Source organism: Micromonospora sp. NPDC004540 (assembly GCF_040610095.1).
Classification (GTDB): Bacteria; Actinomycetota; Actinomycetes; order Mycobacteriales; family Micromonosporaceae; genus Micromonospora.
The window spans coordinates 1-53,550 of the sequence record NZ_JBEXLR010000033.1; the positions used below are offsets into that span (position 1 = coordinate 1).

Sequence of the window (53,550 nt, forward strand, 5' to 3'; positions counted from 1 at the left end):
GTACCAGCAGTCGCCGAGCAGCAGCACCCCGGAATCCGGCACCCGCACCACCGCGGAGTCCGGCGCGTGGCGCCCGCCCACGTGTCGGCGCGTCCACGATGGAGGACCTCGTGGGGCACGGGAACGCACGACGGTCCGCCGGTCGAGCCCGGCGGCGGTGACGGACCGGTCCGGGAGACGAACAGGAGGTGAATGCCACTGTTCTTTCGTCTTCCCCGGGCCGGTGACCGCGTGGCACGCTACCCGCACGTAACACCCACTGTGCGACCAGCCAACGATGACTGACCGCTAGGAGGACGGGACCATGGGCGAGATGGTGAGCTTCACCGGCAACGGGGGGACGAGCGAGGGGTATCTCGCGATACCCTCCGGCGGTGCGGCCAGCCCGGCGGTCATCGTCATCCAGGACTGGTGGGGCCTGGTGCCCCACGTCCGGGCGGTGGTGGACCGCTTCGCGGAGGCCGGCTTCGTCGCCCTCGCGCCCGACTTCCGGCACGGCGGCCCGGCGAGCAAGCCGAGTGAGCCCCGGCAGATGCTGAACAGCACCCAGATGGACGAGGCGGCGAGCGACATCGCGGCCGCCGCCGAATACCTCGCCAGCCGGCCCGAGGTCGCCGGCAAGGTGGGCTGCGCCGGGTTCTGCGCCGGGGCCAGCCTGGCGCTGTGGTCCGGCACGTTCTCCGAGCGGATCGTCGCCACCGCCGGCTTCTACCCGCGGCTGCCCTGGGAGGGCATGAGCGCCGGCGCGGCGGACAACGCGGGCCGCACCGGCTGGGCCGGCTACGCCGGCAAAGCCGCGCTCATCCACTGCTCCGAGGCGGACGGCCTGTCCGCCGCCGACGGGGTGCAGAGCGTACGCCGGGCCATCGAGGCCGCCGGCGGCGCCTGCCAGACCTACGACTACCCGGGCACCGCGCACGCGTTCTTCAACGAGGACCGGCCGGAGCACTTCGACCAGCGGGCCGCCGCCACCGCCTGGGCCCGCACGCTGGAACTCTTCCGGGCGAAACTTGGCTGAGCCGCGTACGCCCGCCGAGGTTGTCGCCCGCGCCGCGCGGGCGACCGACCTGGCCGACCTGGACGGCGCGGTGAGCAACTGCTTCGCCTGCCCGCGGCTCGTCGTCTGGCGGGAGGAGGTGGCCCGGGTCAAGCGGGCGGCCTTCCGCGACCAGGACTACTGGGGGCGGCCGGTGCCCGGCTTCGGCCCGCCCGACGCGCGGATCGGCATCCTCGGCCTGGCGCCCGCCGCGCACGGCGGCAACCGCACGGGCCGGATCTTCACCGGGGACCGTTCCGGTGACGTGCTCTTCGCCGCGCTGCACCGGGCCGGGCTGGCCAACCAGCCGACCAGCGTGTCCGCCGACGACGGCCTCGCCCTGCGGCACACCCGCATCTTCGCCGCCGTGCGCTGCGCGCCGCCGGACAACAAACCCACCCCGGCCGAGCGGGACACCTGCGCGCCGTGGCTGCACCGCGAGGTCGCGCTGATCCGGCCCACCCTGCGCGTCGTGGTCGCCCTGGGCGCGTTCGCCTGGGCCGCGTGGTGGCCGGTGCTGCGCCACGTGTACGGACAGCGCCCGCCCACGCCGCGCCCCGCCTTCGGCCATGGGGCACACTGGTCCGGCACGTCCGCACCGGCGCTGCTCGGCTGCTACCACGTCAGCCAGCAGAACACCTTCACCGGACGGCTGACACCAGCGATGTTGGACGACGTGTTCGCCCGGGCGAAGGACCTGGCCGGGGTGGACTGAGGAATGCGTTGGGCGGTGGGATGGACCTCGGCGTGCTGCGCAGGTGGTGGCCGGTCGCGGCGGTGACCCTGCTGCTGGCCGTCGCCGCGCTCGCCGCCGGGCACTCCGCCATCGGCGCGAGCCGGATCCCGCCCGCCGCCGACAACATCCCGTACGTGCCGGACTACCCGTCCGCCGAGCCCGCGCCCTCGATCACGGTCGAGCCCCGGGAGTTCGGCCCGCCCACCTCGGGTGGCCTCCCGGGCTGGCTCGTCACCGCCGCCATCGTGCTGCTCGCGGCGGCCGTGCTGACCGCCGTCGGCTACGTGCTCTGGACCGTGCTCGGCGGTGCGTTGCGCCGGACCACCCGCGCGGTGCCCACCCAGCGGGTCCGGCGTACCGCCGAGGGCACCGCCCGCGAGGTGGTGGCCGCGCTGGACGCCGGCCTGGAGGAGTTGGACGACCGGTCCACCGACCCGCGCACCGCGGTGATCGCCTGCTGGGTCCGGCTGGAGGAGGCCGCCGACGAGGCCGGGGTGCCGCGGCGCGCCGGGGACACCCCCACCGACCTGGTCAGCCGGCTGCTGAGCGGCGACCCGGCGGCCGGCGTCCCGGCGATCGCCAGCGCCGACGTGCTCGACGGCTTCGCGCACGTCTACCGCGAGGCCCGGTACGCCACCCACACGGTCGACGAGCGGATGCGGGACCAGGCCCGGGCCGCCCTGCGCCGGCTGCGCGGCGAGCTGACCACGGTTGCCGAGGTGATGCCGTGAGCACGAGCATCGACGACCTGCTCTCGTTCGACGAGGAGCCCGCCGGGGAGGCGCGCCGGCCCGGCGGCGGGCGGGCGCGCTGGGTGCTCCGCACCCTCGCGGTCACCGCCGCGATCGTGGTGGTGGTCGTCGTCGGGCTGCGCGCGGTCGGCCTCCAGGTCTCACTCTGGATCATCGTGGCGGGCGTGCTCGCCGTGCTCGCCGTCCGCCGGGTCACCGCCGAGCTGTCGCCCCCGCCACCATCCCGGGCCGGCGTCCGCGCCCCGGCCGGCGAGGAACCCGGCACCTGGAACTGGTCCGCCCGGGACGCCCTGCGCGCCGCGATCAACGGGTGGGAACGCCCGCTGGACTGGTGCTCCGGCAATCGGGAGCGGTTCACCGAGCGGGTGCTGCCCCGCCTCGGCGAACTGGCCGACGAGCGGCTGCGCCAGAAACACGGCATCACCCGCGAGTCCGATCCGGCCCGCGCCCGCGCCCTGCTGGGCGAGCCGCTGTGGACGTTCCTCGGCACCCCCGCCCGCCGCCCCCCGTTGCCGCGCGACCTCGCGGCGATCGTCGCCGAACTGGAGAAGCTGTGATGAACGACGTGGACCGGAGCATGCCCCCCGCCGAGGTCGGCCGGCTGGCCCGCGCGGTGCTCGACGCGGTCGGCACCGTCGTGGTCGGCAAGCGGGAGGCGCTGGAGCTGGTTCTGGCCGGCATCCTGGCCGGCGGCCACGTCCTGCTGGAGGACCTGCCCGGCCTGGGCAAGACGCTCACCGCGCGGTCGTTCGCGCAGGCCCTCGGGCTCGACTTCCGCCGCCTCCAGTTCACCCCGGACCTGCTCCCCGCCGACGTCACCGGCTCCTTCCTCTACGACCAGCGCAGCGGCGACTTCTCGTTCCGGGCCGGCCCGGTCTTCACCAACCTGCTGCTCGCCGACGAGATCAACCGGACGCCACCGAAGACCCAGTCGGCGCTGCTGGAGGCGATGCAGGAGAAGCAGGTCTCGGTCGAGGGCGTCACCTACCGGCTGGACGAGCCGTTCCACGTGCTCGCCACCGCCAACCCGATCGAGTACGAGGGCACCTACCCGCTGCCCGAGGCGCAGCTCGACCGGTTCCTGCTCCGGGTCTCGTTCGGCTATCCGAACCACGACGAGGAGTGGGAGGTGCTGCAACGGCGGATCGCCCGCCGCCGGGAGGAGGCCGAGATCAAGCCGGTGGTGGACGCCGGCACGCTGCGCGCCATGCAGTCGGCGCTGGAGGACGTGGTGGTCGAGGACTCGATCGGCCGGTACATCGTGGCGCTGACCGCGGCCACCCGGGATCACCCGTCCGCGCTGGTCGGCGCGTCACCGCGCGGCTCGCTGGCGCTGCTGCTGCTGTCCCGGGTCCGCGCGGTGCTCGCCAACCGCGACTATGTGGTTCCGGAGGACGTCAAGGCGGTGGCGGTGCCCGCGCTGGCGCACCGGATCACCCTGCGGCCGGAGATGTGGCTGCGCCGGGTCGACCCGTCCTTCGTGGTCGGTGAGGTGCTGGAGTCGACGCCCGCCCCGGCCAGCGGAGCGCTGCCCAGCTACGCGGCCGGACCCGCCGGGCGCTGATGACCGACCGTCAGGAACCGGCGAGCGGCTGGGCGCCCACCTGGGCGCTCGGCCGGGCCGTGCTGCTCACCGGCCTGCTCCTGGTCGCCGCGGTGCTGCTCGGCCGGATCGACCTGGTCGTGCTGGCCACCCCGTTCGCGCTGGGCACCGCGTACGCGCTGCGCCGCCGGCCCACCGCGCTGCCCGAGCTGGCGATCGGCGTCGAGGACGCGCACCTGGTGGAGGGCGCGCCGATGGCCGCCACGGTGGCCGTGGCCAACCCGGACACCGTCTCCTACGACATGGCCGTGGTGCGGACCCGGATGTCGCGCTGGCTGCGGGTGGAGAAGGTCGGCTTCGGCGGGACCGGGGTGGACGTGAGCCGCTCCGGCGGCGCCGACCGGCCCTTCGTCACCTCGGTGCCGTCCGGCGCCGCCGTCGACCTGGAGCTGACCGGCACGGCGCTGCGCTGGGGGCGGCACCCGATCGGGCCGGCCGGCGCCCGGGTCGCCGCCGCGGACGGGCTGCTGGTGTCGCGGGCCGTGGTCACCGACGCGGTCCGGATGCGGGTCTACCCGATGACCGAGCCGTTCGAGGCGGTCGAGGCGATGCCCCGGGCCGCCGGGCTGGTCGGCGCGCACCACTCGCGCCGGCCGGGGGAGGGCGGCGAGCTGGCCGGGGTGCGCGTCTTCGCACCGGGGGACCGGCTGCGCCGGATCGACTGGCGGGTCTCGCTGCGGGCCCGCCAGCTGCACGTGGCGGCCACCCTCTCCGACCGGGACGCCGAGGTGGTGGTGCTGCTCGACGTGCTGGCCGAGGCGGGCCGCTCCGGCGGCGTACGCGGCGCGGCGTCGGTGCTGGACACCACCGTCCGGGCGGCCGCCGCGATCGCCGAGCACTACCTGCACCGGGGGGACCGGGTGGCGCTGCTGGAATACGGGCCGGCCGCCCGCCGGCTGCGCCCGGCCACCGGCCGCCGGCAGTACCTGACCGTGCTGGAGTGGCTGCTCGACGTCAGGGCCGAGTCGTCGCCGCACGAGCCCTACGACCAGGTCTTCGGCCCGCAGCTGCTCTCCTCGGACGCGCTGGTGGTGGTGCTCACCCCGCTGCTGGACGAGCGTTCGGCGCAGATGCTGGCCCGGATGGCCCGGGGCGGGCGGTTCGTGGTCGCGGTGGACACCCTGCCGGCCGAGCTGCCGGTGCCGAAGGACCGGGGCTGGGCCGAGGTGGCCTACCGGCTGTGGCGGCTGGACCGGGACACGATGATCGGCCAGCTCCGCGAGCACGGTGTGCCGGTGGTGCGCTGGGCCGGCGCCGGCAGCCTCGACCAGGTGCTGCGCGACGTGGCCCGCCTGGCGACGGCCCCGAAGGCGGGTATGCGGTGAGCGCGAGGAACGCAGCGGAGCGGAGTCCCGCAGTCGCGAACGGAAGGCCGGCTCGGTGAGCGCGAGGAACGCAGCGGAGCGGAGTACCGCAGTCGCGAACGAAGAGTGGCGCAGATGAACGACCTCGTCGAGGGGCTGACCGAGCGGGTCCGCGCGCTCCGGTACGCGGTGGGCCGGGTCAGCCCGACGCCGCTGCTGGTGCGGGCCGGCATCTTCTTCAGCGTGCTGGTCGGCTTCCTGGTCGCGTACCCCGGTGAGGCCCTCACCCCGCGGTCGCTGCTGGCCCTCACGGTGGTGGCGGTGCTGCCGGCGGCCGGTCCGCGCCGGATCTGGCCGACGTTCGCCGCGCTGGTGACCGTGGGCGGCTGGCTGCTCGCCACGCTCGGCTTCGACCGGCCGCCGGCGCTGTGGCGGCTGCTCGCCGTGGCGACCCTGCTCTACCTGGCGCACACCCTGTGCGCGCTGGCCGCGCTGCTGCCCTACGACGCGGTGGTCGACCCGGACCTGGTGCTGCGCTGGCTGGCCCGGGCCGGCGGGGTGGTGCTCGCGAGCGCCGTGCTCGGCATCGTGCTGGCCTGGCTCGGCGGAGTCGGCGGGGACGGCGGATTCCAGGCGGCGACGGTGGCCGGGCTGCTGGTCGCGGTGGGTCTCAGCGGCCTCCTGGCCTGGCTCCTGCGTCGCAGATAACGGGACGCCGCGAGAAGTTGCGCAGGTCACAGGGGTTGTGCTCCGTCACAGAAGAGGGTCTCGGACGGGATTAGCTGAGCCGCCCGGGGAAAGATAGATGACGTGAATCCGAAGCGGATCCTTGTCGTGGGTGCCGGGCACGTGGGCCTGTACGCCGCTCTGCGCCTGTCCAAGAAGCTGAGCTCCCGTGAGGCCGAGGTCATCGTCGTCGACCCGCAGCCGCACATGACCTACCAGCCGTTCCTCCCGGAGGCTTCGGCGGGCAACATCTCCCCGCGGCACGCTGTGGTGCCGCTGCGGCGGGAGTTGCGCAAGTGCAAGGTCGTGGCCGGCACGGTCACCCGGATCGACCACGACCGCAAGACCGCCGTCGTGCAGCCGATCAGCGGCCCGACCCGGGAGATTCAGTACGACCACGTGGTGGTCGCCCCAGGCTCGGTCTCCCGCACCCTGCCGATCCCGGGCCTGCACGAACACGGCATCGGGTTCAAGACCATCGGTGAGGCCATCTTCCTGCGCAACCACGTGCTGGACCGGCTCGACGTGGCGGCCGCCACCACCGACCCCGAGGTCCGCAGCCGCGCGCTGACCTTCGTCTTCGTCGGCGGCGGTTACGCCGGCATCGAGGCGCTCGCCGAGATGGAGGACATGGCCCGGGACGCGCTGCGCTACTACCCGGAGCTGAAGACGGAGGACATGCGCTGGGTCCTGGTCGAGGCCACCCAGCGGGTGCTGCCGGAGGTCGACCGGGACATGGGCGCCTACACGGTGCAGGAGCTGCTCAAGCGGAACATGGACATCCGCCTGGACACCCGGCTGGAGTCCTGCGTCGACGGGGTCGCGAAGCTCTCCGACGGGTCCAGCTTCCCGTCCGACACGATCGTCTGGACGGCCGGCGTGAAGCCGTCGCCGATGCTGGACGCGACCGACTTCCCGCGCGACGAGCGGCGGCGGGTCACCTGCCTGCCCACCCTCCAGATCGTGGACGGCGACCGGGTGGTCGAGGGCGCGTGGAGCGCCGGCGACTGCGCCGCGGTGCCGGACCTGACCAAGGAGCCGGGCAACTTCTGCTCGCCGAGCGCGCAGCACGCGGTCCGGCAGGCCGCCCGGATGGCCGACAACATCGCGAACGTGATCCGCGGGCGCGAGCCGGTCAACTACAAGCACAAGCACGCGGGCAGCGTGGCCAGCCTCGGCCTGCACAAGGGCGTGGCGCAGGTCTACGGCGTGAAGATGACCGGCTGGCCGGCCTGGTTCATGCACCGCACCTACCACATGTCGCGGATCCCCTCGTTCAACCGCAAGGTCCGGGTCGTGGTCGACTGGACGCTGGCGTTCTTCCTCAAGCGCGAGGTGGTCGCCCTCGGCCAGCTGCACGACCCGCGCGAGGAGTTCGCCGAGGCGTCCGCGCCGCCGGTCGGCGCGCGCGTCTGAGACGACCGGAAAGGGCCCTTCCCGTACGGGAGGGGCCCTTCGCCGTGTCCGGGGTCAGAACCGCCAGGTCCAGGCGTCGGCGATCCGGGTGCCCGGCCCGAAGAGCTGTTCCAGGGTCCGGCGCAGGGTCTCCGCGTGCGGCGCGTCGTCGGTCAGCGCCACGCAGGAGGCGCCCCAGGTCTCGATGTCCCGGGCGGCCTGCCGGCGCTGCCGGTCGCCGACCGCCGGCGCCACCCCCCGCTTCGCCACGTCGGCCAGCAGGGCGGAGGTCGGCCGCTGCCAGGTGCCCATGGTGGCCGAGCCGTTGCGGCCGTACGGGCCGATGAAGAAGCCCTCCGGCATGCCGAACGCGGCGTCGGCGGCGGCGCCCCAGCGCATCGGCCAGGGGTCCTTCGGGGTGGCCGTGGGCACCGGCACCAGCACCCCGCCGGGGCGTACGCACTTCCGCCAGTGCCCGCCGCTGACGAACTCGGGCAGCGGCGGCCGGTCGGTGGTGGGCAGCGGCGCGGGGAAGACGCTGAGCAGGGCCGCGCCGACCGCGAGGGGGACCAGCCGGCGGGCCCGCCCCCGCTCGCCCAGCGCCCGGTGCACGGCCAGGGTGAGCACCGTCCCGACCAGCGGCAGCACCGCCAGGCCGAACCGCATGGGCAGTGCGCCGTCCACCACCGGCAACCCGGCCAGCAGGGCGTACGGGCCGGGCACGCCCGTCCGCTCGCCGCCGACCACCACCTCGGGGCCGAGCGAGAGCGCCGCCATGACCAGCGCCCCCGCGAGGCAGGCGATCACCAGGGCGCGCCGGCCCAGCCAGAACGCGCAGCCGGCGGCGACCAGCAGCAGCGGCCAGCCCAGGAACGTGTTGAACTCGGCCGGACCGGTGGTCAGCCGGGTCGCGTCGGCACCGCCCAGCACGGAGAGCGCGGAGAGCCGGGTCCAGCTGGTCAGGTCGGCGGAGAAGTAGTGCGGGCTGAACATCCCGTCCGAGACGCCCTGCGGCCCGGCGAACTGGTGCCACAGCGGGTACGCCAGCACGAACAGGGCCAGCCCGGCGGCGCACATCAGCCCGCCGGCGAAGCCGGGCAGTGCCCGGCGCAGCAGCGCCCGGTCGGCCAGCCCGTACGCGACGGCCATGACCAGCAGGGTGAGCGCGGTGAGGAAGAGCACCTCCTCGCCGATGAAGACCTGGAGGGTTACGGCCACGGCCAGCCCGAGCGTCGAGGTGGCGAGCCGGCGGCGGTCCGGGCCGTCCGGGCGGCCCGCCGGGTCGGCGGCCCGGAGCAGCCGGACCACCAGCCAGACGATCACCGGGACCAGCCACTGGGCGGTCATGTGCAGGTGGGCGTTGCTCTGCGAGACCATGCCCGGACCGAAGCCGCAGAGCGCCGCGCCGAGCCCGGCGGCGAGCGGGCGGGCCCGCAGTGTCCGGGTGAGGAGCAGGTACCAGGCGAGCGCCGTGCCGGCCAGGTTGGCCGCGGCCAGCAGGGCGAAGGTGACCGGTGCCCCGAGGGCGAGGGTGACCGGGGCGAGCAGCACGCCGAGCGCGATGACCGTGGTGTTGGTCATCAGGTTGACCCCGTCCGGCGCGTTCAGCCGGTCGGTGAGCAGCCCGAAGTCGCCGAGCAGGGCGCGTGAGTCGACGGCCAGGAACCACTCGTAGAGGGTCTGGTCGGCCGGGTTGAGGGCCAGCACCCGCTGCCCGGGCGCGGGCCACAGCCCGTGGGTGAGCCAGCCGGCGAGCACGACGAAGAGCAGCCCGGCCAGCAGGTCCGCGCGGTGCCGACGGCCGGCGGCCAGCAGCCGGGCCGCCCGGCCCGGGCGGAGCGCCGGGTCGAGGCGGAGTGCCTGGTCGGGGTCGGGCCCGGGGGCCGTGCGGGCGGCGCTGGTCACGGCCTCGACCATATCGGCCGAGGGCCGCGGGGTACGCCGGCCCGTGGCGCAGCCGCTACGGTGAGACCTGCACCGCCGCGTGTCGGCGCGCCGGTGTCACCCGCCCGGGTGGTGGAACGGCAGACACGGCCGCCTTAAAAGCGGCTGCCGCAAGGCGTGCGGGTTCGACCCCCGCCCCGGGCACCAGACTCTCAGCCTTCCCACAGCTTTGCGCCGCGCACGGTGTTGCCACCCCGTTTACCCTGGAGGGGCACGTTCACGTGCATCGACCCCCTGAGGGAGGCCTGAGAAGTGAAGTCCACGAACCCGGTGCTCGCCCGGCTCGGCCAGGCGGCTGAGCGGGAGCGGGCGGCCGGGTACGCCCAGCCCGGGCCGTACGGTCAGCCCGGATATCCCCAGCAGTACTCGCCGTACCCGCAGCAGCAGCCGTACCCGGGTGCCCAGGGCTACCCGGCGGCCCCGCCCACCGTGACCCCGATGACCCTCGACGACGTGGTCGTCAAGACGGTGCTGATGCTCGGCATCCTGGGCGCCTCGGCCGCTGCGGCCTGGGTGCTCGTGCCGGACGCCCTGACGGGCGTCGCCTGGATCGGCGCCGCGGTGGTCGGCCTGGTCCTCGGCCTGATCATCTCGTTCTCCCGGATGGCCAACCCGGCGCTCGTGGTGGCGTACTCGATCGTCGAGGGCGTCTTCGTCGGCATGGTCAGCAAGACGTTCGAGAACTTCTACGACGGCATCGTGCTCCAGGCCGTGGTCGCCACGTTCGGCGTCTTCTTCCTCATGGCGGTGATCTACAAGGCGCGGATCATCCGGGCCACCCCGAAGTTCGCCCGGATCATGGTGGCGGTCATCGCGGGTCTCTTCGGCGTCATGCTGATCAACCTGGTGCTCGCCCTCTTCGGCGTCAACACCCACCTCCGCGACGGCAGCCCGCTGGCCATCGGGTTCAGCCTGGTCTGCATCGTGGTCGCCGCGCTGAGCTTCGTGCTCAACTTCGCGGAGATCGAGGAGGGCGTCCGGATGGGGCTCCCGCAGCGCTACTCCTGGACGGCCGCGTTCGGCATCGTGGTCGGCCTGGTCTGGCTCTACCTGGAGATCCTCCGCCTGCTCAGCTACTTCCAGGGCGACGACTGACCGTCCCCGCCCGACCTGCGACGCCCGCCTGCCGCGCCCGCGGCGGCGGGCGTCGTCGTTTGCCCGTCGCCGCCGGGCGGCCCGGGGCAGAGTGGAGCCCGGGGGTACGTCGGCGCGAGGAGGTCGCGGTGCGCAGTGCCAACCCGGTGCTGGACCGGCTGGACGACGTCGGCCGGACCGAGCGTCAGGTGCTCGGGGTGGGGGCCGCCGAGACCATGACGGTGGCCGACGTGGTGAGCCGGACGGTCGGGCTGCTGCTGCTCACCGGCGTCACCGCGGCGGTGGCCTGGGTGGTGGTGCCGCAGGCGGTGTGGATCTCCGCGGCATTGGCCGGCAGCGCCCTGGCCAGCCTGGCGCTGGTGCTGGTCATCTCGCTGAAGCAGATCACCAACCCGCCGCTGATCGCCGGGTACGCGGTGCTCCAGGGACTGCTCCTCGGGGTGGCGAGCCGCGCCTTCGAACTGGTCTACCCGGGCATCGTGGCGCAGGCGGTGATCGGCACCTTCGGGGTCTTCCTCGGCATGGCGCTGCTCTACCGGGCCCGGCTGATCCGGGCCACCCCACGGCTGGCCCGGCTGGTCCTCGGCACGCTCATCGGCATCGTGGCGATCGGCCTGGTCAACCTGGTCACCTACCTGCTCACCGGGCGGCAGGGCGTGGAGGTCTACAGCCTCACGGCGCAGGTCGGCTGGCTGCCGTACCTCTTCTCGGTGGTGGCGATCATCGCCGGGGCTCTCAGCTTCGTCCTCGACTTCGACCTGGTCGAGCGGTCCGCCCGCAACGGCCTGCCCCGCCGGTACGCCTGGTTCTGCGCGTTCGGCCTGCTGGTCGGGCTGATCTTCCTGTACTGGCAGATCCTCCGCCTGCTGAGCTACGTCCGGCGCTGACCTTCGACAACTCCAGCTCGGCGCGTCTAGCGCCGCGCTGCGACCTGGAGCCGTCGTAGACTCGGCCGCGATGAGCGCAGCGGAACTGGACCGGGCGGTGGCGCTGCTGGTCCGACAGGTCGGGCACTGGGAGCAGCCGCGCTGGTCGGCGGCGGCCGAGGGCGGCAACGTGTCCCGCGCCGACCTGGTGCACAAGCTGGTCCAGGAGATCGCCAACCTGGCGGCCGACGCCGAGGGGGAGCCGCGCCGCGACGTGCCCCGGCTCCCGAGCGACCTGGCCCTGCCCGACCAACTCCGGGTGGTCACCGCCGACCTGCTGGCGGCCGGCGCGCCGGAGCCGGTGCTGGCCGGGGCGGCCGCCGCGGTCGCCCGGACCCGTTCCACGCTGTAGCCGACGGTCAGCCCGTCAACCAGCGCCGCACCTTCCGGCGGCGGGCCCGGTCCCGCGCCCTGGCCAGCGCCGGCCCGGCCCGGTCGGCAACGGCCGCCTGCCGGGCGTGCAGCAGGCCGTAGGTGAACGTGTTCTCGCCGTCGGCGTACGCCCGCAGCGCCTGCTCGCGCAGCACCTCCCGGGTCACCACCGAGTCCTGGTGCGCTCCGAGCGCGTCCTGGAGGTCCTTGAACCGGTCCACCAGCTTCGCGCGGGGCCGGCGCACCTCGACGGCGTACCGGGCCTGCTTGCCCGCCTTGCGGGCCTCGTGCAGCGCGGTGTCGTCCTCGCCGCCGGCCAGCGCCCGGTCCAGCCGGTCGTCGAAGCGGGTCACCGCGCGGCGCACCCGCCGGTTCACCCAGCGGGGCCGTACGGCGCGCGCGGTCGGCCCCTCCACCAGCGCGTCCAGCCGGCGCAGCAGGTCGGTGTAGCGGTCGGAGCCGAGTGCGGCGCGCAGCCCGTCGAGGGCGGTGGCCAGGTCGGCGGCGAACCGCTCGGCGAACCGGGCCGGGACCGGGCCGAGCACCAGCTCGTCCGGTTCCGCGTGGACCGCGTCGGCCAGCCGGGCGGCCATCACCTGGACGTCCCGGACCGGCCCGAGCTGCCCGCCCAGCCAGCGCAGCTCCGCCCGTACGCTCTCGCTCTCCGCGCGGTCCCACAGGCCGCGGAAGGTGCGCAGCGTGGAGCGGAGCCGGCGGACGGCCACCCGCATGTCGTGCACGGCGTCCTCGTCGCCGCCGAGCGCGCCGGCGTGGTGGCCGATCAGCGTGTCGCGCTGGGCGGTGAGGTAGTCGACCACGGGCGCGGCCGCCGGGTCGGCGGGCGCCGGGCGGGTGGCGGCGAGCCGGCCGCCCAGGGCGCGGTGCGACTTCGAGACCGGGACGGTCCGTGCGCCGGCCTCGAGCAGCCGGTCGTCCACCGCGTCGAGCAGCGCCTCGTCGCCGTCGACCAGCTCGACCTCGATCTCGTGCCAGGTCTGCCGCTCCCCGCCGACCAGGTCCTCGGCCCGGACGTCGTCCTCGGCCACCTCGGCGAGGGGGCGGCCCGCCGCGTCCAGCAGGCGGCGTTCCCGGCGGCGGGTGACAACCCGCGCGGCCGGGGCGACCGGCCGGCCCCGGGACGCGCCTCGGAAGAGCGCGACCAGCTCGGCCGGCGGGTCGGCGTCCTCCGGCCCGGCCGGGAACTGGTGCTCGGTGCGCGCGCCGCCGACCGCGCCCACCTTGAGGTGCCAGCCCGCGTCGTGCCCGCCGGTCCGCCGCCGCAGCGCGTAGCCGCTGCGGGCCAGCCGGAGGTCGGCGGTGTCCCAGTAGACCGCGTCCAGGTCGAGGGCGGTGGCGTCGGACGTGGTCGCGACGCCACCGCACCCGATCAGGTCGGGCAGCCGGAATCCCTCGTCGCCGGAGTACTTGCGTTCGCGTTCCACGACGGTCGCCATGGCACCTCCCGTACCCGGCCGGATCTCCGGCGAATCGAGCTCAGTTCAGGCGTTCGAGCACCATGGCCATGCCCTGGCCGCCGCCGACGCACATGGTCTCCAGACCGATGGTCTTGTCGTGCCACTCCAGGGCGTTGAGCAGGGTGCCGGTGATCCGGGCGCCGGTCATGCCGAACGGGTGGCCCACGGCGATCGCGCCGCCCATTACGTTCAGCTTCTCCTCCGGGATGCCGAGCTGCCGGTACGACGGGATCACCTGGGCGGCGAACGCCTCGTTGATCTCGACCAGGTCGACGTCGTCGATGGTCATGCCGGCCCGCTTGAGCGCCTGCTTGGACGCCTCGACCGGGCCGAGGCCCATGATCTCCGGCGAGAGCGCGGTGACGCCGGTCGAGACGATCCGGGCCAGCGGGGTCAGTCCCAGCTCCCGCGCCCGCTGGGCGCTCATGATCACGACGGCGGCGGCGCCGTCGTTGAGCGGGCAGCAGTTGCCGGCGGTGATCCGGCCGTCCGGGCGGAAGACCGGCTTCAGGCCGGCGACCGCCTCCAGGGTCACCCCGGGGCGCGGGCCGTCGTCGGTGCTCACCACGGTGCCGTCCGGCGTGGTGACCGGGGTGATCTCGCGGGCCCAGAAGCCGTCCGCGATGGCCTTCTCGGCGAGGTTCTGGCTGCGCACGCCGAACGCGTCCATGTCCGCGCGGGTGACGTCGTACACCTGGGCGAGGTTCTCCGCCGTCTGCCCCATCGTCAGGTAGATGTCGGGGAGTTGGCCGGCCTCGCGGGGGTCGGTCCACACCTCGGCGCCGCCCTGGGTCCGGGCCTTCGAGCGCTCGCGCGCCTCGGCGAAGCGCGGGTTCTCCCAGCCGCCGCCGACCAGCGCCTGCGCCTCGGGCGGCAGGGTGTCCGAGTTGCCCCGCGCGTACCGGGAGACGGTCTCGACGCCGGCGGAGATGAAGACGTCGCCCTCGCCGGCCCGGATCGCGTGCATCGCCATCCGGGTGGTCTGCAGCGAGGAGGCGCAGTAGCGGGTCAGCGTGGCGCCGGGCAGGCCGTCCAGCCCCAGGAGGGTGGCGACCACCCGGGCCATGTTGAAGCCCTGCTCGCCACCGGGCAGGCCGCAGCCCAGGTAGAGGTCGTCGATGGTGGTGGGATCGAGCGCCGGGACCTTGTCGAGGGCGGCCTGGACGATGGTGGCGGCGAGGTCGTCCGGGCGGACCTCCCGCAGGGAACCCTTGAACGCGCGGCCGATGGGGGACCGGGCGGTGGCGACGATGACGGCGTCGCGGGGCGACTCAATCGGCATGAACCAACGTTAACCCGCCGGTAACTTGTGGCGGAAGCTGCGCGACGGGCGGGAAATGTCACCCCCGCGGGCGCTCAGTGGTGGTGCCGGTAGGCGACCGCGGCGGCCGCCTCGACCGCCGGGAGCAGGGCGTGCGCCCAGACGCGGTAGCCGTCGGCCGAGGGGTGGAAGCCGTCGTGGCAGAGGGTGCCGGCGTCCGCCCGGAACACCGGGCCGGTCTCGGTGCCCAGGTCGACGACGCCGCCGCCCGCGTCGAGCACGGCGGCCGTCTGGGCGCGCGCCATCCGCCGCCCCGCCCAGCCGAGCACCTGCCGCAGCGGGGACGCGACCGCGCGGATCGCGCCGAGGTCGGGGCACGTGCCCACGACCACCTCGACGTGCGCCTCGCGCAGCCGGCGCACCGCCGAGCCGAGGTAGGCCGCCGCGTCGGCCGGGCGGGCCAGCCCGGTGGCGTCGTTCGCCCCGATGAGGATCACCGCCACGTCGGGCCGCTCGCCGAGGAGCGCCCGGGCCACCTGGGTGGCCAGGTCGGTGGAGCGGGACCCGGAGACCCCGACGCTGGACAGGTGCACCCGCCGGCCGGTGGGTCCCTCGGCCAGCAGATGGGCGAGCTGGCCGCCGATGGTCTCCTCGAAGCGCTCAACGCCGACGCCGAGCGCCGACGAGTCGCCGAGCAGCACCAGCCGCAGCGGCGGCGCGTCCGCCCGGCCGACCGTGGCGCGCAGCGCCAGGCCCAGCTCGGGCTGGGCGTATTCCCGGCTGCGGGCGGCGATGGCCTGGCCGGCGAGGACCGCCGCCCCGCCCACCGTGCCGGCGAGCAGGGAGAGCGCGGCGGCCCGACCGAGCCGGACCGCGAGCTCGTTACGCTCGGTCATGACGACACCTCCCCAGCTCCCACGACCCGCGGGTCGGTCTGCTCGTGGCGAACGGCGTCGACATGAGCATGGCACACGTTGTGCCTGCTGATGATGCCTCCGCAGCCCCGCTCATGCCAGTCCCTCCACCTGGGCCGGGTCGGCGGCGGCACCGGGCTGCGGCACCGCGCCGACGCCGAAGAAGGCCCGCCGCCGAAGCTGCGCCCAGCGCCCACCGGGCCCGCGCTCGCGGCCCCGGACCCGGGTGCCGCTGACCTCGGTGCCGGCGTGCCGGGCCGCCTCCTGGGCCGCCTCCGGCAGCGACCGTACGCCTTCCGCGCCGGTGAGCGACGGCCGGCGTTCCTGGGCGGCGCCCAACGCGGAGAGCACGGTGGGCAGCAGCGCCGCCGCGGCGACCGCGTACCCCTCGGCGGACGGGTGGAACCGGTCCCAGGCGAACATCCGGGCCGGCTCGGCGGCGAACCGCGGGCCGAGCAGGTCGCCGAGGGAGACCGTCCAGCCGCCCGCCTCGACCACGGCGACCGTCTGGGCGGCGGCGAGCTGGCGGCTCCAGCGCCGGGCCAGCCAGCGCAGCGGCGGCTGGATCGGCCGGATAGCGCCCAGGTCGGGGCAGGTGCCGACGACCACCTCGCAGCCGGCGGCCCGGAGCGTGCGGACCGCGGCGACCAGGTAGCGCACGGACACCGAGAGCGGGGTGCGGTTGGTGACGTCGTTGCCGCCGACCAGGATGACCGCGATGTCCGGTTCGACCTCCAGGGCCGACTCGACCTGCGGCTTCAACCCGGCCGACAGGGCGCCCACCACGGCGAACCGGTGCAGCCGGACCGGCCGGTGCAGCCGGCGGGACAACCCCGTGGCCAGCAGCGCGCCCGGGGTCTCCCGGCGGCGGTGCACGCCGTAGCCGGCGGCAGACGAGTCACCGAGGATCACCATGCTGACCGGCGGGCCGGGAAGCTTCGCCCCGTAGACGCCGTCGCAGCGCGGCGGGGGCGCCTCGGCCATCGGGATGGTGCGCCGGGCCTGGCGGGCCTGACCGAGCAGCACCCCGCCCGTGGCGACGGTGGCCGCCACCGTGGCGCCCGTGCCGATCGCCGTCACGCGGGCGATCCGCCGGGCGCGCTGCCAGCCGCCTGGCGCGACGGAACCAGCGTCCCCCATGCACCGACATTATCGCGCCGCCACGACACCCGCTCTCCTCGTGATCGTTACGGCTGGGACCGGACGGTTCCGGGTACCGGTAGGGGCAGGGGGCGGGGCTTGCGCCGGCACCGCACCCTGGTCGAGCGGAAAGGGGCGAGGAGATGGGGAAGACATTGAAGCGGAGCGCGGCCTTCACCGCGCTGGCCCGGACGCTGGCGGCGGGGGCACGGGGTGGCCCGTCGCTGGGCGCCCGGCTGGCGGCGCTGCCCCGGATGATCCGGGCCACCGCCCGGGGCGAGTACGACGGCGGCCTGCGGCTGGCCCTGATGGCCGGCGCCACGGCGTACATCGTCTCGCCGATCGACCTGCTGCCGGAGATCCCGCTGGCGATCTTCGGCCTGGCCGACGACGCGGTGATGGTCACCTGGCTGGCCGGCAGCGTGCTCGCCGAGACCGACCGCTTCCTGGAGTGGGAGGCACGTCGCAGGTCCGTCATCCCGGGGCATGTGGTGCCCTGACGGCACGTACCCTGGGCGACGAACTGACGACTTTCCGGCCGCCCCACGAACGGCGGCGCAACGAAGGGCACAACGAGGTGCAGTACTACGACAACGTGGTCGAGCTGATCGGCAACACCCCGCTGGTACGCCTGCGCAACGTCACCGAGGGCATCCAGGCGACCGTGCTGGCGAAGGTGGAGTACGTCAACCCGGGCGGCTCGGTGAAGGACCGGATCGCGCTGCGGATGGTCGAGGACGCCGAGAAGGCCGGCCTGCTCCAGCCGGGCGGCACGATCGTCGAGCCGACCAGCGGCAACACCGGCGTCGGGCTGGCCCTCGTCGCCCAGCTCAAGGGCTACAAGTGCGTCTTCGTCTGCCCCGACAAGGTCAGCCAGGACAAGCAGGACGTGCTGCGGGCGTACGGCGCCGAGGTGGTGGTCTGCCCGACCGCCGTGGCGCCGGAGGACCCGCGCTCCTACTACAACGTCTCCGACCGGCTGGCCCGGGAGATCCCCGGCGCCTGGAAGCCCAACCAGTACAGCAACCCGGCCAACCCGCGCTCGCACTACGAGACCACCGGCCCGGAGATCTGGCAGCAGACCGAGGGGCAGCTGACCCACTTCGTGGCGGGCGTCGGCACCGGCGGCACCATCTCCGGCATCGGTCGCTACCTGAAGGAGGCGTCCGAGGGGCGGGTCCGGGTGGTCGGCGCGGACCCGGAGGGCTCGGTCTACTCGGGCGGCACGGGCCGGCCCTACCTGGTCGAGGGCGTCGGCGAGGACTTCTGGCCGGAGACCTACGACCGCAGCGTGGCCGACGAGATCGTCGAGGTCTCGGACAAGCAGTCCTTCGAGATGACCCGGCGGCTGGCCCGTGAGGAGGGCCTGCTGGTCGGCGGCTCCTGCGGCATGGCCGTCGTCGCGGCCCTGGAGGTGGCCCGCAAGGCCGGCCCGGACGACGTGATCGTGGTGCTCCTGCCGGACAGCGGCAAGGGCTACATGTCCAAGATCTTCAACGACCAGTGGATGGCACGGTACGGCTTCCTGGACAACTCGGGGGCCGAGCCGACCGTGGCCGACGCGCTCGGCGGCAAGCCGGGCGGCCTGCCCGAGCTGGTGCACGTCCACCCGACCGAGACGGTCCGCGACGCGATCGACTACATGCGCGAGTACGGCGTCTCCCAGCTCCCGGTGCTCAAGGCCGAGCCGCCGGTGGTGACCGGCGAGGTGGCCGGCTCGATCGCCGAGAAGGACCTGCTCGACGCGCTCTTCACCGGCCAGGCGCACCTGCACGACACGATCGAGCGGCACATGGGTGACCCGCTGCCCATGATCGGTGGCGGCCAGCCGGTGAGCGAGGCGGTCGCGCTGCTCGAGAAGGCCGACGCCGCGCTGGTGCTGGTCGACGGCAAGCCCAAGGGCGTGCTGACCCGGCAGGACCTGCTCGCCCACCTCGGCGCGCGCTGACATCGAGGCGAGGGCCGCACCCCCGGGCGGGGGGTGGGGCCCTCGTCGCGTCAGCGGCCCAGCTCGGTCGGCACGGCCACCACGTCGACGTACGCGCCCTTGCGCAGCACCGTGACCGGCAGGCGGGCGCCGATCGCCGGGCCGAGCATCAGCCGTTGCAGGCCCTGGCCGTCCTGCACCGGCCGGCCCCCGGCCGCCACGATCACATCGCCCAGGTAGAGCCCGGCCAGCCCGGCCGGGCTGCCCGGCACCACCTCGACCACCCGCAGCCCGCGCCGCTGCCCGGTCCGGGCGGTGATCTCCGGCGGCAGCGGCACCGGCACCCCGGCCACGCCGAGCCAGGCCCGGCGGACCCGGCCGTCGGTGGTGAGGTCGGCGATGATCTGCCGGGTGGTGGCGTTCACCGGCACGGCCAGCCCGAGGCCGTAGCCGGCGACCGCGGTGTTGACCCCGACCACCCGGCCGGCCGAGTCGGCCAGTGCACCGCCGGAGTTGCCCGGGTTCAGCGCCGCGTCGGTCTGGATGACGTCCTCGATGAGCCGGGTGACCCGCCCGTCCCGGGCCGGCAGCGACCGGCCCAGCCCGGAGACCACCCCGGCGGTGACCGAACCGGCCAGCCCCATGGGGTTGCCGACCGCGACCACGAGCTGGCCGATCCGCAGCCGGTCCGCGTCGCCCAGCTCCACGGGCTCGACGGTCGACCGCTCCGCCCGCAGCACCGCCAGGTCGGAGAGCGGGTCGGCGCCGACGACCCGGAACCCGGTCTCGGTGCCGTCGCCGAAGGCGGCCGACCCGTCCCGGGCGCCCTGCACCACGTGGGCGCTGGTGAGCAGCAGCCCGTCGGGGCCGATCACCACGGCCGAACCGGCGCCGGCGCCGCGCGGGGTCCGCACCGACAGGGCGGCCACGCTGGGCAGCACCCGGGCGGCCACGCCCGTCACCACCCGGGAGTACGCGTCGAGCGCGGCGTCCTCTGCCCGCTCGCTGTGCTCGGTGTCCATGCCGGTGCCAACGCGCCGGCATCGGGGCCCATGCCCCGATCCGCTCAGAGCGAACGGGCGTACCGGAGCTGGGGGACGGCGGTGGCGCCGATGACGTCCTCGCGCTGCTCGCCGGTGGCGGTCCAGCCGCCGCGCTCGTAGAACCGGCGGGCCGTCGCGTTCTCCCGGAGCACCCAGAGCGCCGCCCGGGACCAGCCGCGGGCCCGCATGGCGTCGAGGGCGTCCACCATGAGCGCCCGCCCGGTGCCCCGGCCCTGCTCGGCCGGCTCCAGGTGGATGGCGTTGAGCAGGCCGGTGGCCGGGTCGCCGGCGTCGTCCGGCCCCAGGTAGCTGAAGCCGACCAGCTCGCCGTTCCGCTCGGCCACGGTCATCCGGTGGTCCGCGCCCTCCCAGGCCACCCGTTCCGTCCAGTACCGGCCCATCGCCTCCGGGGTCGGATCCGCCAGCGCGTCCGGCGGCAGGAACGACGAGTACGCCGCGACCCGGGACCGCTGGTGCAGGGCGCCGACCCCCATCAGGTCGGCGTCGGTGGCGGGGCGCAGGGAGACCGTCACCCGGCCGAGGCTACCCGCCGGGGCGGCACCGGAACCGTCATCAGGTCCTCGGCGATCACCAGCTCCCCGGTGAAGTGCGCCCGGGCCTCGTCGGCGAAGCGGCGCGGGTCCGCGTACCGCTGGGAGAAGTGGGTGAGCACGAGCGTGCGTACCCCCGACTCGGCCGCCACGCGCGCGGCCTGGCCGGCGGTGAGGTGGCCGACCTCGGCGGCGAGGGCGGCCTCCGACTCCAGGAAGGTCGACTCGATGACCAGGAGGTCGGCATGCTCGGCCAGGGCCCACACGCCGTCGCAGAGCCCGGTGTCCATGACGAAGGCGAACCGCTGCCCGGGCCGGGTCACGCTCACCTCGTCGCGGGTGACGCGGCGCCCGTCCAGGTCCAGGTGGCCGTCGCGGAGGAGCTGACCGACCGCCGGACCGGCTATGCCATACGCGGACAGCTTCTCCGGCAGCACCCGGCAGCCGTCCGGCTCGACGAGCCGGTAGCCGTACGTCTCGATGGGGTGCCGCAGCCGGCGGGCCTCCAGCGTGCCGATGCCCAGGGTGATCCGCTGACCGTCCGCCTCGATCGGCTCGACGGCCAGCTCGGCGGTCTCGTAGAAGCTCGACGCGTGGCGCAGCCGGGCGAAGTAGTCCGCGCCCCCGGCGGGGAAATGCACGGCCACCGGGTGCGGGACCCGGTCCAGGGAGAGCCGCTGGATCATGCCGGGCAGGCCCAGGCAGTGGTCGCCGTGGAAGTGGGTGACGCAGATCCGGGTCAGGTCGGTGGCGGAGATCCCGGTGTGCAGCATCTGCCGCTGGCTGCCCTCGCCGGGGTCGAAGAGGAGCACCTCGTCGTCCCAGCGCAGCAGGTAGCCGTTGTGGTTGCGCTGCCGGGTCGGGGCCTGGCTGGCCGTGCCGAGGACCGCCAGCTCGCGCATCGACAATCCGGGCCCCCTCACACATGAAGCGACCCCCGGGGCTTCCGCGCTCGCGCGCGGGCCGGCTGGACTGGGCCGGCACCCCGGGGGTCGGGTGGCTGTCGTGGTTTCGCCGCACCGCTGCCACACGGTCTCGACGATGGTGCCTGGTGCCCGCCTCGCGGCGGACGGGTTTCACTGTCGAGGACAGCGGCTAGCGGACAGCCACCTCACGAGTCCGATTGCTATACAAGTCTGGACCACCTCCTTTCCCGTGTACCGCCACGCTATCCACATCCCCGTGAGCCCGGCAACGGATTTGGATCACAGGCGGAACGGGAATCGGGGGCGCCAGCCGATCAGTCCAGGCCGATCGGTCCCTCGCGGGGGCCCTCCTCGGAGGCGGGCTGGACGGCCAGCGACGGGAAGTCGGCCAGGTCGCCCTCGGGCTCGGCGTCCCACTCGGGGAAGACCAGCGGCTTCTGGAGATAGAGGCAGAGCAGCTGGGCGAGGTGCCGCAGCCCGTCGAGGTGGGTGCGCTCGTGCCCGTGGGTGGCGTCCACGCCGAAGCCGAGCAGCGCCACCCGGGCGTGCGCGCCGGCCTCGACCGCCGCCGCGACGTCCGAGCGGTAGTAGTCGAAGACGTCCCGGACCAGGTCGACGTCGTGCTCCCGGGCGATGGCGGCCAGGTGCCGGGTGAGGTGGTAGTCGAACGGGCCCACCCCGTCACCCATGGCCAGGGTGGCCGCGTGCTCCCGGGACTGCTGGCCGGGCGCGACCACCGCGGCGTCCACCGAGACGATCTCCGCGACGTCGGGGTCGAGGCCGTGGCTGGCCCCGTGCCCGATCTCCTCGGTGACCGTGACCAGCAGGTGCGCGGTGACCGCCGGGGTGACGCCCGCGTCGACCATCGCCTTGAACGCGGTCAGCACCGCGGCCACGCCGGCCTTGTCGTCCAGGTGCCGGGACTTGACGTACCCGCTCGGGGTGATCGTCGGGTGGGCGAGCAGCGCCACGAAGTCCCCGGCGTCGACGCCGAGCGCCCGGAGCCCGGCCTCGTCGGTGACCGGCTCGTCGACCCGGACCTCGACCAGCTCCCAGCCGACGCCCTGGAGGTCGACGCCCTCGTTGTAGCGGTGTCCGCTGGCCTTCAGCGGCAGCACCTGGCCGGTGACCACCCGGTCCAGGTCGTCGGTGAAGATCCGCACGTGGGCGCCCTCGGCGAACCGGGCGCTGTGCGTGCCGATCGGCTTCACCTCCAGCCGGCCGTTCTCCTTGAGCCGCTTGACCATCCCGCCGATGGTGTCGGTGTGCACCACGATCGCCCGGTCGGCGCCGGTCTGCCGCGGACCCGGCAGAGAGGCGCTCAGCGCCCCGCGCCGGGTCAGCGTCGAGCTGACGCCGAGCGCGGAGAGCCGCTCGCCGACGTACTGCTGGATGTGGTCGGTACGCCCCGACGGGCTGGGGATCTCCAGCAGCTCCACCAGCACCTGGCGCAGGTAGTCGAGGTCGAGCTCCAGCGGCTTCGGGCTCACACCGCACCTCCCGTGCCGGCCGGCGACCAGAGCCGCTGCGGCGCCCGGGTGCCGGGGAAGAGCAGGTCGACGAAGCGCTCGGCGGTGGGCTGCGGCTCGTGGTTGGCCAGGCCGGGCCGCTCGTTCGCCTCGATGAACACGTGCTCCGGCCGGTCGGCGGCGGGGACCAGCAGGTCCAGCCCGGTGACCGGGATGTCCAGCGCCCGGCTGGCCGTCACGCACGCCTCGGCGATGGCCGGGTGCAGCTCGGCGGTCACGTCGTGGATGGTGCCGCCGGTGTGCAGGTTCGCGGTCCGGCGGACCGCCAGCACCTGACCCTCGGGGAGCACGTCGTGCATCCGGTGGCCGGCGTCGGCCACCACCTCGCGGGTCATGTCGTCGATCGGGATCCGGGACTCGCCGCCGGTGGCGGCCGCGCGGCGGCGGCTCTGCCGCTCGATCAGCTCGGTGACGTCGTGCACCCCGTCGCCGGTGATCTGCGCGGGCCGGCGGACCGCCGCGGCCACCACCTCGTGGTCGATGACGACCACCCGCAGGTCCTCGCCCTCCCGCAGCTCCTCGATCAGCACGTCCGGGCAGAACCGGCGGGCCAGCTCGACCGCCGCGGCCAGCGCCTCCGGCGTGCGGACCCCGACCGTGATGCCGTTGCCCTGCTCGCCCCGGGCCGGCTTGACCACAACGGGGCCGACGTCGGCCAGGAACGCCAGGTCGTCGGCGTCGCCGGTGGCGGTCCGGCCGCGCGGCACCGACAGCCCCGCCTCGGCGAGGATGCGCCGGGTGACCCGCTTGTCGTCGCAGCGGCTCATCGCCACCGCCGAGGTCAGCTCGGAGAGCGACTCGCGGGTGTGGACGGTCCGGCCGCCGCTGCTCAGCCGCAGCTCGCCCCAGCGCGGATCGGTCACCTCGACCCGGATGCCGCGCCGCATCGCCTCGTCCGCGACGATCCTGGCGTACGGGTTGAGCTCGTCGTAGCCGGCCGGCATGGCGGGCAGGAAGAGCCGCTCGTTGATCGGGTTCTTCCGCTTCACGCAGAGCGTCCCGGTGCGGTGGAAGCCGAGCCGCTCGTAGAGCCGGATCGCCCCCGAGTTCTCGGCCAGCACCGACAGGTCCACGTACGCCCGGCCGCGCGCGTCGAGCCGGTCGGCCAGCGCGGTGAGCAGCGCCTGGCCGGTGCCGGGCGGCGCCGTGTTGAAGTCGACGGTCAGGCACCAGAGGCTGGCGCCGTTCTCCGGGTCGTCGAAGACCGCCACGTGGTCCACCCCGGTGATGGTGCCGACCACCTCGCCGGCGGCGTCCTCGGCGACCAGGTGCAGGAACCGGTCGGTGCCGGCGTTGTCGACCAGCACCTCGACCGGCGCGGTGACCATGCCGTTGCGGGCGTAGATCCGGTTCACCGCGTCCGCGTCGCCGGCGTCGCGCAGCGGCCGGACGGCCAGCCCGGGGATCTCGCCGCTCTCGGTGGCGGCCGGCCGCCGCTCGCCGAGCGGCAGCCGGTAGGTCAGCGACGGGTCGATGAACAGCTCGTCGGGGAGGCGGGAGACCAGCACGTGCGGGTCGCGCAGGTAGATGCAGATGTCCCGGGCGCCGACCGCCTCGGAGCGCAGCACGTCGGCGACCTCGACCTGCTCGGCGAAGGTCTGCCCGAAGACCAGCCGGCCCCAGCCGCAGTCCAGCACCACGCCGGACCCGTCGACGGGCCGCCGGCGCGGCTCGGGGGCGCCGGGCGCGACCGGGTCGCCGCCCGGGCCGACCCGCTCCCGGCGCCGGCCCAGCACCCGATCCCGGTCGGTACGCGCCGCGCCGGTGGCGAGGGTGTCGGTCACGGTCAGTCGATTCCGTGGCTCTGGAGCCACATTTCCAGGAGTCCCAGCTGCCACAGCTTGTTTCCGTTCAACGGGGTCAGTTCGGCGTTCGGGTCGGCGAGCAGCGCGCCGACATAGTCGGTGCGGAACAGGTCGCGGCGGCGGGCCTCGGGCGCGGTGAGCGCGTCGCGTACCCGGTCGAGGAGCTTGTCCTCCAGGTGGGTGAGGCCCGGGACGGGGAAGTAGCCCTTCGGCCGGTCGATGACCTCGTGCGGCAGGACCCGCCGGCCGATCTCCTTGAGCACGCCCTTGCCGCCCTGGGCCAGCTTCAGCTCCGGCGGGCAGCTCGCGGCCAGCTCGACGAACTCGTGGTCGAGGAACGGCACCCGGGCCTCCAGCCCGTGCGCCATGGTCATGTTGTCGACCCGCTTGACCGGGTCGTCGGTGAGCATGACCTGGGTGTCGATGCGCAGGCCGGCGTCCACCGCGGTCTGCGCCCCGGGCCGGCCCAGGTGCGCGGCCACGAACTCCCGCGCCGGGTCGCCGTCGGCCAGCCACGCCGGATTGAGCACCCGGGCCAGGCCGGCCGCGTCGCGGTCGAAGAACGCCGTCGCGTACGTCTCGAGTGCCCGGTCGCGGTCGATCCCGGCCAGCGGCGGGTACCAGTGGTAGCCGCCCAGGATCTCGTCCGCGCCCTGGCCGGACTGGACCACCTTGACGTGCCGGGCGACCTCCTGGCTGAGCAGCCAGAACGCCACGCAGTCGTGGCTGACCATGGGCTCGCTCATGGCGGCGACGGCGGCCTCCAGCGGCGGCAGCAGGTCGCCGGTCGGCACCCGGAGCTGGTGGTGGTCGGTGCCGAAGGTCTTCGCCACCAGGTCGGAGTAGACGAACTCGTCGCCCTCCCGGCCGCCGACCGCGTCGAAGCCGATGGAGAAGGTGGCCAGCCCGGACTGCCCCTCGCCGGCCAGCAGTGCGACCACGAGGCTGGAGTCGAGCCCGCCGGAGAGCAGCACGCCCACCGGCACGTCGGCCACCATCCGGCGGCGGACGGCGGTGGTCAGCGACTCCAGCAGGGCGTCCTGCCAGTCCCGCTCGGACCAGCCGGCCCGCTCGGCGGCGCGGGTGAAGGACGGGTCCCAGTAGACCCGGTCGCGGCTGCTGCCGTCCGGCTCGTACACCCGAACGGTGGCCGGGGGGAGCTTGGCGACGCCGCGCAGGATGGTCCGCGGCGGCGGCACGATGCTGTGGAAGCTCAGGTAGTGGGCGAGCGCCACCGGGTCGATGCCGGTGTCGACGCCGCCGCCCGCGAGCAGGGCCGGCAGGGTCGAGGCGAAGCGCACCACGCCGGGGCTCTCGGCCAGATAGAGCGGCTTGATGCCGAGCCGGTCCCGGGCCAGCACCAGGCGGCCGGTGTCCCGCTCGCTGATCGCCACCGCGAACATGCCGACCAGGTGGTCGACGAAGTCGAGCCCCCACTCGGCGTACGCCTTGACCACGACCTCGCTGTCGCCGGCCGAGAAGAAGCGGTGCCCCTTGGCCCGCAACTCCTCGCGCAGCTCGCGGTAGTTGTAGATGCAGCCGTTGAAGACGCCGGTGAGGCCGGCGGCCGGATCGACCAGCGGCTGGCCGCTGGCGGCCGAGAGGTCGATGATCTTCAGGCGCCGGTGTCCCAGCGCCGTCGGCCCCTGCGACCAGACTCCACTGTCGTCGGGACCTCGGTCACTCATCGTGGCCGCCATCCGCTCCACGGCCGACACGTCGGCGCGTGAACCGTCACGGCGGAACTCTCCAGCCAGTCCGCACATGCCAGGCAACTCTGCCAGAGGATGCTGCAGCTCGCCTGTTGAGCTGATGTCGGTGACGTTACGTCTTTGCTAAGATGCGCGCCCACGCCGAACGGGCGGCTGGCCTGGGCGAAGATCCGGTGGCCGGGCGGGCCGGGTGCCCGAATCGGGCCGGGCCCGCGGTGTGACAAACACCGCAGGCCCGGAAACGGACACCGGGTCGCTCAGCCGGCGGTACGCGCCACGCCGACCGGGCAGCTCAACCCGTTGGGGCCGTGGTTGCAGTAGCCGTTCGGGTTCTTGGTCGGCGCGAGGTACTGCTGGTGGTAGTCCTCGGCGAAGTAGTAGTCGCCGAGCCGGGCGATCTCCGTGGTGATCTCACCCTTGCCGGCCCGCGCCACGATCGGCGCGAAGGCGTCCCGCGAGGCCTGCGCGGTGGCCAGCTGCTCGTCGGTGGTGGCGTAGATCGCCGACCGGTACTGCGTACCGACGTCGTTGCCCTGGCGCATGCCCTGGGTCGGGTCGTGGTTCTCCCAGAAGACCTTGAGCAGGTCCTCGTAGCTGATCTTTGACGGGTCGTAGACCACCTGGACCACCTCGGCGTGCCCGGTCATCCCCGAGCAGACCTCCTCGTACGTCGGGTTGGTGGTGTAGCCACCCGCGTAGCCGGCCGACGTGGTGAGCACGCCCGGGAGGGTCCAGAACAGCCGCTCGGCGCCCCAGAAACAGCCCATCCCGAAGACGGCGACCTGCGCGCCGGCGGGGAAGGGGCCCTTCAGCGAGGAGGGCAGCACCTCGTGCCGGTCGGCGATCGGCATCGCGATCGGGCGGCCCGGCAGGGCCTGGTCGGGGGAGATCATTTCGGCCTTCATGCGGCGAAGGAACACGGTGGGACTCCTCTCTCGGCTTTCCCAGCCTGTGCAACACCGCGGTGCACCGCTTCCTTACCCGGGCGGGGCGATCGCAGGCTCCCGCCGCGCGGGCGGCCGGTCCGGTCGTCACCGACTCCGCAGGACTGGCCGAATGAACTTCCCGTTTTCCACCCTTGTTCCACGAAGGACCCGCTACCTTGACTGAGCGTTCAGTCGGTGGCTCCGACCCGGCGCCCCGGAGCGTGGCACCGGAAATCGCGGATCGGCCACCGCGGCCCTGGCCGGCGGGACCGGGGCTGACCTGCCCCCGGTCCCGCCGGCCAGCGGCCTGCCGTCGGCCTCCGGTCGGGCGGGGCGGACGGTCAGGGCCCAGCCAGGGCGGCGGCGACCCGCTCGGCGTAGCCGTGGGCCTCGGCGTCGTCGGCGTAGCGGGTGCGGGGCCAGAAGAAGCCGCGCAGCCCGTCGCCCTTCGTCCGTGGCACCACGTGGGTGTGCAGGTGCGGGACCGACTGCGACACCTTGTTGTTCATCGCCACGAACGTCCCGCCGGCGCCGAGGCCGGTCTCCACCGCCACGGCGATGCGCTGCACCAGCCGGAAGTAGCCGGGCAACGCGTCAGCCGGCAGGTCGGCCAGGGTGACCAGGTGGGTGCGGGGCACCACCAGCACGTGGCCCTTGAACACCGGCCGCGTGTCCAGGAACGCCACGCCGTCGGCCTCGTCGGCGACCCGGAACGCCGGCACCGCACCGGCCACGATCCCGCAGAACACGCACCCACTCACCCGGCCAGGCTAGTCGGCGACCCGCCGGACGGCCTGCGGGCGGGTTCCACGCGGTGGGACGGGCGGGCGGACTAACGTCTCGGGAATGAGTCACGGCTTCGAGACGCTCGCCATCCACGCCGGTCAGGACCCGGAGGCCCGCACCGGCGCGGTGATCCCGCCGATCTATCAGACCAGCACCTACGCCCAGGACGCCGTCGGCGCGCCCCGGGAGGGCTACGAGTACAGCCGCTCCGGCAACCCCACCCGGGACGCGCTCCAGGAGTGCCTGGCCGCGCTGGAGGGTGGGCCGGTCGGCCTCGCCTTCGCCAGCGGCCTGGCCGCCGAGGACACCCTGCTGCGGACCGTCTGCAAGCCGGGCGACCACGTGGTGATCCCGGACGACGCATACGGCGGCACCTACCGGCTGTTCGCCAAGGTGGCGGAGCGCTGGGGGCTGGACTACACCCCGGCCCGGGTTTCCGACCCGGACGCGGTCCGGGCCGCGATCCGCCCCGGCGCCACCCGGATCGTCTGGGTGGAGACCCCGACCAACCCGCTGCTCGGCATCGCCGACATCGCCGCGCTGGCCGCCGTCGCGCACGAGGCCGACGCGCTGCTGGTGGTCGACAACACGTTCGCCTCGCCGTACCTCCAGCAGCCGATCGCGTTCGGCGCGGACGTGGTGGTCCACTCCACCACCAAGTACATCGGCGGGCACTCCGACGTGGTCGGTGGCGCCCTCGTCGCGGCCGACCGGACGCTCGGCGAGGAGCTGCGCTACCACCAGAACGCGATGGGCGCCGTCAACGGCCCGTTCGACGCCTGGCTCACCCTGCGCGGCATCAAGACCCTCGGGGTACGGATGGACCGGCACTGCGACAACGCCGAGCGGATCGCCGCCTACCTGGACGGTCACGCCAAGGTCGCGCAGGTCATCTACCCGGGCCTGCCGGCGCACCCGGGTCACGAGGTGGCCGCCAAGCAGATGCGCAGGTTCGGCGGGATGATCTCCTTCCGCGCGGCGGGCGGCGAGGAGCACGCCGTGGAGATCTGCAACCGGGCCAAGCTCTTCGTGCTCGCCGAGTCGCTCGGCGGGGTCGAATCCCTGATCGAGCACCCGGGGCGGATGACACACGCGAGTGCTGCCGGCTCGCCGCTTGAAGTTCCCGGCGATCTCGTGCGACTGTCTGTCGGCATCGAGACGGTCGACGACCTGCTCGCCGATCTGGAGCAGGCGCTGGGCTGACCGCTGGCTGGGGAGGATGGCCGTGCAGGACATCATGCCGACGACCTGGGTGGGGGCGACCGCCAAGCAGATCGCCCGCGGCGTACGCCGGGGCGACGTCTCCGCCACCCAGGTCGTGGCCGACCACCTCGACCACGTCGCCCGGGCCGACGCCGAGCTGGCCGCGTTCCGCTCGGTACGCGGCGGCGAGGCGATCACCGAGGCGGAGAAGGTCGACGAGCAGGAGGACCTGGCCAACCTCCCCCTGGCCGGCGTGCCGGTCGCGGTCAAGGAGAACACCCCGGTCGCCGGCCTGCCGACGTGGAACGGGTCGGCCGCCGTGCGTACCCCGGTGGCGGAGGCCGACCACGAGGTGGTCCGCCGGCTGCGCGGGGCGGGCGCGGTGATCCTCGGGGTGACCCGGATGCCGGAGCTGGGCCTCTGGGCCCTCACGGACGACGACACCGGCGTCACCCGCAACCCCTGGGACCTGCGGCGTACCCCCGGCGGCTCCTCCGGCGGCGCGGCCGCCGCGGTGGCCGCCGGGCTGGTGCCGATGGCGCACGGCAACGACGGCCTCGGCTCGATCCGCATCCCGGCGGCCTGCTGCGGCCTGGTCGGGCTCAAGCCCGGCCGGGGCGTGGTGCCCTGCCAGCTCGGCGCGGACGACTGGTTCGGCCTCACCGAGCATGGCATGCTGACGAGCACCGTCGCGGACGCGGCGGTCGGCTTCTCGGTGCTGGCCGGGCGCCGCCCGGACAAGCTGGTCCCGCCGCCGCGGCTGCGGGTGGGCGTCTCGCTGCGCTCGCCGGTGCTCGGCGTCTCGCCGGACGCCCCCAACCGGGACGCGGTCGCCGCCGCCGGCCGGCTGCTCGCCGCCGCCGGGCACGACACCGTCCCCGCCGACCCGGTCTACCCGACCCGGCTCGGCCTGCAGGGCATCGCCACGTGGTTCGCCGCGGCCGCCGCCGACGTGCAGGCCGCGGGCGTGGAGCGGCGCGGCCTCCAGCGGCGCAGCCGCCGGCACGTCGCGCTCGGCGAGTGGGCGCAGCGCCGGGGGTACGTGCGCGAGGCCGACCGGGCCGCCTGGCGCGAGCGGTCGGTGAACTTCTTCCCCGACCACTCGGTCGACCTGCTGCTCACCCCGGCGCTGGCCGGCCCGCCGCCGGAGGCCGCCGGCTGGTCCGGCCGCTCCTGGCTGGCGAACATGAAGGCCAACATCCGGTACGCCCCGTACGCCGCGCCGTGGAACATCGCCGGGCTGCCGTCGATCGTGGTGCCGGTCGGCCGCCGCCCGGACGGCCTGCCGGTCGCCGTGCAGTTCGTCGGCCCGCCCGGCTCGGAGCTGCTGCTGCTCGGCGTCGCCGGCCAGTTCGAGATGCAGGCGCCGTGGCAGCGGCACGCGCCCGGCTACCCCCGGGTCGGGACGGGGTCGCCGGCGCACGCATGATCGTCTAGCGTGTGCGCACCTCTCCACGCGCACACCACCCGGACGGTCGCCATGCAGTGCCAGACCTGCGGGGATCCGACGTCCCCGGCGTACAACGAGTGCCGGCGCTGTGCTACTCCGCTCGGCCTGCCGGCGGTGCTGCCCGGCCGACCCACCTACCCGGTGCGCGGGTTCGGCCTGGCCGCGGCGGTCGCGGTCGGCGCGGCCACCCTGCTCTATCTACCGGGCGCGCTGTTCCCCCTGATCGGCGCGGCGATGGCGCGGTCCGCCGCGACGCAGCGGGACGGTGACCTGCTGCTCGGTGCGGTGGTCGCCGAGGGACTGCTCGCGCTGCTGTACATGGTGGCCCTCCTGGTCGCCGGCGTGCTGGTGATCATCTGGACCTGGCGCGTGCGGAAGAACCTCGAGGCGTTCCCGGGCGCCCTGCCGTCCCTCGGTCCCGCCTGGGCGATCGCCGGCTGGCTGGTGCCGTTCGCGAACTTCGTCGTCCCGGCGCGGGTGCTGGCCAACGTGGCGCGGGACAGCCTGTGGCGCCGACGGACGCCCCCGCTGGTCGCGCTCTGGTGGGCCGCCTGGCTGCTGTTCCTCGTCGCCGACGCGACGATCAACAAGCTCGACAACGACCGGTACGCCGAGCTGGCCGAGACGCCCCGCAGCCCGGCCCAGTTCGCGGCGTACGTCGACCACTATCAGCAGGCGCTCGGCCCGCGGCTCGTCCCCGCGCTGGCCTGCCTGGTCGCCGGGGTCTCGTTCGTCGTGCTGATCCGGCGGATCTCCGCCGCTCAGCAGGACCGGATCGCCAAGGCCGCACCCGCCTGGCCCGCCTGGCCCGGCCACCCCGGCTGGCCCGGCCACCCCGGCTGGCCCGGTCACCCTGGCTGGCCCGCTCACCCCGGTTGGCCGGCCGGCGCCGGCCCGGCGTACCCGGCGTACCCGGCGCAGCCGGTCACCGGCGTGCCGCACCAGGTGGTGGGCGATCCATCGGCGACGTCGCCGCAGGTTCCGCCGGGTGCGGGTGGCACGATCGGGGCATGACGGAACTGGTCGGTCTCGCCGACGTACAGGCCGCGCGGGAACTGCTCGCCGGCGTCACCCGCACCACCCCGCTGGAGCCCTCCCGGCCGCTCAGCGCCGCGCTCGGCGGCCCGGCCTGGTTGAAGTGCGAGAACGTGCAGCGCGCCGGGTCGTACAAGGTGCGGGGCGCCTACGTGCGGATCTCCCGGCTCTCCGCCGAGGAGCGGGAACGCGGCGTGGTCGCGGCGAGCGCCGGCAACCACGCCCAGGGGGTGGCGCTCGCCGCCGGCCTGGTCGGCGCGCACGCCACGGTCTTCATGCCGGTGAACGCGCCGCTGCCGAAGGTGGCCGCCACCAAGGGGTACGGCGCACAGGTCGAGCTGGTCGGCAACACGGTGGACGAGTCGCTCGTCGCGGCGCAGACCTTCGCCGAGCGGACCGGGGCGGTGTTCATCCACCCGTTCGACCACCGGGACGTCATCGCCGGGCAGGGCACGGTGGCGCTGGAGATCCTCGAACAGTGCCCGGACGTGAAGACCATCGTGACCGGGGTGGGCGGCGGCGGGCTGATCTCCGGCCTGGCGGTGGTCGCCAAGGCGCTGCGCCCCGACGTACGGGTGATCGGGGTGCAGGCGGCCAGCGCGGCCGCCTTCCCGCCCTCGCTCAAGGCCGGCGAGCCGGTCCGGCTGCCCTTCTTCTCGACGATCGCCGACGGGATCGCGGTCGGCCGCCCCGGCGACCTGACCTTCACCCACGTGCGCAAGCTGGTCGACGAGATGGTGACGGTCTCCGAGGAGGACATCTCCCGGGCGCTGCTGATGCTGCTGGAGCGCGGCAAGCAGGTGGTGGAGCCCGCCGGCGCGGTCGGCGTGGCGGCGCTGCTGGCCGGGGCGGTGGAGGTGCAGGCGCCGGTGGTGGCGGTCCTCTCCGGCGGCAACATCGACCCGCTGCTGATGCTGCGGGTGATCGAGCACGGCCTGGCGGCGGCCGGCCGCTACCTGCGGGTCACCGTCCGCTGCACGGACCGGCCGGGGCAGCTCGCCTCGCTGCTCGGCGAGATCGCCGAGCACCGGGCCAACGTGGTCGACGTGGTGCACCAGCGGGCCAACCCGCACCTGCGGCTCGGCGAGGTGGAGGTGGCGCTCTCGGTGGAAACCCGCGGCGTGGAGCACTCGGACACCCTGATCAGCGCCCTGCGGGCCAGCGGCTACCAGGTGGTCTTCGCCGGCGAGGGGTGAGCGGCGCAGACGCGACCGCCCCGGCCGGACGGTGCCGGTCGGGGCGGTCGGGGTGTGGCTCGGGTCCGAGGAGCCTGTCAGCCTCGGTCGGGTCGGGACCCGAGCCGTCCGGCGCGGGTCCGGTTGGCGGCTAGCCGGAGAACGGCTCGAACTTGACGACCGTCACCTTGATGTCGGCCCCGCTGGGGGCCGTGTAGGTGCAGGTCTGGCCCGCCTTGCCGCCCAGGATCGCCTTGCCGAGCGCGGACTCGGGGCTGTAGACGGTGAGGTCGGTCGTGGAGGCGATCTCGCGGGAGCCGAGCAGGAAGGTCTCCGTGTCGTCGGCGTCGTCGTCGAAGTAGATCGTCACGACCATGCCGGGGGACACCGCATCGGCGGTCGGCGCCTCGCCGACCTTGGCCGTGCGGAGCAGTTCCTTCAGGTAGAGGATGCGACCCTCCGCCTTGCCCTGCTCCTCGCGGGCGGCGTGGTAGCCACCGTTCTCCCGCAGGTCGCCCTCCTCGCGCCGGGCGTTGATCTCGGCGGCGATGACCGGCCGGTTGGCGATGTGCTCGTCGAGCTCGGCCTTCAGGCGGTCGTATGCGTCCTGGGACAGCCAGGTGGCGGGCGCCTCGTTGTCATTGGTGGACACAGGCGAACTCCTCGTTGGTGCGGACTGGCTGACAGGTGAACTACCAAGTTACCAGTGCCGGGCACGTCAGGGTGTCGCCGATCACCCCGGGTGCCGGCTGTGGGACCCGGGGTGCGTGTGCCGGCGGCTCGCCGGCTCCCGGCTCAGCCGGCTGGTCGGCAGCGCAGTACCTCGCCGATGAAGGGGCGGGCCGTGGTTGGCACCTCCTGCCGGGTCCGGACGTGCCGTTCGCCGGGCGCGGCCGTCACGGTGGCCTCGACGTGGCCCACCTCGGCGCCGTCGTGGGAGCGCGCCCGCAGCAGGCAGGTCGCCGAGCCGCCCTTCGGGACGGTGACGCGGAACTCGACCACCACCCGGGAGTCGGTGATCCCGGTGTAGGTGATCACCTCGGCGCGGTAGTCGGGGTCGCCGTACTGGCCGTAGAGCCGGGCGCTGACCAGCCCGAGCAGCGCCAGCAGGACGGCCGCCACCAGCACGAGCAGGAGGGGACGGCGGCGCCCCGGCTCCCGGCGGCGGCCGTAGCGGCCGGGCGGGAAGACCGGTGTACCCGGTGCGACTGTGGCGTGCGTCTCGCTCACCGGCGGGTATCTCCTGGCGTTGTTGTCGGCGGCATCGGCAAGAATGGCAGAGTCCATCTTCCCAGCCCGGCGCTGAGTCAAGGATGGCAGGTCGGCCCCGCCGCCGACCGGCCAGCACGGGGGCTTTCGCGGGCACGGGGGAGATTCCGGCAGTTCAGCCGGGCGGGCCCGGGCGGGCCGGGCCCGGTGGGCACAGACGAGGAGCGCCGAAGGTGGCAGAGCAGCTGCGGCTCATGGCGGTGCACGCCCATCCCGACGACGAGTCGAGCAAGGGCGCCGCCACCATGGCGAAATACGTCGCCGAGGGGGTGGATGTCCTGGTCGTCACCTGCACGGGCGGCGAGCGGGGCAGCGTGCTCAACCCCAAGATGGACCGGCCCGACGTGTGGGCCAACATCGGCGACATCCGCCGCGCCGAGATGGACGCGGCCCGGGCCATCCTCGGCATCGAGCAGGCCTGGCTCGGTTTCGTCGACTCCGGGCTGCCCGAGGGCGACCCGCTGCCGCCGCTGCCGGAGGGCTGCTTCGCCCTGGAGGACGTCGACGTCGCGGCCGCCCCGCTGGTGCGGCTCATGCGCCAGTTCCGCCCGCACGTCGTCACCACGTACGACGAGGAGGGCGGCTACCCGCACCCCGACCACATCATGACCCACAAGGTGGCCGTGGCCGCCTTCGAGGCCGCCGGGGACCCGGACCGTCACCCGGAGCTGGGCGAGCCGTGGCAGCCGCTGAAGCTCTACTACGACGTGGGCTTCTCGCGGGCCAAGATCATGGCGCTGCACGAGGCGATGCTCGCCGCCGGCCTGGAGTCGCCGTACGGCGAGTGGATGAAGCGCTGGGAGGATCGTGCCGACAAGGGTGGGCGGATCACCACCCGGGTCGAGTGCGCCGAATACTTCCCGGTCCGCGACGACGCGCTGCGCGCCCACGCCACCCAGATCGACCCGGACGGCTTCTGGTTCCAGGTGCCGATGGACCTCCAGCAGCGCGCCTGGCCGACCGAGGACTTCCAGCTCGCCCGTTCGCTGGTCGACAGCCCGCTGCCCGAGTCCGACCTCTTCGCCGGGGTGCGCGAGACGTGCCATGCCCGCTGATTCCCCGGCGGGCTACGCTGGTCCTCAGCCGCACATCGGAGGAACACCATGCTGACCGCCGCCCAGGTGCTCGCGGAGAACAACTTCGGTGACACCCGTACGGGTGGTCTGGCCGGCCCGATGGGCCTCTTCCTCATCGTGCTGCTGGCCACCGCCACCGTCCTGCTGATCCGCAACATGAACGCCCGGCTGCGCCGGCTGCCCGACCGGTTCCCGCAGCAGGGCGGTCCGGCCGAGCCGGGCCGGACCGACGCGACAGTCGCCGATCCGACAGACGGGACCACCGCGCAGGAATCGCCGACGAACGCCCCCAACGGCTCCGAGCAGCGCCGGAACGGCTGAACAGCGCGTGAATCACGCCGAAGCCGGTCGTCGACCCCTGTTGCGACCACCGGCTTTGGCTTAGCCTTCCGCCGGGGGGATCGAACAGGCCCCGAGCCGTGCGCGGAAGGGGGGCGCCGATGTCGATGGCAGCAACCGCCCCCGACCATGCCCTCGGCCCGCCGTCCGACGGGGTGGGTCCGTGACCTCCGGTCGGGCCGGCGAACCCCCTGATCGGCTGGGCCTGCGCGGCACGCCGGTCGGAGTCCTCCTGCTGACCGCCGCCATCGCGGTCACCGCGATGGTGGCCGCCGTCGTCGGCCTCACCGTTCCGACGCACCTGCCGCCGGACGACCGGCTGCCCGGGCTCGTCCGGTTCGGCCTCGCCGTCGTCGCGTTCGCCGTGGCCCAGCTCGCCCGGCTGCGCTTCCGCACCGCCTCGGGCATGGTCAGCATCACCTGGGGCGAGGCGGCCCTCGTTGTCTGCCTCTACCTCGTACCGGCCGGCTGGCTGCCGGCCGCGGCCCTGCTCGGCGCCGGGGCCGCGTGGACCACGATGTCCCTGGTCGCCGACCGCCGGTCCGCGCTGGAGCTGATCCGGATCGCCGGTTCGGTCAGCGCCGCCACCGCGCTCGCCGCCGCGGTCGCCAGCGCGCTCGGCCGGCCCCTGCTCGCCGCGCTCACCCCCGAACTGGCCCTCGCGCTGACCGCCGGCGCGGTGGTCTACCTGCTCACCACCGCCTGGCTGGGCGGCGCCGGTCTCGCCCTGCTGCACGGCATCCCGATCGGGCCGCCGCTGCTCGCCGCGCTCCGCGGCAAGCTGCTCATGTTCGTCGGCAACGTGGCGGTCGGCCTGGTGGTGGTCACCCTGCTGGAGCTCGACCCACGGTGGCTGCTGCTCCTGCCCCCGCCGCTGTGGCTGCTCCAGCAGACCTACCGGCACCGGCTCCGGGCCGACCAGGAGCGGCGCACCTGGCGGAGGTTCGCCGAGGCCACCGCCGCGCTCAACCAACTCGACGAGCGGGGCGTGGCGACCGCCGCGGTGACCGGGGCGCTCACCCTGTTCGGCGCCGAGCTGGTCGAGGTGGACGTTGCCCGGGGCGACGGCCGCTGGCGCCGCTACCGGGCGGACACCGGCGCCCAGGTGCGCGACCGTGAGGTGGAGCCACCGGTGGCCACCGGGTCGGGCGAGCACGAGCTGGTCCGGCGGCTCACCGTGGGCAGCTCCGAGGTCGGCCAGCTGCGGGTCCGGTTCCCCCGGTCCGCCCCGCCCACGGCCCGGGAACGGGACGGCGTCGCGGCGTTCGGCGACGCGCTGGCCGCCGCCCTGCACGACGCCGCGACCCACCGCGAGCTGCGGCTGGTCACCGCCCGCTCGTCCTACGAGGCGGTGCACGACCAGCTCACCGGACTGCTCAACCGGGCCGCCCTGCTGGCAAAGGGCGACCAGGCGTTGCGGCAGCGCGCACACGACCACCCGGTGGCGCTGCTGCTGCTCGACATCAACCAGTTCAAAGAGGTCAACGACACGCTCGGGCACGCGGCCGGCGACCAGCTGCTGCGGCTGGCCGCGAGCCGGCTGGCCACCATGGCCCGTCCGGGTGACCTGCTCGGGCGGCTCGGCGGCGACGAGTTCGCCCTGCTGCTGACCACGGTCCCGGTGGTCGACGACCGGACCGCCCCGCTGGCGTACGCGCTGCGCCAGGCCCGGGAGATCGCCGAGCGGCTGGCCGCGCCGACCGAGGTGGCCGGGGTGCGCATGTCGGTCGAGGTGGCGGTCGGCGTGGTGGTCGCCGACGCGGGCACCGCCGACCTGACCGAGCTGCTGCGCCGGGCCGACATCGCCATGTACCAGGCGAAAGAGGGCGGCAGCGTCGCCGCGTACGACAGCTCGCGCGACGCGGCGAGCACCGACCACCTGGCGCTCCTAGCGGAGCTGCGGGAGGCCCTGGAGGCCGACGACCAGCTCGTGCTGGCGTTGCAGCCGGCGGTGGACCTGACCACCGGCGCCCCGACCGGGGTGGAGGCGCTGATCCGCTGGCGGCACCCGCGCCGGGGCTGGCTCAGCCCGGCGGACTTCATCCGGCCGGTGGAGAACAGCGAGCAGCTCGGCAGCTTCACCCGCTACGTGCTGGACAAGGCCCTGGCGGTGGCGGCCGGCTGGGCGCGCGAGGGGCTGGACATCCCGATCTCGGTGAACCTGTCGGCGCGCAGCCTGCTCGACCCGCGGCTGCCGGCCGAGATCGGCGAGGCGCTGCGTCGGCACCAGGTCCCGCCGCACCGGCTGGTCCTGGAGATCACCGAGACGGTGGTGATGAGCGAGCTGGAGGTCATCGACGAGGTGCTGGCCACCCTCCGCTCGATGGGCGTGCAGCTCGCCGTCGACGACTTCGGCACCGGGTTCTCGTCGCTGACCTTCCTGACCCGGATCGCGGTGGACGAGTTGAAGGTGGACCGTTCCTTCGTGATCCGGATGGCCGACTCGCCGGAGGCGGCTGCGATCGTGCGGACCACGGTCGGGCTCGCCCACGAGCTGGGGCTGCGGGTGGTGGCCGAGGGCGTGGAGACCGCCGAGCAGCGGACCGCCCTGGCCGAGCTGGGCTGCACCGCCGCCCAGGGCTACCACTTCTTCAAGCCGATGCCGGCCGACAAGATCGGCGCGGTGCTCGGGTCGCTGCTGGACACCGCGCGCGGCAACGTCTTCCCGCTCCGCGCCGACGGCGCCTCCTGACCGTCCCGCGCCGCCGGGGTCGCCTGCCCCGACGGCGCGGACCGGCCTCGGGCTCAGCCGCGGGGCAGCACGTCGTTGAGGACGCTGGGCAGGGCCGACCAGTCGGCGGAGGCGATGCTGGCGTGGGCCCGGGCCAGTTCGGCCACCCGGGCCGCCGCCGCCTCGGCGTCGCCCGCGCCCACCGCCGGCGGGACGTTCTGCGCGTCGGTCATCACCAGCAGATAGTGGTTGGCGTCGTACCAGGCGGTGTCGACGCCCCCGGTGACGTACGCGGTGGCGTCGCCATCGAAGAGCACGAACCAGGGCCGCAGGCTCGCGTCGCCGTACCGGCTGCGCGGGTCGCCGGCCTGTGCCCGGTGCACGGCCGGGAAGGCGCGGGCGGTGCCCAGCGTGCCGGCAGCCGCGAGGCCGGCCAGGTGGCGGGCGTACTCGACGTCGGTCCAGAGGGTGTCGGTCGGGTTGCCCTCCTCGACCGTGCCAGGGATCAGCTCGACGATCACCTTGCCGGCGAGCTGCGCCCGGCTGGGCCAGGCGTCGGCGCGGGCGGCGGCGTCCAGGCTGGGGTGACCGGCGCGCAGGTCGGCCGGGCGGAACACCCGGTCGCCGAGGCGGGCGGCGAGCACGGCGTCGAGCTGGGCCGGTCCCTGCCCGGTCCGGCCGCTGAAGCCCGTCTTCAGCTCCAGCTTGAGGACCAGCGGGCCGGCGGCGGGGTGCGCGCCCAGCCAGAGCCGGATGTCGTCCAGGCAGTGCTCCAGGTTCCGGTTGCGGGTGCCGCCGTAGAGCTGGGCGGCGCTGGTGGCGGCCACGCAGTTGTTGTCGTTGCCGAGCGGATTGGAGTGGCTGACCCGCCACTGCCGGGTCAGCACGTCCGGCCAGACGTCCAGCTCGATGAGCCCGGGCCGGGCATCGAGCGCCTGGGCCAGGTAGGGGTAGGTGCCGCGCTCGTACGCGTTGTGGATCCCGACGCCCGTGGTGGCCGAGAAGCGGGTACCCGGGTCCACCGCGGCCGACGCGGGCCCGGCGGCGAACATCGCGGCGAGCACCGCGACGGACGTGGGTGCCGACAGGGCACGGAGTCTCTGCATGCCTACCTCCTCCGAGGCCGGCGACGGTCACCGGCATGCACATATGGAAATAGATAAACATGAACACCGAAAGGCCCTGGGATGCCCGGGTACGGATGACCCGGCGGGGAATCAGCCCGACCGGGATCCGGGCGGCCCAGAGCCCGCGACGGGGCCACCGGTGACCGGCCCTCAGACCACAATCGACGGACCGGGGCGAATGAGGTCGGCTGACGATGGTCCGACCGGGCGTGGGTCGGGTCGTCGACAGACCGCGGAGCGGGACAGCGGGAGAGCGTCCGAACGCCATACCCTCGGCTCGGGCAACGCATCGGCACGCGTCGCCCGACAGTCCACTTCGGGGGAGGATACATGCGTAGGTTCGGGCGACGACCGCTGCTCGCGGCGGCCGTGTGTCTGCTGGCCGGCGCGGCCGGCCTGGTCGTCTCCACGCCCGCCCAGGCGGAGCCGCGGGAGGTTCCCGCCGCGGGCACCTTCACGGTCTCGGGCGAGGCGGGGGAGCCGCTCACCGGCGGCAACTCGTACGCCTACTCGACCGGGGCGGGTAACGAGATGCGGTTGTCGGGGCACGATCAGGAGATCACCGTCAGGGTGTTCGGTGGCTGGAACCTCATCCTGGTTTCCGGCCCGGACCGGCCGCTCGCGCCGGGCACGTACACGGACGCGCTGGGCTACCCGTGGCCCGGGCCGAACCCCGGGCTGACTCTCGTGGGCCCCACCGGCCCGTGTGACGAGAGCCTCGGTTCGTTCACCATCACCGATGTGGTCTTCGCTCCGTACGGCTACATGGAGAAGCTGGACGCCAGCTTCGAGGTGTACTGCGACGGCGCGTCGGTGCCGGCCCGCGGAGAGGTCCACCTCACCAACCCGCCCGCCCCGCCGCTGCTGGACCCCCGGGCCACGGTGGCGGACACCGCCGTCATCGCGCCGAAGGACGGCACGACCACCGTGCACGGGACGTTGACCTGCCGCCAGGCGGCCACCCTGAGCATCTACGGTGCGGTCACCCAGGGTCGTGTCCGGATCTGGTTCGAGGCCATCGGCGTGCAGTGCGCACCGGACCAGGCGGTGGAGTGGACGGCGACGACCGCCCCGGTGGACGGTCCCCGCCTCCGACCGGGCGACGCGGAGGTGACGGCGCGGGTCGAGGGCCGGGACCCCTTCTACGACGAGCACGTCCAGGTCGACAGCGGCCCGACGACCGTACGCCTGATGCCGGCCTGATCCGGTCCCCGGCCCGGGTCACGTGACCCGGGCCGGGGAAGGGCGACCGGCGGCGGCGGGCGCCGAAGGTGGTTATGGTCGTCGGGTGAACCGACTCGCCGATGCCACCTCGCCCTACCTGCTCCAGCACGCCGACAACCCGGTCGACTGGTGGCCCTGGTGCGACGAGGCGTTCGCGGAGGCGAAGCGGCGCGACGTGCCGGTGCTCATCTCGGTCGGCTACGCGGCCTGCCACTGGTGTCACGTGATGGCGCACGAGTCGTTCGAGAACGAGGGCGTCGCCCAGCTCATGAACGACGACTTCGTCTGCGTCAAGGTGGACCGGGAGGAGCGGCCCGACGTCGACGCGGTCTACATGACCGCCACCCAGGCGATGACCGGCCAGGGCGGCTGGCCGATGACGGTCTTCGCCACCCCGGACGGCACGCCGTTCTTCTGCGGCACCTACTTCCCGCGGGCGAACTTCATCCGGCTGCTCGGCTCCGTCGCCACCGCCTGGCGCGACCAGCGCGAGGCGGTGCTCCGCCAGGGCGCCGCCGTGGTCGAGGCGATCGGCGGCGCGCAGGCCGTGGGCGGCCTGACCGCCCCGCTCACCGCCGAGCTGCTGGACGCCGCCGCCGACCAGCTCGCCACCGAGTACGACGAGACGAACGGCGGCTTCGGCGGGGCGCCGAAGTTCCCGCCGCACATGAACCTGCTGTTCCTGCTCCGGCACCACCGGCGCACCGGATCACCGCGGAGCCTGGAGATCGTCCGGCACACCTGCGAGGCGATGGCCCGCGGTGGCCTGCACGACCAGCTCGCCGGCGGCTTCGCCCGCTATTCCGTGGACGGGCACTGGACGGTGCCGCACTTCGAGAAGATGCTCTACGACAACGCCCTGCTGCTGCGGGTCTACACCCAGCTCTGGCGGCTCACCGGGGACCGGCTGGCCCGGCGGGTGGCCCGCGACACGGCCCGGTTCCTCGCCGACGAGCTGCACCGGGCCGGCGAGGGCTTCGCCTCGGCGCTGGACGCCGACACCGAGGGCGTCGAGGGGCTCACCTACGTCTGGACCCCGGCCCAACTGGTCGAGGTGCTCGGCGAGGAGGACGGCCGCTTCGCCGCCGACCTGTTCGGGGTGACCGAGCAGGGCACCTTCGAACACGGCACCAGCGTGCTGAGGCTGGCTCGGGACGTGGACGACGCCGACCCTGCGGTGCGCCGGCGGTGGCAGGAGGTGGTGGGCCGGCTGCTGGCCGCCCGGGACACCCGCCCCCAGCCGGCCCGGGACGACAAGGTGGTGGCCGCCTGGAACGGGCTGGCGATCACCGCGATCGCCGAGTTCCAGCAGGTCGCGGCGCTCTACGCGTCCCCCGACGACGAGGACGCCAACCTCATGGAGGGCGTCACCATCGTGGCCGACGGCGCGATGCGCGACGCCGCCGAGCACCTGGCGGCCGTGCACGTGGTGGACGGCCGGCTGCGCCGGGTCTCCCGGGACAAGATGGTCGGCGAGCCGGCCGGCGTGCTCGAGGACTACGGCTGCGTGGCCGAGGCGTTCTGCGCGATGCACCAGCTCACCGGCGAGGGGCGCTGGCTCGTCCTGGCCGGGCAGCTGCTCGACGTGGCGCTGGCCCGGTTCGCCGCACCGGACGGCGGCTTCTACGACACCGCCGACGACGCCGAGCGCCTGGTCACCCGGCCGGCGGACCCGACCGACAACGCCACCCCGGCCGGCCGCTCGGCGATCGTCGCGGCACTCGTGGCCTACACGGCGTTGACGGGGGAGACCCGCTACCGGGAGGCGGCCGAGGCGGCCCTGTCGACGGTCGCGCCGATCGTCGGCCGGCACGCCCGGTTCACCGGCTACGCGGCCACGGTCGGCGAGGCGCTGCTCTCCGGGCCCTATGAGATCGCGGTGGTGACCGAGGACCCGGTGGGCGACCCCTTGGTGGCCGCCGCCCTCCGGCACGCCCCGCCCGGGGCCGTGCTGGTGGCGGGCCGCGCCGACCAGCCGGGCGTGCCGCTGCTGGCCGACCGGCCGGCGCTGGGCGGGCACTCCACCGCGTACGTCTGCCGGGGGTTCGTCTGCGACCGCCCGGTCACCACGGTCGAGGACCTCGTCGCCCGGCTCAGCTGACCGGCTCCTCGCCCCCGGCCGTCGGGCGCAGCGGCTCGGGCAGCGCGTCGAACCACTCCAGCACCGCCCGCTCGTACGCCAGCCCGAAGCGCAGCGTGGCCACCGCGTACGGTTCGATCTCGTCCGCCTCCGGGGGCAGCGCGGCCGCGGCGGCCTGGTAGTCGGCGAGCCGGGCGGCGTGCGCGGCCCGGTGCGCGCCGAGGTAGCCGGCGAGCCGCTCCGGCGGCAGGTGCCGGCCGAAGAGCACGGTCAGCAGCAGCGGGAAGCGGATCGTCTCGTCCGCCGGGGGACGGGCCGCCCACTCGGCGAACGCCCGGCGCCCCGCCTCGGTGATCTCGTACGGCTGCCGGTCCCGGCGGCCCCGCTCGCCGGCCCGGACCAGTCCGGCGCCCGCCATCGCGGTCAGCTCCCGGTAGACCTGGCTCTGGGTGAGCGACCAGAACGCCCCGATCCGCTGCTGCGCGACCGTGACCAGGTCCCAGCCGGTCATCGGGCCGTCGTGCAGGAAGCCCAGCAGGGAGGCGGCGGTGGCGTTCAGCGGCCGGTCCGGCATCGGTCGGTTCTCCTTCGCGAATCTCCTTGACATCCCATTGTGTCAGGTCCGATGCTGAGGGCATCGACCTCCCACATTGGGATGTCGCGGGAGGGGGACCCGTGCACACCGTTCTTGTCGTGATCCACGCCGTCAGCGGCACCACGGGGCTGCTGCTCGCCCTGCCCGTGCTGCTCGCGCCGAAGCGGCGCGGCCGGCACACCCTGCTCGGCCGGGTCTACGCGGGCGCCGCCGTCGGCCTCGGCCTCAGCGCCTTCGGGCTCTTCGCCTACGACCCGGCGCGCCTGTGGGGGCTGGCCGTGCTCGGCGCGCTCACCCTCGGCTGGCTGGTCGGCGGGCTCTGGTTCGCCCGGCGCCGGCCGCGCGTGCTCGGCGGCCGGGGCTGGCGGATCTGGCACCTCAACCTGATGGGCAGCACGGTGATCGCCTTCGTCACCGGGTTCGCCGTGCAGATGACCGGCGGGCACCTGGTCGCCTGGCTCGCCCCGACGGTGTTCGGCTCGCTGCTGATCGCCCGGACCACGGCCCGGGAGCTCGCCCGCGCCCCGCGCCGGATCGCCATCTCCACGACGAGCTGACCCACCGCTCGCGGCTCCCGGCCACCGCGGCGACCTGGCGAAGCCCTTCGCGCGCCCTGGTGGGACGGGGCCGCCCTCCGGGCCGGCGCCGGCCGCCGCCCCGATAGGCTGGCGGCGCTATGGATTCCCGTACCGGACTGCCTGTCGTCGGCATGGTGGGCGGTGGCCAGCTGGCCCGGATGACCCACCAGGCCGCCATCGCCCTCGGCCAGTCGCTGCGCGTGCTCGCCATCGCCCCGGACGACGGCGCCGCCCTGGTCGCCGCCGACGTCCAGTACGGCGACCACACCGACCTCGCCGCCCTGCGCACCTTCGCCAAGGGCTGCGACGTGGTCACCTTCGACCACGAGCACGTGCCCAACGCGCACATCCGCGCCCTGACCGAGGAGGGCGTGAAGCTCTTCCCGCCGGCCGAGGCGCTGGTGCACGCGCAGGACAAGCGGGTGATGCGCGAGCGGCTCGGTGAGCTGGGCGCGCCGAACCCGGCCTGGCGTCCCGTGGCGGCCCCGGCCGACCTGGTGGCGTTCGGCGCGGAGATCGGCTGGCCCGTGGTGCTCAAGGCCGCCCGCGGCGGCTACGACGGCCGGGGCGTCTGGATGGTGGCCGACGCCACCGAGGCCGCTGAGCTGGCCACCACCCTGCTCGCCGGGGGCACCCCGCTGATCGTCGAGGAGCGGGTGGCGCTGCGCCGCGAGCTGGCCGTGCAGGTGGCCCGCTCGCCGTTCGGGCAGGTCGCCGCCTATCCGGTGGTGGAGACGGTGCAGCGGGACGGCATCTGCGTCGAGGTGCTCGCCCCGGCGCCCGACCTGCCAGAGGAGCGGGCGGTCGCCGCGCAGCAGCTCGCCATCGACCTGGCCACCGCGCTCGGCGTGGTCGGCCTGCTCGCCGTGGAGCTGTTCGAGACGCCCACCGGGCTGGTGGTGAACGAGCTGGCCATGCGGCCGCACAACTCCGGGCACTGGACCATCGAGGGGGCCCGGACCTCCCAGTTCGAGCAGCACCTGCGGGCCGTGCTCGACTACCCGATGGGTGACACGTCGCTCACCGCGCCGGTCGTGGTGATGGCGAACGTGCTCGGCGGCGAGCCGGGCGGCATGTCCGTCGACGAGCGGCTGCACCACCTGTTCGCCGCCGAACCCGGGGCCAAGGTCCATCTGTACGGCAAGCAGGTGCGCCCGGGCCGCAAGATCGGGCACGTGACGGTGCTCGGCACCGATCTGGACGACGTACGGGCCCGGGCGGCGCGGGCCGCCCGCTGGCTGCGCGAGGGAACCAGTGAGCGCGAGGAGTGAGCTTGCGAGCCCCGCAGTCGCGAACGAAAGGCAGACCAGCGTGAGCACCGTCGGGCTGATCATGGGTAGCGACTCGGACTGGCCGACCATGAAGGCCGCCGCCGAGGTGCTGGACGAGTTCGGCGTGCCCTACGAGGTCGGCGTGGTGTCGGCGCACCGTACCCCGGTCAAGATGATCGAGTACGGCCGGTCCGCAGCGGACCGCGGCGTCAAGGTGATCATCGCCGGGGCGGGCGGGGCCGCGCACCTGCCCGGCATGGTCGCCTCGGTCACCCCACTGCCGGTGATCGGCGTGCCGGTGCCGCTGAAGTACCTCGACGGCATGGACTCGCTGCTCTCCATCGTGCAGATGCCGGCCGGCGTGCCGGTGGCCACGGTGTCGATCGGCAACGCCCGCAACGCCGGGCTGCTCGCCGTGCGCATCCTGGGCGCGTCCGACCCGGCGCTGCGCGACCGGATGGCCGCCTACCAGGCGAGCCTGGAAGACCTGGTCGCCGAGAAGGAGAAGGCCCTCCGCGCCTCGCTCAGCTGATCCGGGGACCCGGCACCCTCCGCCCGCCCCCGACGGCGAGCGCCCACCCCTCCGTTTTCATCTCATTCCGCGCAGCGCCGTCTGGAGTCGTTCCTGGGCGCGGCGGCGGCGCTCGTTGCTCGCGCCGAGCACGAGCAGGACGAAGCCGACCGGGATCAGCACCAGCCACGGGCCGAGGCTGATCAGCGCGTGCACCGCGGCGATCGCGGTGACCGTGGCGCCCACGATCACCGGCGCCTGCTGCCGGCTCGTCGAGCCGAAGATCAGCACCGCGACGGCACCGAGCAGCAGCAGCACCTGGCGCAGCATGCTGGACTCGGTGGCCAGCACGATCGCCAGCGTCGGCAGGAACGCGGCGACCAGCGCCGGCCCGTACGCCACCCAGCTCGACAGGTCGGGCCGGTGGCGCAGTTGCAGCACCCCGACCAGCAGGGCGAGCGCGGCGAACGGCAGGGTGTAGGCCTCGGGCAGCGCCACGTCGGCCACCCGCATGAGGATCCACCAGGCGCTGATCTCGCAGATCACCACGGCCCAGAACAGCAGGTTCCGCTCGATCGGCCGCCGGCCCGGGCGGCTGGCCGCCACCCCGAGGACGGCGCCCCAGGCGGCCAGCAGCGCGGCGATGTGCCGGGGCGAGTCGTACGCCAGGGCCAGCGCGATGAGCGCCGCCGCGTGGCCGCTCCACTCCACGGTGGCCGCCTCCCGGTAGGCCTCCGGCCGGCGCAGCCGGGGGAGGGCGGCGGCGAAGACCTGGAGCGCCGCCCCGACCGCCAGCACGCCGAACGCGGACCAGACCGCGGCGAGCCCGGCCACCAGGCCGAGGGTGAGCACGAAGAGCTGGGCCATCAGCGAGGCGAAGAGCCAGCCGAGGATGCGGGCCCGCTGGGTGGTGCCGAAGAGCGCGGCGACCGCGCCCACGCCGACCGCGCCGCCCAGCGTGAAGAGGGTCAGCTCGCGGGTGGCGAGGCTCCCGGCGAGCCCGGCGTTCCCGGCGGCCAGCCCGATGGCGAACACCAGCACCCGGGCCACCCGGATCGAGCGGGCCGGTTCGGCCATCGGCGGCGGCGGGGTGAGCGCCAGGCCCAGCATCGAGACGGTGAAGACGGCCAGCCCGGCCAGCGCGGTCACCGGCCAGCCGCGGCCGAGCGCCACCGGGGTGATCAGCAGCGTGACGGCCGCCCCGGGCAGGATCACCGGCACGGCCCGGGACCGCCGGCCGCCGCTGAACCCGGTGGCGGCGAGCGCCGCCGTCGCGGTGAGCAGCAGCGCGGTCAGCACGTGGGTCGGGTCCACCGCCTCGGGTGGCGGGGTGAGCAGTTCCGGCGGCGGCCCCTGCCAGATCCGGGACAGCACCGTGAGCGGCTCGACCAGCGCCACCACCAGCGCCGGCGCCAGGGTGGCCAGGGCCAGGGCGGTGGGCAGCGCCGCCGCGGCGAGCGCCCCGGCCGCCGGGCTGACCCGCCAGCGCAGCTCGGTCGGATCGTCCGGCGCCCGGCGCAGCGCCCCGTTGAGCAGCACCGACCAGCGGCGCACCGGCTGGGCCGAGCCGACCGGCGGGACGGTGGCGGCCCGGATCAGCTCGGCGAGCACGCCGAGCAGCGCCGCCGCGGCGGCGTACACCCCGGCCGGGAGGTGGGTGATCACGGCGGCGGCCGCGCTGACCGTCGCGCCCCCCACCACGGCCACGCTCGCGTACGGGAGGTACTGCGGGATCTGCCGGCGGGCCGCCGCCACCGCGGCCAGGCCGATGCTGGACGCGGCCAGCGCCGCGGTGAGCACCACCTGCGGGGGCCGGCCGTACTCGGCGGCCAGGGCGGCCACCGCCCCGGGCAGGGCGAGCAGCGCGGCGCCGGCCGCCGCGCCGCCGATCTGCACGAGGTGCGGCGGCATCCCCTCGGTGCGGACGTCCTCGACCAGCGCCGGCGCGAGCGTCCGGGCCAGCGCGGCCACCGTCACCCCGATCAGCGCGATGCTGCCGAGCGCCAGCGCGGTGGTCCAGGGGCGGACCAGCCCGGCGCCGGCGGCGTGCAGGGCGACCACCCCGGCCACCGTGGCCCGGGAGAGCGCCGCCCGCGGGTCGGCCGCGGCCACCGCCGCCATGCCGAAGACGGTGGCGACCATGGCGCCCACCAGCACCGGCGACCACCAGGGCAGGTCGAACGCGGCCGGCGCGCCGATGGTGGCGAGCACGGCGGCCGCGCCGGAGACGTCGTACTTCCAGGGCGGCGGCAGCAGGATGCCGGCGGCCACGGCCAGCAGCGCCAGCGCGACCGGCGCCTGCCAGGTGGACCCGCCGGTCGGCGCGGCGGGCCAGCCGCTCAGGTCGCCGGCCCAGATCGGGCCCGGCGTGGCCAGCACGCCGACCCCGCCGCGCAGCGCGCTCCACGCCGCGATCAGGCCGATCAGCGTGCCGCCGACCGTGATGCCGAGGACCGGCCCGCGCCGCCACTCCTCGGGCATCGCCCGGGCGGCGACGGCGACCATGGTCACCAGCGCGGCGGCCACCACGAGTTGGCCGCCGGGGGCGAGCACGGCGGCGATCCTGGCCAGGGTGGCGATGAGCGCCACCGTGGTGGCGGCGAGGGCCAGGTCGGATCCGTCGAGGGACAGGTCGGCGCGGCGACCGGCGTCGATCCGGGGGGCCAGCGCCAGCAGCGCGGCGGCGACCAGCAGCAGCCCGCCCACCCAGGCGTCGGCCGTGGTGGCGCCCGGCGCGCCGAAACCGGCCGCCGCGACCGCCACCGCGCCGAGCACGGTGCCGAGCGCGTGCGGCACGCTGAGGCGCCGCTGCGCGACCTGGACGAGGGCGGCGTAGCCGAGCGTGACGCAGACGCCGAGGAAGCTCGCCGCCAGGATCGGGACGGTGACCTCGCGCAGGTTCGCGGGGGTGAGGGTCGGCGCGGTCGGCACGGTGGCGGCGACGAACGCGGCCACCGCGCCGGGGAACGCGAACGCCGCCCCGCCGGCGGCCCAGGCGCAGACGGTGTCCGCGGCGGCGGCGGCGATCCGGACCCGGGGCGCCAGCGAGACCAGCGCGCCGGCCAGGAACAGGAGGGTCAGCGCGGCGGCGGTCAGCGCGGGCCGGGCGAGCGCGGCCCCGGCCCCGATCAGCCCCAGCCCGGCGGCGGTCACCGCGTGGGCGACCGCGGCGCGTTCGGTGCCGGCGGTGAGCCCGAGCACGCCGATGACCACCGCGGTCAGCAGCATCGGCCAGCAGGCGGTCGCCCAGCCCAGCCCGAGCGAGGCCGGCACGGCGAGCGCGGTCAGCGCCGCCCCGACCACCGCGAACTCGCGCCGGATCTCCGCCGGCAGGGCGACCACCGCGGCGACGGTGAGCAGCAGGGCGCTGGCGGCGAGCTGCCAGCCGGTCGGGCCGACCGCCGCCGCCAGCTCGGCGTGCCAGCCGCTGAGGTCCGCCGACCAGGCGGGCAGCGCGGCGTGGACCGGGGCCAGCCCGGCGCGCAGCGCGCCGCCGGCCACCACCATGCCGCTGACCGTGAGCGCCACCGCCGAGGCGAGCTGCGGACCCCGACGGGCCGCCTCCGGTACGCCCCGGACGGCGAACCCGGTGAGCGCGATGATCGCGGCGATGAGCAGCAGCGACCGGCCGGGGAAGGCGACCGAGGCGACCCGGCCCAGCGCGCCGATCACCGCGAGGGTGACGATGCCGGCGCCCACGTCCGGTAGCGGCGGGCGGCGCAGCACCAGCGTGCCGGCCAGCCCGACCAGCGCGGCGAGCAGCAGGACGGCGCCCGATCCGGCGGCGGCCGGCACGGTGGCGGCGCGCAGCAGGGCGGTGACCGCGTACGCCAGGGCGACGGCGACCGCAACGCCGTGCAGCAGCCAGGTCAGCTCGCGCAGCCAGGGCACCGGGCGGGCCGGCGGGACGGGCTCCGCGCCGGGAGGCGGTTCCCCGCCGACCACCTCGGGGGACTCCTCCGGGTCCGACTCGGGCCGGTCGTCGGCGGCGCGCTGCCGGGGCGGGACGGGCTCCGGCGGCGCGACCGGCAGGTCCCGCCGGACCGGGCGTTCGACCACCACCGCGGAGCGGGCCAGCGCGAGGTCGACCACGGCCACCACGGTGAGCACCAGCGCCCAGCCGGCCGGCCCGGTGATCCGCTCGTACGCCAGCAGCGGCAGCACCGGCTGGGCGGCCAGCACGGTGGCGAAGCGGGGCGCCCGCAGCCCCGTCCCGTACGCGTAGCCGAAGGCGACCAGGGTGGTGACCAGGAAGATCGACCCGGAGAAGGCGGCGCCGGAGGTGCCGCCGCCGATCCGGTCGACGGCCCAGAGCGCGTACCCGGCCAGCGGCACCAGCAGCAGGCCCACGGCGGCGATCGTCTCGGCGGTCGAGGTGAGCCCGCGCCGGGCCAGCACCGGCGGGGCGAGCAGCATCAGCACCGTGGCGACCAGCAGCACGCCGAGCCGGGCCAGCGCGTCCATCGAGCTGGTGGCGACCGCGGCGAAGACCACCGCCGCGACGCCGAGCAGCAGCGCGCCGAGGCCGAGGGGGATGTTCTGCACCTCCCGCGAGGACGCCTCCGGCGGGTGCTCCGGGTCGTCCGCGTCGAGCCACTGGGGACGGCTGCGGGGTGGCGGCGGGGGCGGGTCGTCCGGGCCGGTCGACGGGGCGCCCTGGCGGGGCACCCGGGGCGGCGCGCCGGTGGTGGCGGTCGGCGGGCGGCGGCCGGGCCGGCGGCGCAGCACCCGGCGGGGCCGGGTGGCCTGCTTGATCCGTTCCTCGCCGGCGTGCGCCAGGATGTCCCGCTGGAAGAGGGCGGCCTGCATCTTGGCGGCGATCTGCCGCTGCTCGCGGGCGATCTCGGCGTCGCGGGCCTTCATCTCGGCGATCGAGCGCTCGATCTCGGCCAGGTGCTCGGCCCACTGTGGCTGGTCCGCGCCGCAGTGGGGGCAGACGACGGCGGGCTTGATCTCCCGCCCGCACGAGGCGCACCTGAAGGTCTGCACGACACTCTCCCGTCCGGTCGGCCCCCCGTGCGGTGGACCTCCCAGTCGCAGCATGCCTTGACCGGGCCGGGATTTCGACAGTTGCGGGCGCGTTCCGGACAACAAAAAGAACCGGCCGGCCGGGGATCAGGTCCCCGGCCGGCCGGCCGACTGTTCACGGGGTCAGGGGCGGCCCATGCCGCGGTATTCCCAACCGGCCTGCGTCCACAGTGTGGAGTCCAGGCAGTTGCGCCCGTCGACCACCTTGCGGCCGTTGACCAGCTCGCCCAGGGCGACCGGGTCGGCGTTGCGGAACTCGGCCCACTCGGTGAGGACGCAGACCAGGTCGGCGCCGTTGACGGCGTCGTTCATGGTCGCCTCGTAGGTCAGCTCGGGCACCGACCGGCGGGCGTTCTCCACGCCCTGCGGGTCGAAGACGTGCACGTCGGCGCCGGCCTTGCCGAGCAGCGCGGCGACGGCGAGGGCCGGGGCGTCGCGGACGTCGTCGGTGTTCGGCTTGAAGGTGGCGCCGAGCACGGCGATCCGGGTGCCGGAGAGGTCCGGGCCCGCCGGGCCGGAGCGGCGGCCGAGCAGGTCGGCGGCGAGCTGGATGACCCGGGTCCGGCGGCGCAGGTTGATCAGGTCCACCTCGTGCAGGAAGCGCAGCGCCTCGCCGGCGCCGAGCTCCTGGGCGCGGGCCTGGAAGGCCCGGATGTCCTTGGGCAGGCAGGCGCCGCCGAAGCCGAGGCCGGCCTGGAGGAAGCGGTTGCCGATCCGGGGGTCGTACCCGATCGAGCGGGCGAGCTGGGTGACGTCGCCGCCGGCGGCCTCGCAGACCTCGGCCATCGCGTTGATGAAGGAGATCTTGGTGGCCAGGAAGGCGTTCGCGGCGACCTTGACCAGCTCCGCGGTGGCGAAGTCGGTGACCACCAGCGGCACCTCGCGGTCCTCGGTGGCGGCCAGGTCGAAGACGCCCTTGTGGGCGGCGTAGAGCATGCCGTTGGCCCACTCGCTCTTGACGCCGACCACGATCCGGTTGGGCCGCAGCACGTCGTCGACGGCGAAGCCCTCCTGGAGGAACTCGGGGCTCCAGGCCACCTCGACGCCCAGGTCGGCCGGGCTGTGCTTGCCGACCAGCTGCTCCACCCACTCGGCGGTGCCCACCGGCACGGTGGACTTGCCGACGATCAGCGCCTTGCGGGTCAGGTGCTGGGCGAGGCTGGTCACCGACGCCTCGACGTACGACAGGTCGGCGCCCATGCCGTCGGCCCGCTGCGGGGTGCCGACGCAGATGAAGTGCACGTCGCCGAAGTCGGCGGTCTCCTGGATGTCGGTGCTGAACCGGAGCCGGCCGGCGGCCAGGTTGCGCCGGAGCAGCTCGTCCAGGCCGGGCTCGTGGATCGGCACCTCGCCGGCGTTCAGCTTGGCGATCTTCTCCGCGTCCACGTCGAAGCCGAGGACCTCGTAGCCCAGCTCGGCGTAGCAGATGGCGTACGTCGCGCCGAGGTAGCCGGTGCCCAGGAAGGTCACCCGGGGTCGGGCCGCGCCCGAGGGCGGCGTCACCGCGGCGATGGCGGGCATCGGCTGGGTGTTCGGGTACGGGATCGTCACGCCTGTCTTCTCCGCTCGCACTGGCGGCGCTTCCTCGCGTCGCATTCGGCTGGGGCGCCAGGGCCGGCACCGAGGGAACTCTGTCGTCGTGTGTGAGGGTAGTTGTGGCATGTCGCCCCCGCTCGTGCGCGAGCCTACCCGCCGGTAGGGTCCGGCTGAACCCCGGTGGCTATCCTTCAGTCTGCGGCAGTCGGCGGCCTCCGGGCGTCACAGACTGCGCATGATAGCGGTGAAAGGGGAGGGCTGACATGCCCGCAGAACAGTCGTTCGACGTCTACCGGTTGCCGGAGGAGCACGAGGCGATCCGGGAGGCGGTCCGGGAGGTCTGTGCGGCGAAGGTCGCTCCGCACGCCGCTGAGGCGGATGAGACGGGTGAGTTCCCGAAGGCGTCCTACGACGCGTTGCGGGCCGCCGACTTCCACGCCCCGCACATCCCGGTCGAGTACGGCGGCGCCGGCGCGGACGCACTGGCCACGGCCATCGTGATCGAGGAGGTCGCCCGCGCCTGCGCCTCGTCCTCGCTGATCCCGGCGGTGAACAAGCTGGGCACCATGCCGCTGATCCTGGCCGGCTCCGAGGAGCTGAAGCGGAAGTACCTGACCCCGGTGGCGGCCGGCGACGCGATGTTCTCCTACTGCCTCTCCGAGCCGGAGGCGGGCAGCGACGCCGCCTCGATGACCACCAAGGCGGTCCGGGACGGCGACCACTGGGTGCTCAACGGCGTGAAGCGGTGGATCACCAACGCGGGCGTGTCGGAGTACTACACGGTCTTCGCTGTGACGGATCCCACAGCCCGTTCGAAGGGCATCTCGGCCTTCGTGGTGGAGAAGGCCGACGCCGGGGTGAGCTTCGGCGCGCCGGAGAAGAAGCTCGGCATCAAGGGCTCGCCGACCCGCGAGGTCTACTTCGACAACGTCCGGATCCCGGCGGACCGGATGATCGGCGCCGAGGGCACCGGCTTCGCCACCGCCATGCGGACCCTGGACCACACCCGGGTCACCATCGCCGCGCAGGCGGTCGGCATCGCACAGGGCGCGCTGGACTACGCCAAGGGCTACATCCAGGAGCGCAAGCAGTTCGGCAAGCCGGTCGCCGACTTCCAGGGCATCCAGTTCATGGTCGCCGACATGGGCATGAAGCTGGAGGCGGCCCGGCAGCTCACCTACACCGCCGCCGGCAAGTCCGAGCGGGGCGACGCCGACCTGACCTACTTCGGCGCGGCGGCCAAGTGCTTCGCCTCGGACGCCGCCATGGAGATCACCACCGACGCGGTGCAGTTGCTCGGCGGCTACGGCTACACCCGCGACTACCCGGTCGAGCGGATGATGCGGGACGCCAAGATCACCCAGATCTACGAGGGCACCAACCAGGTGCAGCGCATCGTCATGGCGCGCCAGCTGCTCAAGGGCTGACCCTTTCGGGGCGACGATCGGGCGGGCGGGCCGGGTGAGGTAGACGGCCTGCTCCCAGCGGATGCTGGCGG

The 53,550-nt window shown here is 74.6% G+C and carries 45 protein-coding genes and 1 tRNA gene; 27 read left to right on the plus strand and 19 right to left on the minus strand.

Features of this window, described 5'->3' with window-relative positions; translation table 11 throughout:
- The first annotated feature begins 304 nt into the window (after positions 1-304).
- The 8 genes from ABZV78_RS13875 (at position 305) to ABZV78_RS13910 (ending at position 7,573) form a co-directional block, all read left to right on the plus strand.
- A complete protein-coding gene (locus ABZV78_RS13875) occupies positions 305-1,018 on the plus strand; it encodes a dienelactone hydrolase family protein (protein ID WP_355638442.1) in 714 nt (237 codons plus the stop codon).
- Positions 1,011-1,751, plus strand: a complete 741-nt coding sequence (locus tag ABZV78_RS13880; RefSeq protein WP_355638444.1) for a uracil-DNA glycosylase — start codon at positions 1,011-1,013, stop codon at positions 1,749-1,751. The genes ABZV78_RS13875 and ABZV78_RS13880 overlap by 8 nt, the downstream gene beginning before the upstream one ends.
- A 20-nt stretch (positions 1,752-1,771) precedes the next feature.
- On the plus strand, positions 1,772-2,503 hold the full coding sequence (locus tag ABZV78_RS13885; protein WP_355638518.1) for a DUF4129 domain-containing protein: 732 nt from the start codon (positions 1,772-1,774) through the stop codon (positions 2,501-2,503).
- Positions 2,500-3,081 carry a hypothetical protein gene (locus ABZV78_RS13890; RefSeq protein WP_355638446.1) on the plus strand — a complete coding sequence of 194 codons (582 nt, stop codon included), beginning with the start codon at positions 2,500-2,502 and terminating at the stop codon, positions 3,079-3,081. The genes ABZV78_RS13885 and ABZV78_RS13890 overlap by 4 nt, the downstream gene beginning before the upstream one ends.
- Positions 3,081-4,088, plus strand: coding sequence for a MoxR family ATPase (locus ABZV78_RS13895; RefSeq protein WP_355638448.1), 1,008 nt, complete (start codon positions 3,081-3,083; stop codon positions 4,086-4,088). The genes ABZV78_RS13890 and ABZV78_RS13895 overlap by 1 nt, the downstream gene beginning before the upstream one ends.
- Positions 4,088-5,452: a DUF58 domain-containing protein gene (locus tag ABZV78_RS13900; RefSeq protein ID WP_355638450.1), complete on the plus strand. Its 1,365-nt coding sequence runs from the start codon at positions 4,088-4,090 to the stop codon at positions 5,450-5,452. Before ABZV78_RS13895 ends, ABZV78_RS13900 begins: the two co-directional genes overlap by 1 nt.
- Before the next feature lie 114 nt (positions 5,453-5,566).
- On the plus strand, positions 5,567-6,139 hold the full coding sequence (locus ABZV78_RS13905; protein WP_355638452.1) for a hypothetical protein: 573 nt from the start codon (positions 5,567-5,569) through the stop codon (positions 6,137-6,139).
- A 102-nt stretch (positions 6,140-6,241) separates the two neighbouring features.
- Positions 6,242-7,573: an NAD(P)/FAD-dependent oxidoreductase gene (locus ABZV78_RS13910; RefSeq protein WP_355638454.1), complete on the plus strand. Its 1,332-nt coding sequence runs from the start codon at positions 6,242-6,244 to the stop codon at positions 7,571-7,573.
- A gap of 54 nt (positions 7,574-7,627) precedes the next feature.
- On the opposite strand, the gene ABZV78_RS13915 is transcribed toward ABZV78_RS13910, so the two are convergent.
- Positions 7,628-9,469, minus strand: a complete 1,842-nt coding sequence (locus tag ABZV78_RS13915) for a hypothetical protein (protein WP_355638455.1) — start codon at positions 9,467-9,469, stop codon at positions 7,628-7,630.
- A gap of 90 nt (positions 9,470-9,559) precedes the next feature.
- Between ABZV78_RS13915 and ABZV78_RS13920 the strand changes: the two genes are divergently transcribed.
- The 4 genes from ABZV78_RS13920 to ABZV78_RS13935 all read left to right on the plus strand — a co-directional run bounded on the left by ABZV78_RS13920 (position 9,560) and on the right by ABZV78_RS13935 (position 11,869).
- Positions 9,560-9,643, plus strand: a tRNA-Leu gene (locus ABZV78_RS13920).
- A gap of 105 nt (positions 9,644-9,748) precedes the next feature.
- Positions 9,749-10,591, plus strand: coding sequence for a Bax inhibitor-1/YccA family protein (locus ABZV78_RS13925; RefSeq protein ID WP_355638457.1), 843 nt, complete (start codon positions 9,749-9,751; stop codon positions 10,589-10,591).
- Positions 10,592-10,719: 128 nt separating this feature from the next.
- Positions 10,720-11,478, plus strand: a complete 759-nt coding sequence (locus ABZV78_RS13930) for a Bax inhibitor-1/YccA family protein (protein ID WP_355638459.1) — start codon at positions 10,720-10,722, stop codon at positions 11,476-11,478.
- Between the two features lie 70 nt (positions 11,479-11,548).
- The gene (locus tag ABZV78_RS13935) at positions 11,549-11,869 is read left to right on the plus strand and encodes a hypothetical protein (RefSeq protein WP_355638461.1); all 321 of its coding nucleotides are present in this window, start codon (positions 11,549-11,551) and stop codon (positions 11,867-11,869) included.
- Between the two features lie 7 nt (positions 11,870-11,876).
- Here the strand turns inward: ABZV78_RS13935 and ABZV78_RS13940 are convergent, their stop codons facing one another.
- The 4 genes from ABZV78_RS13940 to ABZV78_RS13955 all read right to left on the minus strand — a co-directional run bounded on the left by ABZV78_RS13940 (position 11,877) and on the right by ABZV78_RS13955 (position 16,679).
- Positions 11,877-13,343 (minus strand): CYTH and CHAD domain-containing protein, encoded by a 1,467-nt coding sequence (locus tag ABZV78_RS13940; RefSeq protein WP_355638462.1) that lies wholly within the window; start codon positions 13,341-13,343, stop codon positions 11,877-11,879.
- Positions 13,344-13,383: 40 nt separating this feature from the next.
- Positions 13,384-14,646: an acetyl-CoA C-acetyltransferase gene (locus tag ABZV78_RS13945; RefSeq protein WP_355638464.1), complete on the minus strand. Its 1,263-nt coding sequence runs from the start codon at positions 14,644-14,646 to the stop codon at positions 13,384-13,386.
- Positions 14,647-14,720: 74 nt separating this feature from the next.
- Complete coding sequence (locus tag ABZV78_RS13950; RefSeq protein ID WP_355638466.1) at positions 14,721-15,521, minus strand: SGNH/GDSL hydrolase family protein; 801 nt, start codon at positions 15,519-15,521, stop codon at positions 14,721-14,723.
- A gap of 111 nt (positions 15,522-15,632) precedes the next feature.
- Positions 15,633-16,679, minus strand: a complete 1,047-nt coding sequence (locus ABZV78_RS13955; RefSeq protein WP_355638468.1) for an SGNH/GDSL hydrolase family protein — start codon at positions 16,677-16,679, stop codon at positions 15,633-15,635.
- A gap of 143 nt (positions 16,680-16,822) precedes the next feature.
- On the opposite strand from ABZV78_RS13955, the gene ABZV78_RS13960 reads away from it, so the two are divergent.
- Both ABZV78_RS13960 and ABZV78_RS13965 read left to right on the plus strand, forming a co-directional pair.
- Complete coding sequence (locus ABZV78_RS13960; protein WP_355638470.1) at positions 16,823-17,179, plus strand: YkvA family protein; 357 nt, start codon at positions 16,823-16,825, stop codon at positions 17,177-17,179.
- 77 nt (positions 17,180-17,256) lie between these two features.
- Positions 17,257-18,627, plus strand: coding sequence for a cystathionine beta-synthase (locus tag ABZV78_RS13965; protein WP_355638472.1), 1,371 nt, complete (start codon positions 17,257-17,259; stop codon positions 18,625-18,627).
- Between the two features lie 50 nt (positions 18,628-18,677).
- Here the strand turns inward: ABZV78_RS13965 and ABZV78_RS13970 are convergent, their stop codons facing one another.
- The 8 genes from ABZV78_RS13970 to ABZV78_RS14005 form a co-directional block, all read right to left on the minus strand.
- Positions 18,678-19,628, minus strand: a complete 951-nt coding sequence (locus tag ABZV78_RS13970; protein ID WP_355638474.1) for a trypsin-like peptidase domain-containing protein — start codon at positions 19,626-19,628, stop codon at positions 18,678-18,680.
- A 44-nt stretch (positions 19,629-19,672) separates the two neighbouring features.
- Positions 19,673-20,182 (minus strand): GNAT family N-acetyltransferase, encoded by a 510-nt coding sequence (locus ABZV78_RS13975; RefSeq protein ID WP_355638475.1) that lies wholly within the window; start codon positions 20,180-20,182, stop codon positions 19,673-19,675.
- Positions 20,179-21,108, minus strand: a complete 930-nt coding sequence (locus ABZV78_RS13980) for a ribonuclease Z (protein WP_355638477.1) — start codon at positions 21,106-21,108, stop codon at positions 20,179-20,181. The genes ABZV78_RS13975 and ABZV78_RS13980 overlap by 4 nt, the downstream gene beginning before the upstream one ends.
- Positions 21,109-21,440: 332 nt before the next feature.
- Entirely contained in the window at positions 21,441-22,616 is a 1,176-nt protein-coding gene (locus ABZV78_RS13985; RefSeq protein WP_355638479.1) for an osmoprotectant NAGGN system M42 family peptidase, read from the minus strand.
- Entirely contained in the window at positions 22,613-24,439 is a 1,827-nt protein-coding gene (gene ngg, locus ABZV78_RS13990) for an N-acetylglutaminylglutamine synthetase (protein WP_355638481.1), read from the minus strand. The genes ABZV78_RS13985 and ngg overlap by 4 nt, the downstream gene beginning before the upstream one ends.
- A 2-nt stretch (positions 24,440-24,441) precedes the next feature.
- Positions 24,442-26,226 (minus strand): N-acetylglutaminylglutamine amidotransferase, encoded by a 1,785-nt coding sequence (locus ABZV78_RS13995; protein WP_355638483.1) that lies wholly within the window; start codon positions 26,224-26,226, stop codon positions 24,442-24,444.
- A gap of 203 nt (positions 26,227-26,429) precedes the next feature.
- On the minus strand, positions 26,430-27,092 hold the full coding sequence (gene msrA, locus ABZV78_RS14000; RefSeq protein ID WP_355638485.1) for a peptide-methionine (S)-S-oxide reductase MsrA: 663 nt from the start codon (positions 27,090-27,092) through the stop codon (positions 26,430-26,432).
- 347 nt (positions 27,093-27,439) lie between these two features.
- A complete protein-coding gene (locus tag ABZV78_RS14005; protein ID WP_355638487.1) occupies positions 27,440-27,859 on the minus strand; it encodes an HIT family protein in 420 nt (139 codons plus the stop codon).
- A gap of 85 nt (positions 27,860-27,944) precedes the next feature.
- Between ABZV78_RS14005 and ABZV78_RS14010 the strand changes: the two genes are divergently transcribed.
- The 4 genes from ABZV78_RS14010 to ilvA are packed head-to-tail and all read left to right on the plus strand — an operon-like array spanning position 27,945 to position 32,768.
- Entirely contained in the window at positions 27,945-29,087 is a 1,143-nt protein-coding gene (locus ABZV78_RS14010; RefSeq protein WP_355638488.1) for a cystathionine gamma-synthase, read from the plus strand.
- 16 nt (positions 29,088-29,103) lie between these two features.
- The gene (locus ABZV78_RS14015; protein WP_355638489.1) at positions 29,104-30,516 is read left to right on the plus strand and encodes an amidase family protein; all 1,413 of its coding nucleotides are present in this window, start codon (positions 29,104-29,106) and stop codon (positions 30,514-30,516) included.
- A gap of 9 nt (positions 30,517-30,525) precedes the next feature.
- On the plus strand, positions 30,526-31,551 hold the full coding sequence (locus ABZV78_RS14020) for a DUF4328 domain-containing protein (RefSeq protein WP_355638490.1): 1,026 nt from the start codon (positions 30,526-30,528) through the stop codon (positions 31,549-31,551).
- Positions 31,548-32,768, plus strand: coding sequence for a threonine ammonia-lyase (ilvA, locus tag ABZV78_RS14025; RefSeq protein ID WP_355638492.1), 1,221 nt, complete (start codon positions 31,548-31,550; stop codon positions 32,766-32,768). The genes ABZV78_RS14020 and ilvA overlap by 4 nt, the downstream gene beginning before the upstream one ends.
- Positions 32,769-32,898: 130 nt before the next feature.
- On the opposite strand, the gene greA is transcribed toward ilvA, so the two are convergent.
- Together greA and ABZV78_RS14035 are read right to left on the minus strand one after the other, a co-directional pair.
- Positions 32,899-33,399, minus strand: coding sequence for a transcription elongation factor GreA (greA, locus tag ABZV78_RS14030; protein ID WP_091260184.1), 501 nt, complete (start codon positions 33,397-33,399; stop codon positions 32,899-32,901).
- Between the two features lie 143 nt (positions 33,400-33,542).
- Positions 33,543-33,977 carry a DUF4307 domain-containing protein gene (locus tag ABZV78_RS14035; RefSeq protein WP_355638494.1) on the minus strand — a complete coding sequence of 145 codons (435 nt, stop codon included), beginning with the start codon at positions 33,975-33,977 and terminating at the stop codon, positions 33,543-33,545.
- Positions 33,978-34,189: 212 nt separating this feature from the next.
- Between ABZV78_RS14035 and mca the strand changes: the two genes are divergently transcribed.
- From mca to ABZV78_RS14050, 3 genes are all read left to right on the plus strand, one after another.
- Positions 34,190-35,071: a mycothiol conjugate amidase Mca gene (gene mca / locus ABZV78_RS14040; RefSeq protein ID WP_355638496.1), complete on the plus strand. Its 882-nt coding sequence runs from the start codon at positions 34,190-34,192 to the stop codon at positions 35,069-35,071.
- Positions 35,072-35,119: 48 nt separating this feature from the next.
- The gene (locus ABZV78_RS14045) at positions 35,120-35,413 is read left to right on the plus strand and encodes a hypothetical protein (RefSeq protein ID WP_355638498.1); all 294 of its coding nucleotides are present in this window, start codon (positions 35,120-35,122) and stop codon (positions 35,411-35,413) included.
- Between the two features lie 280 nt (positions 35,414-35,693).
- The gene (locus ABZV78_RS14050; RefSeq protein WP_355638520.1) at positions 35,694-38,123 is read left to right on the plus strand and encodes a bifunctional diguanylate cyclase/phosphodiesterase; all 2,430 of its coding nucleotides are present in this window, start codon (positions 35,694-35,696) and stop codon (positions 38,121-38,123) included.
- A gap of 53 nt (positions 38,124-38,176) precedes the next feature.
- Here the strand turns inward: ABZV78_RS14050 and ABZV78_RS14055 are convergent, their stop codons facing one another.
- The gene (locus tag ABZV78_RS14055; protein ID WP_355638500.1) at positions 38,177-39,208 is read right to left on the minus strand and encodes a phosphatidylinositol-specific phospholipase C domain-containing protein; all 1,032 of its coding nucleotides are present in this window, start codon (positions 39,206-39,208) and stop codon (positions 38,177-38,179) included.
- 351 nt (positions 39,209-39,559) lie between these two features.
- On the opposite strand from ABZV78_RS14055, the gene ABZV78_RS14060 reads away from it, so the two are divergent.
- A complete protein-coding gene (locus ABZV78_RS14060) occupies positions 39,560-40,432 on the plus strand; it encodes a hypothetical protein (RefSeq protein WP_355638502.1) in 873 nt (290 codons plus the stop codon).
- An 85-nt stretch (positions 40,433-40,517) separates the two neighbouring features.
- On the plus strand, positions 40,518-42,554 hold the full coding sequence (locus tag ABZV78_RS14065; protein WP_355638504.1) for a thioredoxin domain-containing protein: 2,037 nt from the start codon (positions 40,518-40,520) through the stop codon (positions 42,552-42,554).
- On the opposite strand, the gene ABZV78_RS14070 is transcribed toward ABZV78_RS14065, so the two are convergent.
- A complete protein-coding gene (locus ABZV78_RS14070) occupies positions 42,547-43,107 on the minus strand; it encodes a PadR family transcriptional regulator (RefSeq protein WP_355638506.1) in 561 nt (186 codons plus the stop codon). The genes ABZV78_RS14065 and ABZV78_RS14070 overlap by 8 nt on opposite strands.
- A gap of 119 nt (positions 43,108-43,226) precedes the next feature.
- Between ABZV78_RS14070 and ABZV78_RS14075 the strand changes: the two genes are divergently transcribed.
- From ABZV78_RS14075 to purE, 3 genes are all read left to right on the plus strand, one after another.
- A complete protein-coding gene (locus ABZV78_RS14075) occupies positions 43,227-43,685 on the plus strand; it encodes a hypothetical protein (protein ID WP_355638507.1) in 459 nt (152 codons plus the stop codon).
- A gap of 119 nt (positions 43,686-43,804) precedes the next feature.
- Complete coding sequence (locus ABZV78_RS14080) at positions 43,805-44,977, plus strand: 5-(carboxyamino)imidazole ribonucleotide synthase (RefSeq protein WP_355638509.1); 1,173 nt, start codon at positions 43,805-43,807, stop codon at positions 44,975-44,977.
- 40 nt (positions 44,978-45,017) lie between these two features.
- Complete coding sequence (gene purE / locus ABZV78_RS14085) at positions 45,018-45,509, plus strand: 5-(carboxyamino)imidazole ribonucleotide mutase (RefSeq protein ID WP_355638511.1); 492 nt, start codon at positions 45,018-45,020, stop codon at positions 45,507-45,509.
- A gap of 57 nt (positions 45,510-45,566) precedes the next feature.
- On the opposite strand, the gene ABZV78_RS14090 is transcribed toward purE, so the two are convergent.
- Entirely contained in the window at positions 45,567-50,477 is a 4,911-nt protein-coding gene (locus ABZV78_RS14090; protein ID WP_355638512.1) for a permease, read from the minus strand.
- A 162-nt stretch (positions 50,478-50,639) separates the two neighbouring features.
- Positions 50,640-52,067 carry a UDP-glucose/GDP-mannose dehydrogenase family protein gene (locus tag ABZV78_RS14095; protein WP_355638514.1) on the minus strand — a complete coding sequence of 476 codons (1,428 nt, stop codon included), beginning with the start codon at positions 52,065-52,067 and terminating at the stop codon, positions 50,640-50,642.
- Between the two features lie 248 nt (positions 52,068-52,315).
- Here ABZV78_RS14095 and ABZV78_RS14100 point away from each other — a divergent pair, with 248 nt between their 5' ends.
- Positions 52,316-53,479 carry an acyl-CoA dehydrogenase family protein gene (locus tag ABZV78_RS14100; RefSeq protein WP_355638516.1) on the plus strand — a complete coding sequence of 388 codons (1,164 nt, stop codon included), beginning with the start codon at positions 52,316-52,318 and terminating at the stop codon, positions 53,477-53,479.
- Positions 53,480-53,550: the final 71 nt, after the last annotated feature.

What these genes read in the sequence shown, in the direction of transcription:
- ABZV78_RS13875 (WP_355638442.1), top strand. Translation starts at nt 305, where the DNA reads ATGGGCGAGATGGTGAGCTTCACCGGCAACGGGGGGACGAGCGAGGGG.
- ABZV78_RS13885 (WP_355638518.1), top strand. Translation starts at nt 1,772, where the DNA reads ATGGACCTCGGCGTGCTGCGCAGGTGGTGGCCGGTCGCGGCGGTGACC.
- ABZV78_RS13895 (WP_355638448.1), top strand. Translation starts at nt 3,081, where the DNA reads ATGAACGACGTGGACCGGAGCATGCCCCCCGCCGAGGTCGGCCGGCTG.
- ABZV78_RS13900 (WP_355638450.1), top strand. Translation starts at nt 4,088, where the DNA reads ATGACCGACCGTCAGGAACCGGCGAGCGGCTGGGCGCCCACCTGGGCG.
- ABZV78_RS13905 (WP_355638452.1), top strand. Translation starts at nt 5,567, where the DNA reads ATGAACGACCTCGTCGAGGGGCTGACCGAGCGGGTCCGCGCGCTCCGG.
- ABZV78_RS13915 (WP_355638455.1), bottom strand. Translation starts at nt 9,469, where the DNA reads ATGGTCGAGGCCGTGACCAGCGCCGCCCGCACGGCCCCCGGGCCCGAC.
- ABZV78_RS13935 (WP_355638461.1), top strand. Translation starts at nt 11,549, where the DNA reads ATGAGCGCAGCGGAACTGGACCGGGCGGTGGCGCTGCTGGTCCGACAG.
- ABZV78_RS13940 (WP_355638462.1), bottom strand. Translation starts at nt 13,343, where the DNA reads ATGGCGACCGTCGTGGAACGCGAACGCAAGTACTCCGGCGACGAGGGA.
- ABZV78_RS13945 (WP_355638464.1), bottom strand. Translation starts at nt 14,646, where the DNA reads ATGCCGATTGAGTCGCCCCGCGACGCCGTCATCGTCGCCACCGCCCGG.
- ABZV78_RS13950 (WP_355638466.1), bottom strand. Translation starts at nt 15,521, where the DNA reads ATGACCGAGCGTAACGAGCTCGCGGTCCGGCTCGGTCGGGCCGCCGCG.
- ABZV78_RS13955 (WP_355638468.1), bottom strand. Translation starts at nt 16,679, where the DNA reads ATGGGGGACGCTGGTTCCGTCGCGCCAGGCGGCTGGCAGCGCGCCCGG.
- ABZV78_RS13960 (WP_355638470.1), top strand. Translation starts at nt 16,823, where the DNA reads ATGGGGAAGACATTGAAGCGGAGCGCGGCCTTCACCGCGCTGGCCCGG.
- ABZV78_RS13970 (WP_355638474.1), bottom strand. Translation starts at nt 19,628, where the DNA reads ATGGACACCGAGCACAGCGAGCGGGCAGAGGACGCCGCGCTCGACGCG.
- ABZV78_RS13995 (WP_355638483.1), bottom strand. Translation starts at nt 26,226, where the DNA reads ATGTGCGGACTGGCTGGAGAGTTCCGCCGTGACGGTTCACGCGCCGAC.
- ABZV78_RS14010 (WP_355638488.1), top strand. Translation starts at nt 27,945, where the DNA reads ATGAGTCACGGCTTCGAGACGCTCGCCATCCACGCCGGTCAGGACCCG.
- ABZV78_RS14015 (WP_355638489.1), top strand. Translation starts at nt 29,104, where the DNA reads ATGGCCGTGCAGGACATCATGCCGACGACCTGGGTGGGGGCGACCGCC.
- ilvA (WP_355638492.1), top strand. Translation starts at nt 31,548, where the DNA reads ATGACGGAACTGGTCGGTCTCGCCGACGTACAGGCCGCGCGGGAACTG.
- ABZV78_RS14045 (WP_355638498.1), top strand. Translation starts at nt 35,120, where the DNA reads ATGCTGACCGCCGCCCAGGTGCTCGCGGAGAACAACTTCGGTGACACC.
- ABZV78_RS14050 (WP_355638520.1), top strand. Translation starts at nt 35,694, where the DNA reads ATGGTGGCCGCCGTCGTCGGCCTCACCGTTCCGACGCACCTGCCGCCG.
- ABZV78_RS14055 (WP_355638500.1), bottom strand. Translation starts at nt 39,208, where the DNA reads ATGCAGAGACTCCGTGCCCTGTCGGCACCCACGTCCGTCGCGGTGCTC.
- ABZV78_RS14060 (WP_355638502.1), top strand. Translation starts at nt 39,560, where the DNA reads ATGCGTAGGTTCGGGCGACGACCGCTGCTCGCGGCGGCCGTGTGTCTG.
- ABZV78_RS14070 (WP_355638506.1), bottom strand. Translation starts at nt 43,107, where the DNA reads ATGCCGGACCGGCCGCTGAACGCCACCGCCGCCTCCCTGCTGGGCTTC.
- ABZV78_RS14080 (WP_355638509.1), top strand. Translation starts at nt 43,805, where the DNA reads ATGGATTCCCGTACCGGACTGCCTGTCGTCGGCATGGTGGGCGGTGGC.
- ABZV78_RS14100 (WP_355638516.1), top strand. Translation starts at nt 52,316, where the DNA reads ATGCCCGCAGAACAGTCGTTCGACGTCTACCGGTTGCCGGAGGAGCAC.